Below are 57,542 nucleotides of genomic sequence, written 5' to 3'. Positions count from 1 at the left end.
CATCGGTGAGGCCATCTACCTGCGCAACCACGTCCTCGAACGGCTGGACGTGGCCGCCGCGACGACCGACCTCGCGGTGCGCCGCCGGGCGCTGACCTTCGTCTTCGTCGGGGGCGGGTACGCCGGCATCGAGGCGCTCGCCGAGATGGAGGACATGGCCCGGGACGCGCTGCGGTACTACCCGGAGCTGCGGACGTCGGACATGCGGTGGGTGCTCGTCGAGGCCACCCAACGGGTGCTGCCCGAGGTCGACCGGGACATGGGCGCCTACACGGTGCAGCAGTTGCTGAAGCGGGACATGGACATCCGGCTGGACACCCGCCTGGAGTCCTGCGTCGACGGGGTGGTCGAACTCTCCGACGGTGACAGCTTCAGCGCCGACACCATCGTCTGGACGGCGGGGGTGAAGCCGTCGCCGATGCTGGACGCGACCGATCTCCCCCGCGAGGAGCGCGGCCGGGTCACCTGCCGGCCGACGTTGCAGGTGGTCGACGGCGACCGCGTGGTCGAGGGCGCCTGGAGCGCGGGTGACTGCGCCGCCGTGCCGGATCTGACCAAGCCGCCGGGCAACTACTGCTCGCCGAGCGCGCAGCACGCGGTGCGCCAGGCGCAGCGGATGGCCGACAACATCGTGGCCGTGATCCGGGGCCGGGAGCCGGTCGCCTACAAGCACAAGCACGCCGGCAGCGTGGCCAGCCTCGGCCTCTACAAGGGCGTGGCGCAGGTCTACGGCATCAAGATGACCGGCTGGCCGGCATGGTTCATGCACCGGACGTACCACATGAGCCGGATCCCCTCCTTCAACCGCAAGGTCCGGGTGGTGGTCGACTGGACGCTGGCGTTCGTTCTCAAGCGTGAGGTGGTGGCGCTCGGCCAGCTGCACGACCCGCGCGAGGAGTTCGCCGAGGCGTCCCAGCCGCGGGCGAAGCCGTAGGGAACGGCCTCACACCCGCCAGAACCAGGCGTCGGCGATCCGGGTCGACGGCCCGTAGAGGTCCTCCAGCGTGAGACGCAGGCTGTCGGCGTGCGGGGTGGTGACCGCCAGCGCCACGCAGGAGGCGCCCCAGTGCCGGGCGTCGACCGCGGCCTGGTCGCGCCGCTCCGCACCGACGACCGGCCGTAGGCCGCTCGCGGCGACCTCGGCCAGCAGCGCGGAGGTGGGCCGCGGGGCGACGCCCATGGCGGCGGTGCCGTGCCGGCCGTGCGGGCCGATGAAGAAGCCCTCCGGCATGCCGAACCCGGCGTTCGCCGCCGTCGCCCAGCGCATCGGCCAGGGCTCCTTCGGCGTGGCCAGCGGCACCGGCACCAGCACGCCGCCCGGGTCGACGCAGGCCCGCCAGTGGCCGGCGGTGACGAACTCCGGCACCGGCGGGCGCTCGGCGGTGGGCAGCGGGGCCGGTACCACCGGCACCAGCGCCACGCCGACCGCCGCCAGCGCCAGGCGCCGGTGGCGTCCGCCGGCCCGCAGCGCCCGGTCGACCGCCAGCACCAGGATCGTCGCCGCCAACGGGGGTACGGCCAGGGCGAACCGCATCGGCAGCGCACCGTCGACCACCGGCAGCCCGGCCAGCAGGGCGTACGGCCCCGGCACGCCGGTGCCCTCCCGGCCGACGACGACCTCGGGGCCGAGCGAGAGCGCGCCCATCACCAGGATGCCGGCGGTGCAGGCCAGCACCAGCGGGCGGCGCCCCAGCCAGACGGCACATCCGGCGGTGACCACCAGCAGCGGCCAACCCAGGAAGGTGTTGTACTCCGCCGGGCCGGTGCTCAGCGCGGCCGAGCGCTCGTCCCCGGCGAGGGAGAGCGGTGAGATCGCCCACCAGCTGCGCAGGTCGGCGGAGAAGTAGTGCGGGCTGAACATGCCGTCGGCGACGCCGAGTGGCCCGGCAAACTGGAACCACAGCGGTCGGGCGAGCACCAGCAGAGCCAGCGCGGTGGCGAGCGCCATCCCGGCGGCGAAGGCGGGCAGCGCGCGACGGGCCAGCTCGCGTTCCACGGCGATCACCGTGACCGCCATCACGAGCAGGGTGAGCGCGCCGAGGAAGAGCACCTCCTCGCCAATGAACACCTGTGCCGAGACGGTGGCGGCGAGCCCTGCCGCCGAGGCGAGCAGCCGGCGCCGGTCCGGACCACCCGGCGGGTCGGCGGCGGCCCGCAGCAGGCACACGACCAGCCAGACGATGGCGGGTAGCAGCCACTGCGCGGTCATGTGCAGATGGCTGTTGCTCTGCGACACCATCCCGGGACCGAAGCCGCACAGCGCCCCGCCCAGCGTCGCGGCCGCCCGGTGGGCCCGCAGCGTTCGGCTGAAGAGGAGGTACCAGGCGGTCGCGGTGCCGGCGAGGTTGGCCGCCACGAGCAGGGCGAAGGTGACCGGAGCGCCGAACAGCAGGGTGACCGGGGCGAACAGCACACCGAGGGCGATGACCGAGGTGTTGGCCATCAGGTTCACCCCGTCGGGCGCGTTGAGCCGGTCGGTGAACAGGCCGACGTCGCCCAGCACCGCCCGTGCGTCGACCGCCAGGAACCACTCGTAGAGCACCTGGTCCTCGGGGTTGAGGGAGAGCGTGCGCCCGGTCGGATCGGGCCAGAGCCCGTGGGTGAGCACCCCGGCCAGCGCCGCGAAGATCAGCCCTACCAACAGGTCGGTCCGGTGCCGGGCGACGGCCCGGACCAGCCGGTCCAGCCGCCACCGGCGTACGCGTTCGCGGGTGCGGTCCGCCCGTCCGGCCACGTCGTCGGCGTAGGCGCGGGGTGCGGGGCGGCTCACGGCCTTGACCCTAGTGGCGGTGGCCGGTGGGGGACGCCGCAGCGGCCACGAACCCGCTACCGTGGCACTGCACCCTGCGTGCCGGCGCGTCGGTGTCACCCGCCCGGGTGGTGGAAAGGCAGACACGGCCGCCTTAAAAGCGGCTGCCGCAAGGCGTGCGGGTTCGACCCCCGCCCCGGGCACCCCGCACCTCCGCTCCGCCTCGGCAGCGGCCCATCCGCAGCGCGCCGCGGTCGTCGACATCATCCCGTGTCTCCGCACGGCACCGCTCTATCGCGATCAGTTGAAAATGAGTACCATTTCCAATCGTGGTCCACTGGGGATCACGGAACAGGAGTTCGTCTCATGCTGACCGCAACCCGCAGACGCGTCACGGGCGCGCTGGTGACCAGTGCCGCGATGATCGCGGCACTCGTCGGCTCGGTGGCACCGGCGCAGGCGCACGGCGTCACGCTGCCGGTCGTCCTCTCCGCCGGGCACGTCGACGTGATCGACGTGGAGTACGAGGACGGCGAACTGGAACTCGGCGTACACGACGACAGCGTCGAGCCCGCCGCGCACCGCGACCACTCCGACGTGGTCTTCGTGGTCAAGTCGCAGGCCAGGACCACCGTGCCCACCGACCCCGCGTTCGCCTTCCTCGGTGCCGCCGGCTCGCCGGTCTGGATCCTGCCCCAGGTCGAGAACGAGGACCTGCTCTTCGCCGGCATCGCCACCGAGGAACTGGAGGAGGGTGTCTTCGCCGGTGACTCGATCGACCTGACCGTGCAGCAGCTGGTCAGCGCCCCCAGCTCCGCGCACGTGGCGGTCTACACCGAGGACCTCTTCGGGCAGCCCAGCGTGCTGACGAACAGCCGCGACGGGCTGCCGGACGTCGTCGACCTGCCGGTCGGTGACCACCTGCACGCCAACTGGGCCTTCAGCAAGCCGGGTGTCTACCTGCTGAAGGCGAAGGCCAGCGCCACCCTGGCCGGCACCACGACCGTCGTCGAATCCGACTCGGTCCAGCTGCGATTCGTCGTGCTGCCCTGACGTGGGACTCATGACGGGAGGGGACAGTGTGATGAACCACCTCGCGGCTCGCCGCTGGCTGGCCGGTGCCGCCTCGACCATGCTGGCCGGGGTGCTGGCGCTCGCGGTGGCCACCCCGGCGCGGGCCTCCGTGATCGAGCTGACCAGCGGTCACGTCGACATCATCGACGTCAACCACGTCGCCGGTGGGCCGATCGTGGTCAGTGTCCACGACGACACCGGCTCGACCCCGATCGAGCGGGATCCGTCGACCGTGGTCTTCCGGGTGCCGCCCGCCGCGCGCCAGGCGGTGCCGTCGGGCTCGGCGTGGTCGTTCCTCGGCAGCGGTGGGTACGCGTACATCCTGCCGCAGACCAATACCGCCGGTCTGCTCTGGGCCGGTTGGAACACCACTGAGGTCGCCAGCGGCGCGTTGCAGCTCAACCGGGTGACGTTCGCGCTGACCGGGGTGCAGGGCCCGGGCGGCTTCAGCGTCTTCACGGCCTCGGGCGGCACCCCGACGGTGTTGTTCGACAGCGGTGACGGTCTGCCGGACAGCCTCACCGTCAACCGCAACACGCACGCCCACGTCAACTGGGGCTTCGACGTGGCCGGCACGTACGTGGCGACGTTCACGGTCAGCGGTGTGCGGGCGTCCAACGGCCAGACGGTGAGCACCACCAAGCAGTTCACCTTCGCGGTCGGCTGATCCCGGCGGGTGGCGGGTGGCGGGTGGGCAACCCACGCCGCCCGCCACCTATACGCATCCGATAACCATTCTCATTTACGTGGTACGGTCTGCCGGTCCCGAGGAGGTGGTGAGCGGTGCGTCGTGCGCTGCGGCTGGTGCTGCCGGCCCTGCTGGTTACCGGCCTGGCCGGCTGTGTCGACGGTGCGGTCCTGAGCGACCACGACGCGCGCCTCCAGGTCGTCACGACCACCGGGATCCTGCGTGACCTGGTGGGCAACGTCGGCGGCGAGCGGGTGGTGGTCAGCGCACTGGTGCCCGACGGCGCCGACCCGCACGCGTACGAGCCGTCGCTGCGCGATGTCCGCAACGTCGTCTACGCCGACGTCGCCTTCAGCAACTACCTGCTGCTGGAGGAGCAGGCCGTCATCAAGGCGCTCGACGCCAACCTGCGGGACGGTGTACCGAACATCTCGCTCGCCGAGGGCGCGGTCAAGTACGCCGCCGAGATCATCCCGCTGGTCGAGGACGTGGCCCTGGACACCATCTGGCTCGGCATGCGGGTCCGCGGCAGCGGGGCCGCCCACGGTGCCAACCGGGCCTCCGACGTCCTGCTGCACGCCACCGATGTCAGCGGACCGGGTGTGCTGGCCGCCTACCTCACCGAGTCGTTCGGCAACCCGGCGATCTACCTCAACTCGGCCGACGGCTTCGACGCGGCGACCGGCTACCGCGACGACACCGCCACCCTGCCGCCCGACGCGCACACCCACATGAGCTGGGCGTTCACCGAGCCCGGCAGCTATCGGCTGACCCTGTCGGCGCAGCTCGCGGTCACCCCCGAGGCTCGGCCCGTCCCGCTGGGCGGGCAGACCTTCACCTTCGCCGTCGGTGTCGATCCGCACAGCGTGCCGGGCATGGTCGGCGCCGACGTCCTGCACGGTGGGCACGCCGACATCACCGTCGACCTGGATGCCGCCGTACGCGGCGAGCCCGCCCTCTACCTGCTCGCCGACCCGCACGGCAGCGGCGACGCGCACCAGCGGATCCACGACCCGGCCCGCACGGTCATCGAGGTGCCGAACAAGGCGCTCGCCCAGGTGCCGGCCGACCGGGCGTTCCGGTTCCTCGGCCGTCCCGGCGCCCAGATCCATCAGCTGCCGCAGGCGGTGCTCGGCAAGCACGTGCACGGCGAGATCGACCCCCACCTGTGGCAGAACGTCCGCAACGCCATCTCCTACGTGGAGCTGATCCGGGACACCCTCACCGGCGTGGACCCGGCCGGGGCGGCGGAGTACCGGGACAACGCGACGGCCTACATCGCCGAGTTGGAGGCGCTCGATCGCCACGTGCGGGACACCATCGCCCAGATTCCACCCGGTCGCCGGCACCTGATCACCACCCACGACGCGTTCGGCTACCTCGGTGCGGCGTACGACGTGCAGATCTCGGGCTTCGTCACCCCGCACCCGGCCGCCGAGCCGAGCCTGGCCGACCGGCGCCGGCTGACCGAGACGATCCGCAACCTGCGGGTGCCGGCGGTGTTCCTGGAGCCCAACCTGCGGTCGCGGTCGTCGACCTTGACCGAGGTGGCCGAGTCGCTCGACGTGCGCGTCTGTGACATCTACGGCGATGCCTTCGACGACCGGGTCACCAGCTACGTCCAGATGATGCGGTTCAACGCCCAGTCGCTGCGGGACTGCCTGGCGAGATGAGGAGAAGAGCGTGAAGGTGACCCGCCTGACGGCGGTCGTCCGGGCCGTCGTACCGGTGGTCCTGTTGACGGTGTTGAGCCCACCCGGCCCGGCGCTCGCCGCCCCACCCGGCGTGGTGCTCGGCGGCCAGCCCGCGTCGCCCGACCCGGCGCTGGACCAGTCGATCGCCCCCGACCAGCCGGTCGCCGGGGAACCGGCCGTGCTGCGCGCCGGTCATGTCGACCTCGGGCCCCGGTACGTCGACGACGAGTGGACGCTGCTGATCCACGACGACGCGGCCGAGGCGGTGTGGCGCGATCCGGACCGGACCGTGCTGCACGTCACGGACGCGGCCGTGCAGACCGTCCCGGAGGACCCGGCGTACGGGTTCCTCGGCGTACCGGCCGGCTCGCCGGTGCACGTGGTGCCGCAGATCCAGCATCCGCAGGTGGTGTGGCTCGGCTGGAACACCCAGGACCCGCAGGTGATGCGGACGATCGATCGCGGCGTGACGCTGGAACTGGCGGGCGTCGACGGGCCGGGCGAGGTCGTCATGTACGTGCAGGCCGGCACGTTCAGCGAGCCGCAGGTGTTGTGGCGTTCGACCGAGCCGCCCGGGCAGCCGATGTGGGTCGAGGTCAACACGCACACCCACGCCAACTGGGTGTTCACCGCTCCCGGCGTCTACCTGCTCGCGGTGCGGGTGAGCGCCGACCTGATCAACGGAGAGCGGGCCTCCGTGACCCGGCACCTGCGGTTCGCCGTCGGCGACGCGACCAGCACCGACGAGGCCCTTGCCGCGCGGCCGGGCGCGGTCGTGGACCCGGAGCCGCCGGCCGCACCCGGTGAGGGGGCCGGCGAGGGCGACGGCGGCAGCGGGCCGTGGCTGGTCGCCGGCCTGGTCGTGGTGGCGGGCGGGCTGGCGGTGGCGCTGCTCGTCGTGGTGCTGCGGGGCCGTTCGGTACGCCGCCGCGCCGAGCGGGAGCGCGCGACGGGGTCCGCAGCGTGAGTGCGTCGGATCTCGCCCCGGCGGTGCCGAGGAACGACGCGGTCCCCGTCGGCGCCAGCGCCCTGATGGTGGAGGAGCTGGACGTCGACCTCGGCGGCCGGCCGGTGCTGCGGGGGGTGCGGCTGCGGGTCGATCCGGGCGAACTCGTCGGGCTGATCGGCCCGAACGGCGCCGGTAAGACCACCGCGCTGCGGTCGGTGCTCGGGCTGGTCCGGGCGCGGGGCGGGCGGGTGCTGGTGGCGGGTGCGCCGAGCCGGCCCGGTCGGTCGCTGATCGGCTACGTGCCGCAGCGGCACGAGTTCGCCTGGGAGTTCCCGATCTCCGTGGAGCAGGCGGTGCTCAGCGGTCGTACCCGCCGGATCGGGTTGCTGCGCCGTCCCGGGGTGGCGGACTGGCGGGCGGTGGCCGAGGCCATCGACCGGGTACGCCTGGGTGACCTGCGCCGCCGACCGGTCGGTGAGCTTTCCGGCGGGCAGCGGCAGCGGGTGCTGGTGGCCCGCGCGCTCGCGCTGGAGCCGGCGTTGCTGCTGCTGGACGAGCCGTTCACCGGGCTGGATCTGCCCACCCAGGAACTGCTCGGCGACCTGTTCACCGGGTTGGCGGGGGAGGGGAAGGCGTTGCTGATGACGACCCATGACCTGATCGGGGCGATGGAGTCCTGCTCGCGGCTGGTGCTGCTGAACCAGCGGGTGATCGCCGACGGCCGGCCGGAGGAGCTGTGCGATCCGCAACTGTGGATGCGTACGTTCGGGGTGAGTGACCGCTCGCCGTTGCTGCGGATCGTGCGGGCCGACTGATGTCGATCATCGACTTCCTCACCGACCTGACCAATCCGGACCTTGCCTTCCTGCCCAAGGCGCTGGCCATCGCGGTGATGTCCAGTGTGGTCTGCGGCGTGGTCGGCTGCTACGTGGTGCTGCGCGGGATGGCGTTCATCGGCGACGCGGTGGCGCACGCGGTCTTTCCGGGGCTGGCGATCGCCTTCGTGGTGCAGGGCAGCCTGGTGCTCGGTGGCGCGGTGGCCGGCATCGTGACCGCGTTGCTGATCGCGGTGTTCGCGCAGCACCGGCGGGTCCGGGAGGACTCGCTGATCGGGGTCTTCTTCGTGGCCGCGTTCGCCCTCGGCATCGTGATCATCTCGCGGGCGCCCGGGTACGCCGGATCGCTGCAGCAGTTCCTGTTCGGCTCGATCACCGGCATCCCCGACCGGGACCTCTACACCGTCGGCTTCACCGGGCTGGCCATCCTCACGGTGGTGTTCCTGCTGCACAAGGAGCTGGTCGCGGTCAGTCTGGACCGGGAGATGGCCCGCTCGGTGGGGCTGCCGGTGTTCTGGCTCGACATCGTGCTCTACGTCCTGGTCACCCTGGCCGTGGTGATCTCGCTACAGACGATCGGCAACATCCTCGTCCTCGCGCTGCTGATCACCCCACCGGCCGCCGCCCGCCTGCTCACCGACCGGCTGGCGGTGATGATGCTGCTCGCCCCGCTGATCGGCGGTGGGTCGGCGCTGGTCGGGCTGTACCTGTCGTGGAGCTACGACCTGCCGGTCGGGGGCACCGTCGTGCTGGTGGCGACCGCGGTGTTCCTGGCGGCGTGGTTGTTCGCCCCCCGGCACGGCCTGCTCGCCCGGCACTGGCGCGGGCTCCGGACCCGGTACGGCCGTCGACCGGCGGTCGGCACCGGGACGTCGTAGGTCTCCGGGCCCGGCCAGAGACGCCGGCCCGGCCAGAGATGCCCGAACGGGCGATGGGATAATGAAAATCATTTCCGATAAGTTGGTCGGGATCACGACCACGTCCCGCGCCGGCCGGTGCGGGCGAGGAGAGGAAAGACGATGAGAAGAACAGGTGCCCGCGGGCTCGCGGCCCTGATCGGCGGGGCGGTGATCGCCGCCGGGATCGCGCTCGCGCCGCCCGCGGCGAGCGCCGCGGAAAAGGTGGTGCTGTCCAAGGGGCACACCGACGCGGTGGACGTCCACTACGACGGCGGTGTCCTGTCGTTGAAGGTGCACGACGACACGGTCAGCCCGGCGGTGACCCGGGACCCGGCGGACGTCATCTTCCAGGTGCTGCCCGAGGCCGCCATGCCCATCCCGGACGACCCCCGGTTTGCCTTCCTCGGGCCGGCCGGATCCCAGATCTGGCTGCTCCCGCTGACCCAGAACCAGAACCTGCTCTGGCCCGGCTGGAACACCACCACCCTCGGCAGTGGCACCTTCGCGGGCGACAAGGTCCGGCTCAGCCTCGTCGACGTCGACGGGCCCGGCGCGGTCTCGGTGTTCACCCAGGACACCTTCGGCGGCCCGCTGGTCAAGTTCCGCAGCGACGACGGCCTGCCGGACGCCATCGACGTGCCGATCCGTACCCACGCCCACGCCAACTGGGCGTTCAACGCCGAGGGCGCCTACACCCTGACCTTCCAGGCGGACGCGACGCTGACCGACGGCACCGCGGTCAGCACCGGACCGGTCGACTACTCCTTCGTCGTCGGCGAACTCGACGGCACCGGCCCGGAGACCGTGCTCTCCATCAACGGCATGGCCGAGGAGTACCAGCCCGGCGACACCGTGACCCTGCGGGCGGTGCAGACTCCGCAGACCGAACTGGACCACTACCACTGGTTCAGCCGCTGCCCCGGCACCGACGCCTTTGCCGTCATCCCCGGCGAGGCCGGCCCGACCTACACCTTCACCGCCACCCGCGAACTCAACGCCTGCGAGTATCAGGTGAAGCTCTACGACGACAACCACACCGTCGTGGCCACCAGCGAAGAGGTGTGGCTCTGGGTGGCCTTCCCGCCGGCCGACCCGGGCACGTCGCAGACCATCACCGCCTCCATCGACCCGACGCAGGGCGCCCTGGTGATCAGCGTCGACCCGGACGACCGCAGCGTCGTCCTGCCGCCCGCGCAGCTGTCCAGCGCCGGTGACCGCTGGGAGAGCGACGGATCCCTGCGCCCGGTGACCGTCACCGACACCCGCACGGGTACTCCGGGCTGGAGCGCCTCCGGCCAGCTGCCGCAGGACTTTGCCAGCGCCGACGGCAGCACCTTCAGCGCCGGCCACCTCGGCTGGGCGCCGCAGGTCGTGAACCAGTCCGCCGGACAGGGCGTGGTCGCCGGGCCGGCCGTCGAGCCGTACCTCGGTGGCGGTCTCAGCAGCAGTGCGGTGCTCGGCTCGGCGCCCTCGGGTGCCGGCCGGGGGACCGCGACCCTCTCCGCCGGGCTACGGCTGCGGCTGCCGACGGAGACCGCGCCCGGCACCTACACCGCGACCCTCACCCTCACCGCGATCTGAGCGACCGCGCTGATGGCGGGCCGGGCGGCGGCACCGGAGACGACCGCCGCCGCCCGGCCCGTGCCACCCCGACCCGAACGGACCTCTTCGCCATGCGTACGCCCGCCGCCCTCGCCACCGGTGTGCTCCTCGCCGGCCTGACGCTCGCCGGTCCGGCACCGGCCCACCCGGCATCCATCCTGCCCGCGACCGGGAACGCCGCCGCGCAGTCGCTCACCTGGGGTGTGGCGCCGTCCAGCCCGGACGGTCCGAATGGCCGGTCGGCCTTCGAGTACAAGCTCGGCCCGGGGGCGACGCTCACCGACTACGTGGCCGTCACCAACCACTCCGACCAGCCGCTCACCCTCGACGTGTATGCCAGCGACGCGTACACCACGCAACAGGGCGGATTCGACCTGCTGGCCGCCAGCGAGAAGCCGGACGACGTCGGTGCCTGGGTCACGTTCAAGACCCGTACCCTCACCGTGCCGGCGACGTCGCGGCTGGACGTGCCGTTCACCCTCGCCGTGCCGGCCAACGCCACACCCGGTGATCACCCCGGGGGGATCGTCGCCTCTCTCGCCGCCGTCGACGCCGACGCGCAGGGCAACCAGGTCGCCGTCGACCACCGCGTCGGTGCCCGCATCTACCTGCGGGTCACCGGCGAACTGCAACCCGCCCTCGACATCGAGGACCTGACGGTGACCCACGACGGCAGCCTCAATCCGCTGCGGGGCGGCACCGTCACCGCCACCTTCACCGTCCGCAACAGCGGCAACGTACGACTCACCGGACGGCCGGAACTCGCCGCCGCCGGACCGTTCGGGCTCGCCCGGCGCGTCGCCGAGGGCGACCCGTTGCCGGAGATCCTGCCCGGCGACAGCTACCGGACCAGCCTGCGCCTCACCGGCGTACCGCCACTGGTCCGGCTCGGCGCCACGATCACCGTGGCACCGGCCGCCGTCACCGACGAGGTGCTCGACCCGGCACCGGCCACCGTCACCCGCGAGGTGGGCCTCTGGGCCGTGCCCTGGTCGCAGCTCGGGCTCCTGCTGCTCGCCGCGGCCGCCACCGTGCTGGCCGTCGTCCGGCGGCGGCGTCGGCGACGCCGGGCCGCGCAGGAACTGGATCGCGCCGTGGCCGCCGCGCGGGAACAGGGCCGCGCCGAGGCCGCCTCGGCCGGAAAGCCACCCGGGGTCGACCCGGACGCCCCCGCCACTTCCGCCATCCCGGCCACCCCCGCCGGCCCGGACGCCCTCGCCGACACCGACACCGACACCGACGCCGAGGCCGGGGCCTCGGCCGGAACCGGCCGGACCAACTCGTCCATCGACTGACACGGGAGGAACAGGACCACATGATTGCCGTACCCCGGGTAGCCGCCACCAGCGGCGCCACCGCCGGACGTCGGGTCGCCGCGTTCGCGGCAGTGCTGGCGCTGGCTGCCCTCACGGCGACACCGGCACCCGCCGTGGCCGCCGCACCACCGACGAAGCCGCCGGAGACCGGCGGCGCGACGCACCAGAGCGCGGCCGGCGCCGACCTGGTGTCGGTCACCCTCCGCGACCGGGTGCTCGGCCTGGAGGTCCGCGAGGCCGCCGCCGGGCGCCGGGCGGCACCCGCGCCGGCCGGCGTGGACCCGTCCACGGTCGTGTTCGGGCCGGCGAGCGGCACCGTGGTACGGGTGCCGGATCTCCCCGCGTTCCGCTTCCTCGGCACGCCGGGGCGCCCCGTGTGGGCACTCACCGCGGGCGACACGGAGTTCGCCTCGCTGGACACGACCAGGGTGAGCCGCGACGCCGTACGCGACGACGTGATCGAGTTGTCGCTCGGGCGGGTGGACGGGCCGGGACACTTCGCCGCGTACACCATCGGCGGGCTGGGGCAGCCGGCACCGCTCTTCGGCACCCTGGCCGGCATGCCGCGCGCCGGTGAACTGCCGGCCGGGGTCCGTACCGGCGGGCTGGTCTGGCTCTTCGACGCCGCGGGAGAGTACCGGCTGAGCCTGACCGCCTCGGCGACCCTCGCCAGCGGCGACCGGGTGAGCATCGACGCCACCTACCGGGTGGCGGTGCCGGAACTCGACACACCGGTGCAGGCCCCGTCACCCGCTCCGGCGCCACGGCCGGCATCGGAGACGACCGCCGGCCGCGCGGCTTCCAGCGCCGCCGCTCCGAATGCCGTCGCGGCGCCGGCCGGTGCGGGTGACCCCACCGGCGCGGACCGGTCCGGGGCGCAGCCGCTCGCCGCCGCGACGGAGCGGAACTCCGCGACCGGCTCCGGACGGGTGGTGATCGACGACGGCCACATCGACATGGGACCGCAGATCGACGGGTCCGACTGGACGATCCGGATCAAGGACGACACGGTGACCCCCGCCGTCTGGCGGAACCTCGCCGACGTGGTGCTGCACGCCAAGGACAACGCCAGGACCACCGTGCCCGAGGGAGCCGACTTCCTCGGCAAGCCCGGCGACCCGGTGTGGCTGCTGCCGCAGGCGCAACGATCCGGGATCGTCTGGCCCGGGTGGAACACCCAGCATCCCTCGGTCGTCGGCGGCACCCGTGGCCCGGTCACCTGGACGTTCAAGGGCGCCAGCGGGCCGGGCCGGTTCACCCTCTTCCTCACCGGATCCTTCGGCGCCGCCGAGGTGCTCTTCGACTCTTCCGCCGGCCTGCCGCAACGGCTCGACATCCCGGCCAACACCCACGCCCACGGCAACTGGGCGTTCAGCCAGCCGGGCATCTACCGGCTCGCGTTCGAGATGACCGGCACCACCACGGCGGGCGCCCGGGTGACGGACACGAAGACCCTGACCTTCGCGGTCGGCGACGCGACCGACCCGAACGCCGGCTTCGGTCCGGGAGGGGGTGGTGACGGGTCCGGCAACGGCGGAAACGGCAACGGCGGAAACGGCTCCGGTGGAAACGGCTCCGGCAGCGGAGGGAAGCTGCCGCGTACCGGAGGCTCCTGGCACCTACCGGCCGCCGGCCTGCTGCTGGTCGTCGCCGGAGCGTTCGTGCTGGTGTCGCTCCGGGGCCGCCGAACCTCCCACTGACCTGCGTCATCACCAATCGCGGCGCGCACCGGACCGACCGGTGCGCGCCGCGGCGTCGTCCCCGGCCATCGTGCCGGCTACGGACCGAGGTCGGCGAGCGGGAAGCAGCCGGTGAACGGGTCGTCGTAGCCGCGCCACGTCTGCTCGCCGTCGGCGAGTTCCGCGTCGGTGAGCAGGCAGCGGGCGAGGGTGCGGTGCAGGCCGGCGGGATCGAGATCCAGACCGATGAAGACGAGGTGCTGGTGGCGGTCGCCGTAGTAGGGGTCCCAGTCCAGAGCGGCAGCGAGCCGCCGGTGGTCGGAGACCTCGTCCCAGCGCGCGTCGGGGAGGAAGGCCAGCCAGCGGCCGAGGGAGCCGAGGCTGAGGCCGCCTCCGGCGAACTCCCAGGCGACGACCGTCTCGGGCTGGCTGGCCAGCCACAGGTGCCCGCGGGAGCGGATGACCTCGGCGTTGACCTCCTCCAGCACCGCGTGCAGACGTCCGGGGTGGAACGGACGGCGGGCGCGGAAGACCACCGACACCACGCCGCAGTCCGGGTGCGGTTCGTGCAGGCCGAGGGTGTGTCCCTCCAGGCCGCGTACCAGCACGCCGGGGGTTTCCGGGCGATGCCGGTCGGTGCCGCGTAGCTGGCGGGTCAGCGCCCGTGCGTCGACGACGTCGCCGTCAACGAGGACCTGCGTCGCCCACGGGGTCATCCGGCCCAGCAGCACCGCCAGGCGGCTGGTGTCGTAGCCGCCGTCGCGGGACTGTCCCCACAGGACGATGGTGTCGGCGTACTCGATCTGCCGGACGATGACGTCCGCGAGCGACCGGTCGTCGTCGGCGGCGGCGTGGATGCCCAGCGCCTTCAGGTCGTCGGTGCTGGCCAGCCCGTCGAGCAGGTGCTCGGCGTCGACCACGGTGACGTACGAGTCGACGTGCAGCAGGTCGCTGATCGGCGCGCCGTCGACCAGGCAGTGCGCGCAGGCGGCGGCGACCGCCTCAGGCTCGACCACCTCGGGGAGCATCAGCACGAGATCCCGGTCGGGGTGGTCGCGGGCCAGCCGGGCGAGGGTGGGCAGCACGTCCTCGCGGAGGGTGCAGGAGACGCAGCCGTGGGCCAGCGAGATCCGTTTGTCCTCCCGTACGCCCGATCGGTCGCGGACCACGCGGTGCACGGTGCCGGCGCGGACGTCGGCGAGGTCGTGCCGGACCAGCAGCAGCGCCGGGTCCGCGGCGAGCAGGGCGCGGGCGACGGCGTACGTCGCGGCGGGCCAGAAGCCACTGAGCACGGTCAACGACGGGCGGGCGCCGGAGGCCGTGGTGCCGGCGGTGGCCGGCGCGAGTGGTGACGTCGACATCGGGTAGCCTCTCGACAGTAGTTGAAAACGGTTGTCATTATAGGCAGGCCAATGTTGATCCTGAAGGAGCAGACCGTGTCCCGACGCTGTGACGTCACCGGCGCGATGCCGAGCTTCGGTAACGCCGTGTCCCACTCCCACCGGCGCACCCGCCGCCGGTGGAACCCGAACCTGCAGAACCACCGCTACTGGTTGCCCTCCGAGCGCCGGTGGGTCCGGCTGACCCTGACGGCCAAGGCGCTGAAGACGGTGGACCGTAAGGGCATCGAGAAGGTCGTCGCCGAGCTGCGGGCGCGGGGGGCGGCGCGCTGATGGCCCGGCAGACCGACCTCCGCCCGATCGTCCGGCTGCGCAGCACGGCCGGCACCGGCTACACGTACGTCACCCGCAAGAACCGCCGCAACGATCCGGATCGGCTGACGCTGCGCAAGTACGACCCGATCGTGCGCCGGCACGTCGAGTTCCGGGAGGCCCGCTGACATGGCACGCAAGAGCCTGAACAACCGGCAGGCCCGCCGGGCCGACCTCGTCGCCCGGCACGCCGAGCGCCGCGCCGAGCTGAAGCGGATCATCGCCCATCCGGGCACCGACCCCGCCGACCGGGACGATGCCGTACGCCGCCTCGCCCGACTGCCCCGCGACTCCAGCGCGGTACGACTGCGCAACCGCGACATGATCGACGGGCGGCCCCGTGGCGTGCTGTCCCGGTTCGGGCTCTCCCGGGTCCGCTTCCGGGCCATGGCGCTCCGCGGCGAGCTACCCGGCGTCCGCAAGGCCTCCTGGTGACCCCTTCCGGGCACTCTCAGCGTTCACTCAGCCTTCCGATCACCATCGGACTGGCGTGGACGTTTACTCTTGTAGCGCGCGTTGACGTGCCACGACCCCCTTAGGGAGGCCAAGACAGTGAAGACTTCGAACCCGGTGCTTGCCCGGCTCGGTCAGGCGGCCGAGCGGGAGCGCGCCGCCGGGTACGCCCCGACCGGGCCGTACGGACAGCCCGGCTATCCCCAGCAGTACCCGCCGCAGGCCGGCTACCCCGGTGCGCCGGGCCTCCCGTCCGCCCCGCCGGCGGTCACCCCCATGTCGATCGACGACGTGGTGGTCAAGACGGTCACGCTCCTGGCCATCCTCGGCGTCTCCGCCGCCGCGGCCTGGGCGCTGGTGCCCGACGCGCTGCTCGGTGTCGCCTGGATCGGCGCGGCGGTCGTCGGCCTGGTCATCGGCCTGATCATCTCCTTCTCCCGGATGGCGAACCCGGCGCTCGTCGTCGCGTACGCCGTCGTCGAGGGCGTTCTCGTCGGCGCGCTCAGCAAGTTCTTCGAGTCGCTGTACGACGGCATCGTGCTCCAGGCGGTGACCGCCACCTTCGGTGTCTTCTTCGTGATGGCCATGCTCTACCGGGCACGGGTCATCCGGGCGACGCCGAAGTTCGTCAAGGGCATGATCGCCGTGATGGCGGGCCTGTTCGCCGTCATGCTGATCAACCTGGTGCTGGCGCTCTTCGGCGTCAACACCGGCCTGCGCGACGGCAGCCCGTTGGCCATCGGCTTCAGCATCGTCTGCATCGTGGTCGCCTCGTTGAGCTTCGTGCTGAGCTTCAAGGAGGTCGAGGACGGCGTCCGGATGGGCCTGCCGCAGCGCTACTCCTGGGTGGCCGCCTTCGGCATCCTGGTCAGCCTGATCTGGCTCTACATCGAGATGCTGCGCCTCCTGAGCTACTTCCAAGGCGACGACTAACAGCCGCCGCCCCACCCACCTCCGCACCCCACCCGGCGCCCGCCCCACCCAGGGCGGGCGCCGCCGTTCCCACCCCCACACGCGGCCCCGGTCCCCCACCTCGGCGATCATGCAGTTATGGTCGTGTCATAAGGGGACAAAAGGTGCGTATGGGCGACCACAACTGCATGATCGACGGTGGCAGGGGGAGGGGGACTGCCGGGGGCGGGTGGGTAGGGTTTGAGGGGTGGGGGGCGTGGAGTTGGGGCGGGGGGTGGAGTTGCTGGTGCGGCAGGTGGGGCACTGGCAGCAGCCACGATGGTCGGCCGCCGCCTCGGGTGGCAACGTGTCCCGGGCTGATCTGGTGCATCGGCTGGTGCAGGAGATCGCCAACCTCGCCGCCGACGCGGAGGGGGAGCCACGGCGTACGGTGCCTCGGCTGGACAACAACCTCGCCCTGCCCGACCAGCTCCGGGTGGTCGCCGCCGACCTGATCGCCGCCGGCCCGGCCGACGAGGCCCTGGCCCGGGCCGCCACCGAGGTGACCGAGACCCGGGCCGCGCTCTAGCTTGATCTTCAACCCGTGGCCGCCGGTGGCGAGCCGGTCGTTACCGCGACATGCGGTAAGTCGGGCCTTCCCGCCGACGTGATGGCCCGAGTTGCCGCATGTCGCGGCCGACCCCCGACCTTCGACCCCCGGGCCCGGGCGTCGGGCGGCGGTCAGCTCAGGCGTTCGATGACCATCGCCATGCCCTGCCCGCCGCCGACGCACATGGTCTCCAGGCCGATGGTTTTGTCGTGCCACTGCAGGGCGTTGAGCAGTGTGCCGGTGATCCGGGCGCCGGTCATCCCGAAGGGGTGGCCGACGGCGATCGCGCCGCCCATCACGTTCAGCTTCTCCTCGGGGATGCCGAGCTGACGGTACGAGGGAATCACCTGGGCCGCGAACGCCTCGTTGATCTCGACCAGGTCGACGTCGTCGATGGTCATGCCGGCCCGATCGAGCGCCTGCCGGCTCGCCTCGACCGGGCCGAGACCCATGATCTCCGGCGACAGCGCGGTGACGCCGGTGGAGACGATCCGCGCCAGTGGGGTGACGCCCAGTTCCTCGGCACGCTGGGCGCTCATCACCACCACCGCGGCGGCGCCGTCATTGAGCGGGCAGCAGTTGCCGGCGGTGATCCGGCCGTCGGGGCGGAAGACCGGCTTGAGGGCGGAGACCGCCTCCAGGGTCACCCCGGCACGTGGGCCGTCGTCGGTGCTGACGACCGTGCCGTCGGGCGTGGTGACGGGGGTGATCTCACGGGCCCAGAAGCCGTCGACGATCGCCTTCTCGGCCAGGTTCTGGCTGCGTACGCCGAAGGCGTCCATGTCCGCACGGCTCACGTCGTACACCTGGGCGAGGTTCTCGGCGGTCTGCCCCATGGCCAGATAGATGTCCGGCAGCGCGTCCTGCTCGCGCGGATCGGTCCAGACCGGCGCGCCCGCCTCGGTGCGGGCCGTGGAGCGCTCGCGCGCCGGCGCGAAGCGGGGGTTCTCCCAGCCACCGACCAGGGCCTGCGCCTCCGGCGGCAGGCCGTCGGAGTTGCCGCGCGCGTAGCGGGAGACGGCCTCGACGCCGGCGGAGACGAAGACGTCGCCCTCGCCGGCCCGGATCGCGTGCATCGCCATCCGGGTGGTCTGCAGGGAGGAGGCGCAGTAACGGGTGAGCGTCGCACCGGGCAGGCCGTCGAGGCCCATCAGTACGGCGACCACGCGGGCCATGTTGAAGCCCTGCTCGCCGCCGGGCAGGCCGCATCCGAGGTAGAGATCGTCGATCTGGCGCGGATCGAGCTGGGGGACCTTGTCCAGGGCGGCCCGCACGATGGTGGCGGCGAGGTCGTCCGGGCGGAGGTCGCGCAGTGACCCCTTGTGGGCCCGGCCGATGGGGGAGCGGGCGGTGGCGACGATGACGGCGTCGCGGGACGACTCAATCGGCATGTGCCCACGTTAACTCGCCGGTAACTTGCGGCGGAAGTTTCCGGGCGCGGGGAAATCTCACCCGTCGCGCGTCGGCCGACCGGGAAAGGGCCGGTCAGCGGCGGGGGGTGACGGCCGCGGCGGCGGCCACCGCGGGCAGCAGGGCGTGGGCCCAGACCCGGTAACCGTCGGCGGAGGGGTGGTAGCCGTCGTGACAGAAGGTGCCGGCGTCGGCCCGGAACACCGGGCCCGTCTCGGTGGCCAGGTCGACCACCGTCCCGCCGGCGTCGAGCACGGCGCCGGTCTGTGCCCGGGCGACGCGGCGCCCCGCCCAGCCGACGACCTGCCGCAGCGGCGGCGCGATCGCGCGTACGGCGCCGAGATCCGGGCAGGTGCCGACCACGACCTCGACACCGGCCTGGCGCAGCCGGTGCACGGCCGCACCGAGGTAGGCGGCGGCCTCGGTCGGGCGTCGCATGTCGGTGACGTCGTTGGCGCCGACCAGGATGACCGCCACGTCCGGCCGCTCGCCGAGCAGGGCCCGGGCCACCTGGGTGGCCAGGTCGGTGGAGCGCGAACCGGAGACGCCGACGCTGGACAGGTGCACCCGGCGCCCGGCCGACCCCTCGGCGAGCAACTCGGCCAGCTGCCCGCCGATGGTGTCGCCGAGGCGGTCCACCCCGACACCGAGGGCGGAGGAGTCGCCGAGCAGCACCAGCCGCAGCGGCGGGGCGCCGGCCCGGCCGACGGTGGCCCGCAGCGCCAGCCCCAGCTCCGGCTGGGCGTATCGGCGGTTGCGCGCCACGACGGCCTGGCCGACGAGCACCGCCGCGCCGCCGATCGTGCCGGCGAGCAGGGAGAAGGCGGCGGTGCGGGCCGCCCGTGCGCGGGGAGGCAGGCCGGTCATGTCGCCACCGTCGCGGGGATGCCGGCCGGTGACTCGTACGGGTGCCTGATCCGCTCGGTCATGAGAGTCCTTCCACTGCGGGTGAGTCGGCGGTGGGAGCTGACTGCGGCGCCGTGCCGACGCCGAAGAACCCCCGCCGGCGCAGTTGCGCCCAGCGACCGGCCGGGCCGTTCTCGCTGCCCCGGACCTCCGTGCCACTGACCTCCGTCCCCGGGTGCCGCGCCGCCTCGTGAGCAGCCTTCGGCAACGACCGTACGCCTTCGAGCCGGGTTGGCGAAGGCCGGCGTTCGGCGCCGTGGCCCAACGCGGAGAGCACCGTCGGCAACAGCGCGGCGGCGGCCACCGCGTAACCGTCGGCCGAGGGGTGGAACCGGTCCCAGGCGAACATCCGCCCCGGCTCGGCGGTGAACCGGGGACCGAGCAGGTCACCCAGGGAGACCGTCCAACCGCCGGCGGACACGACGGCGACCGTCTGCGCGGCGGCGAGCTGTCGGCTCCACCGGCGGGCCAGCCACCGCAGCGGGGGCTGGATGGGGCGGATCGCGCCCAGGTCGGGGCAGGTGCCGACGACCACCTCGGCGCCGGACGCGCGTAGCGTGCGGACCCCCTCGACGAGGTAGCGCACGGCCAGGGCGGGCGGCGTACGGTTGGTCACGTCGTTGCCGCCGATCAGGATGACCGCGACATCGGGGTCGCACTCCAGGGCCGCCTCGACCTGGAAGCGGAGACCGGCCGAGATGGCGCCCACCACGGCGAAGCGGTGCAGCCGGACGGGCCGTTGGAGGCGTCGGGACAGGCCGGTGGCCAACAGCGCCCCCGGCGTCTCCCGGCGGCGGTGCACGCCGTACCCGGCGGCCGAGGAGTCCCCGAGGACGACCATGGTGATCGCGGGGCCGGGGAACTTCGCGCCGTAGACGCCGTCGCAGCGTGGCGGGGGCGCCTCGGCCATGGGAATGGTGCGGCGGGCCTGCCGGGCCTGACCGAGGAGCACGCCGGTGGTTGCCGCCGCGGCCGCCACGGTGGCGCCCGTGCCGATGGCCGCCAGGCGGGCCACCCGCAGGGCGCGCCGCCAGCGCGGACGATCCGGTAGGACGGAACCAGCGACCCCCATACCGTGACACTAGCGCGCCCCTCCGACGGCCCGCTGTCGTCGTCACGGCGCTCCGGTGCCTGGAAAACGACCGTTCTGGGTACTTGGATGGATGGTGTTGCGGCGGGGCGTCACGCTGCACGTGGAGAGGAGCACGACGATGGCTAAGACGTTGAGACGGGGTGCCGCGTTCGTGGCCCTGGCGCGGGCACTGACGGCCGGCGCCCGGGGCGGACCGTCGCTCGGCGCGCGGATCGGGGCGCTGCCCAGGATGATCGCGGCCACCGCCCGTGGCCAGTACGACGGCGGCCTCCGGCTGGCCATGATGACGGCGGCCACGGCGTACATCGTCTCCCCGATCGACGTGGTCCCGGAGATGTTCCTCGCCGTGTTCGGGTTGATCGACGACGCGGTGATGGTCACCTGGCTGGCCGGTGCGGTGCTCGCCGAGACCGAGCGGTTCCTGGAGTGGGAGGCGCGTCGCAGCTCCGTGGTCCCCGGCCAGGTGGTGCCCTGACCGACGTACCCTGGGCGCGGGAATTCACCTGAGTCACCCGCCCGGCCTGGCGCGCCGGCGCCGAAGCAGAAGGGCACTACTGAGGTGCAGTACTACGACAACGTCGTCGAGATGATCGGCAACACCCCACTGGTACGGCTGCGTAACGTCGCCGACGGCATCCAGGCGACCGTGCTGGCGAAGGTGGAGTACCTCAACCCCGGCGGGTCGGTGAAGGACCGGATCGCGCTGCGCATGGTGGAGGACGCCGAGGCGGCCGGCATCCTCCGGCCGGGTGGCACCATCGTCGAGCCGACCAGCGGCAACACCGGCGTCGGGCTGGCTCTGGTGGCGCAGCTGAAGGGCTACCGCTGCGTCTTCGTCTGCCCGGACAAGGTCAGCCAGGACAAGCAGGACGTGCTCCGGGCGTACGGCGCGGAGGTGGTGGTCTGCCCGACCGCCGTGGCACCGGAGGATCCCCGCTCCTACTACAACGTCTCCGACCGGCTGGCCCGGGAGATCCCCGGCGCGTGGAAGCCCAACCAGTACGCCAACCCGGCGAACCCGCGCTCGCACTACGAGACGACCGGCCCGGAGCTGTGGAAGCAGACCGAGGGTCGGATCACCCACTTCGTCGCCGGCGTCGGCACCGGCGGCACGATCTCCGGCATCGGGCGTTACCTGAAGGAGGCGTCCGACGGGAAGGTCAAGGTCATCGGCGCCGACCCGGAGGGCTCGGTCTACTCCGGCGGCACCGGCCGGCCGTACCTGGTCGAGGGGGTCGGCGAGGACTTCTGGCCGGAGACGTACGACCGTGGCGTCGCCGACCAGATCATCGAGGTGTCGGACAAGCAGTCCTTCGAGATGACCCGACGGTTGGCCCGCGAGGAGGGGCTGCTGGTCGGCGGCTCCTGCGGGATGGCGGCCGTGGCGGCGCTGGAGGTGGCCCGTGCCGCCGGCCCGGACGACGTGATCGTGGTGCTGCTGCCGGACGGCGGCCGGGGCTACCTTTCCAAGATCTTCAACGATGCCTGGATGGCCCGCTACGGGTTCCTCGACAACTCCGGTTCCGAGCCGACCGTGGCGGAGGCGCTCGCCAGCAAGCCGGGCGGGCTGCCCGAGCTGGTGCACGTGCACCCGACCGAGACGGTCCGCGACGCGATCGACTACATGCGCGAGTACGGCGTCTCGCAGCTGCCGGTGCTCAAGGCCGAACCGCCGGTCGTCACCGGCGAGGTGGCCGGCTCGATCGCCGAGAAGGACCTGCTGGACGCGCTCTTCACCGGTCAGGCGCAGCTGCACGACACGATCGAGCGGCACATGGCGCCACCGCTGCCGATGATCGGCGGCGGCCAGCCGGTCAGCGAGGCGGTGAACCTGCTGGAGAAGTCCGACGCCTCGCTGGTGCTGATCGACGGCAAGCCCAAGGGCGTGCTGACCCGCCAGGACCTGTTGGCCCACCTCGGCGCCCGCTGACCCCGGAACCCCCGCGAGGGCTCCTTCCCGGTGCCGGGAAGGAGCCCTCGAACGCACAGCGGGCACACAAGCGCGGCAAAGTGTCCGCCCATTCGCCGTTCCTATCGTTGCTGCCAGGCACGACGACGGGAGACAACCATGGGGTACGACCACCATGAGGGGCAGCGGGTCAGCCGGCGGCGGGTGATCGCCGGGATCGGCTCGGTGGGGCTGGCCGGGCTGCTGGCCGCCTGCGGCCGGGACGGCGGCACCGTCACCACCTCGACCGGCGAGACCGTCGCGCCGCAGGCGACCACTGCCAACGATCTGACCTCGCTCTTCGACGGGGCAAACACCTGCACCCTGACGGCGAGCACCACCCAGGGCCCGTACTACTTCGACGCCGACAAGATCCGCAGCGACATCCGGGAGGACCGCGAGGGCGTACGGCTCCGGTTGGCCATCCGGGTCCAGGACAGCGAGCGGTGCGGGCCGCTGCCGAACGCGGTGGTGGAGATCTGGCACTGCGACGCGGCCGGGCTCTACTCGGGCGCCGAGGCGCAGTCGTCGGGCGCGAACGGCGCCTCCGGCGGCGGCACCCCAGCGGGCGGTACGCCGGAGGGCGGCACCCCACCGAGCGGCGGCCCGGGCGCGGGCGGTCCCGGTGGCACTCCGCCCAGCGGTGGCCCCGGCGGTGGTGGCGCCCCGCCCGGGGGTGATTCCGGTGGCGGCGACATGGCCGACCTGACCCCGACCGACGACCAGCGCTACCTGCGCGGCGCGCAGGTCACCAACGCCGACGGCATCGTCGAGTTCACCACCGTCTGGCCCGGCTGGTACCGGGGCCGGACCGTGCACATCCACGCGATGGTGCACGTCGACAACGCCCGGGTGCTGACCACGCAGGTGATGTTCGACGAGGCGCTGAACACGAAGGTCTTCGCCACCCCGCCGTACGCGGCGCACACCGGGCGGGACACCGTCAACGACAACGACTCGATCTACGCCGACAGCATGCTGCTGACGGTGACCGAAGACGGCGACGGCTACCTCGGCGTGATCAACTTCGCCGTCGACTCCGACCGGGACGGGACATGAGATGGGGCTCCCTCACCCTCCGGTGTGCCTGACCCAGCCGATGAATCGGCTGTGCAGCGCCCCAGCTGGAGTCCAGGGCATGTCCTCGGCGGCTTTTACCAGGTACGCGCCGAGGTAGATAGCCAGCGATACCGGAGCGTCGGCATACTCGGCGCGTAGTTGGTGTCTTCGGGTGGGGCAGGGCCAGGGTCGGTCGCAGTCGCCACAGGTCCAGATGGGCAGGATTGGTCCGTGGGTGCTCAGTGTGCACCGCCCAGTACCCGACATGTTCGGAAGCGCACTCGCATCACGACCTCCAGCCTCGGCGAAAGTGCCGGCGGTGGAGGCCATCGCGTTCGGGTCGGGATGGCCTCCACTGCCTGACCAACAGCGTCATGAGTAGGAGTCGGGCGGGGCCAGAGCGTGACCGTCCGCCGGTCGTCCACTCCTGTCCGCGGACGTCAGCACCAGTGGCTGCCCGTGGCAGCGCAATAGGGTGTGCCAGGTGAGCGACTATGTGCAGGTATCAACCGCCACCGATTCGCGGGAGGCCGGGATCCGACTCGCGCAGAGCGCCGTCGCCGGCCGGCTCGCCGCTAGCGCCCAGGTGGTAGGCCCTGTGGCATCGGTGTTCTGGCATCTCGACCAACAGGGCAACGGTGAGGAGTGGCAGGTGCTGCTGATCACTACCGCCAGCCGGTACGCCGAGCTGGAGCAACACCTCATCGCCGAACACACGTGGACCAATCCGCAGGTGACCGCCACGGCGATAGTGGACGGATCTAACGACTATCTGGCGTGGCTCCGCCGGACAGTCGAGGTCGAGTAGCACCGTCGGCGACCTGCGTCCGCAGCTGCGCTACGCAGGCCAGGCCGGAGTGCTGCTCCAACCTTCGAAACAGAGCACCAATGCGCGCGGCCGGTCGACTGGACCCGACCCCGGCGCTGAGCCGTACCGCATCCGCCGCGATGCTGCACGCCTGCTCGATCTCGTTCGCGTCGACATATGCGTCGGCCAACCACGACAGGTACAGGGCCTTGTCGCGGGCATGGGTGTCATCGAAACCGGCGAGCGCCCGGGTGAGGACGGGGATGGCGCGCACCGGTCGGTGAAGCACCGTCCAGCAGCGGCCGGTCATGATCTCGCCTTCGGTCTGGTCGACCCAGTAGACCCAGTCCGGCTCGGGCCGGTCGTCGTGCTCGGCGAGACAGGCGGTGCCGATCCCGAGATGCCGCGAGGTCGCGGCGGCATTTCCGGCGACCGCGTGCGCCCACGCGGTCCGCAGATGCAGCAGTGCCCGTACACCGGGCGTGACGTCATGACCGGCCGTCTCGTACGACGCCGAAGCGGTGCTGGCACCATCGCCGCCTAAGGTGAGCTGCTGGTAGGCGAGGAACGCCAATGCGTTGCCGGACAGCGCCCGATCCTGGGCATCATCGGCTGCGTCGAGACTGGTCCGCCACAGTTGGCGAGCCTCTGCGTGTTGCCCGGCATCGAACGCTGACCATCCGGCAAGTTGCGTTTGCTCGGCGAGCACTGCGAGCAGCCCGCCAAGACTGCCAGCCCGACGCGAGAACGCACCACCGCGCCGAAGCCGACGCCGAAAAGACCACCGCGAGCGTGCAGCAGGGCGTACACCCGGGCGCTTTCTGCTCCACGCAGGGAGCAACGGTGACAAAAGGTCCCGGTCCGGGTTCATGATCCGCGCAACTTCCCTGATACTGCTGCCTCGGCCGGAGTTGAGGCAGCAGTATCCCTGAAACTGTGCAGATCTTGGGAGCGTGATCCGACGGGGCCTTGCCCTTGCGGGCTTCGTGGTCCACGCGGGCCGAGCCGACCGCGCGGCAGACCGCATGCCCTCTTTGCGCCTGCGCGGCGTCCCGAAGAGACCGGCTGACTTGGACAGTTTCCGTTCTGCGCTAACGGAAAATGTCCGAGATCTTGGCGCATTCCCGCCGTGGCCCGGGTGGGCTGTCAGAGGGGGCGGGTGTAGCGGAGTTGGGGGGCGTACGCGGTGCCGATCATCTCGGTGTGTTCCGCCCCGGTGGGCTGCCAGCCGCCGCGTTCGTAGAAGCGGCGGGCGGGGGTGTTGTCGCGCAGCACCCAGAGCACGGCGCGACGCCAGCCCCGCGCCCGCATGCCGGCCAGCGCGTCGATCATCAACTGCCGGCCGACGCCCCGGCCCCGCTCGGCCGGGTCGAGGTGGATGGCGCAGAGCAGCCCGGTGCCGGGGTCACCCTCGTCGTCCGGGCCCAGATAGCTGAAGCCGGCCAGCGCGCCGTCCCGCTCGGCCACCGTCATCCGGTGATCATCCCGCTCCCAGACCCATCGCTCGGCCCAGTATCGACCCATCGCCTCCGGGGTCGGGTCGGCCAGCGCCTCCGCGGGCAGGAAGGAGGAGTACGCGGCGACCCGGGAGCGTTGGTGCAGGGCACCCACCGCCATCAGGTCGTCCGGTGTCGCGGGACGCAGCGTGACGGTCACCTGCCCGACGGTACCCGTCGGGGCGGCACCTGAACCGTGGTGAGATCCTCGGCGATCACCAGGTCGCCGTCGAAGTGCCGGCGGGCCTCCTCGGCGAAGCGGGCCGGGTCGGCGTACCGCTGGGAGAAGTGGGTGAGCACGAGCCGGCGTACCCCCGATTCGGTGGCCACCCGCGCGGCCTGGCCGGCGGTGAGGTGCCCGACCTCGGCGGCGAGCGCCGCCTCCGATTCCAGGAACGTCGACTCGATCACCAGCAGGTCGGCGTGCTCGGCCAGCGCGTACACCCCGTCGCAGAGGCCGGTGTCCATCACGAAGGCGAACCGCTGCCCCGGCCGGGGCACGCTCACCTCCGCCAGGGTGACGCGGCGCCCGTCGAGGTCGAGGTGGCCGGCGCGGTGCAGCTCGCCGACGGCCGGCCCACCGATGCCGTACGCGGCTAGCCGCTCCGGCAACATCCGGCACCCGTCCGGCTCCACCAGCCGGTAGCCGTACGTGTCGATGGGGTGCCGCAGCCGGCGGGCCTCCAGCGTGCCGCAGCGCAGCGCGATCCGCTGCCCGTCCGCCTCGATCGGCTCCACGACCAGCTCGGCGGTCTCGTGGAAGGAGCTGGCATGCCGCAGCCGGGCGAAGTAGTCGATCCCCTCGGCCGGGAAGTGCACCGCCACCGGGTGTGGTACCCGGTCCAGGGAAAGGCGCTGGATGGTGCCGGGCAGGCCGAGGCAGTGGTCGCCGTGGAAGTGGGTGACGCATATCCGGGTCAGGTCGGTGGCGGTGACGCCGGTGTGCAGCAGTTGCCGCTGGCTGCCCTCGCCCGGATCGAAGAGGATCACCTCGTCGTCCCAGCGCAGCACGTAGCCGTTGTGGTTGCGGGCTCGGGTGGGGGCCTGGCTGGCCGTACCGAGCACCACCAGCTCGCGCATGGACACGGTTCTCCCCCGGAGATGAAGCGACCCCCGGGGCTTCCGCGCTGACGCGGGCCGACTGGACTGGGTCGGCACCCCGGGGGTCGGGTGGCTGTCGTGGTTTCGCCGCACCGCTGCCACACGGTCTCGACGACTCTTACCGCGCCCACCCCGAGGGGTGGGCGATCACTGTCGAGGACAGCGGCTAGCGGACAGCCACCTCACGAGTCCGATTGCTATACAAGTCTGGACCACCTCCTTTCCCGTGTACCGCCACGCTATCCAGCGCCGGGACCACCGGCAACGGATTTCGATCACATTCGCGCCGGACCAGCCGGGCCAGTGGCGTGCGCCGGAGCAGCCGGGTGCGCCGGACCAGCCGGCGCCGGCCGGGGCCGGCGGTTCGTCAGGCCTGGCCGATGCCGATCGGGCCCTCGCGGGGGCCGTCGGCGCTGGCCGGCTGCACCGCCAGCGACGGGAAGTCGGCCAGGTCACCCTCCGGCTCGGCGTCCCACTCGGGGAAGACCAGGTCGCTCTGGAGGTAGAGGCAGAGCAGCTGGGTCAGCTGGCGCAGCCCGTCGAGGTGGGTGCGCTCGTGGCCGTGGGTGGCGTCGACGCCGAAGCCGAGCAGCGCCACCCGGGCGTGCGCGCCCGCCTCCACCGCCGCCGCCACGTCCGAGCGGTAGTAGTCGAAGACGTCCCTGACCAGGTCCACGTCGTGCTCGCGGGCGATCGCCGCCAGGTTCCGGGTCAGGTGGTAGTCGAACGGCCCCACCCCGTCGCCCATGGCCAGGGTGGCGGCGTTCTCCCGGGACTGCTGGCCCGGCGCGACGACCGCGGCGTCCACCGAGACGATCTCGGCGACGTCCGGGTCCAGGCCGTGCGACGCGCCGTGGCCGATCTCCTCGGTCACGGTGATCAACAGGTGTGCGGTGACCGCCGGCTTCAGGCCCGCGTCGACCATCGCCTTCATGGCGGTGAGCACGGCGGCCACCCCGGCCTTGTCGTCCAGGTGCCGGGACTTGACGTACCCGCTGGGGGTGACCGTCGGGTTGGGCAGGAAGGCGACGAAGTCGCCCGCGTCGATGCCGAGCGCCCGCAGCCCGGCGATGTCCTCGACCGGCTCGTCGACGCGTACCTCCACCTGCTCCCAGCCGATGCCCTGCAGGTCGACCGCCTCGTTGTAGCGGTGACCGCTGGCCTTGAGCGGCAGCACCTGACCGGTGACCACGCGCTCCAGGTCGTCGGTGAAGATCCGTACGTGGGCGCCCTCGGCGAACCGGGCACTGTGCGTGCCGATCGGCTTCAGCTCCAGCCGGCCGTTCTCCTTCAGCCGCTTGACCATCCCGCCGATGGTGTCGGTGTGCACCACGATGGCCCGGTCCGCGCCGGTCTCGCGGGGGCCGGGCAGGCAGGCGCTGAGGGCACCGCGCCGGGTCAGCGTCGACGGGATGCCGAGCGCCGAGAGCCGCTCGCCCACGTACTGCTGCACATGGTCGGTGCGCCCCGACGGGCTCGGGATGTCGAGCAGCTCGACCAGCACCTCGCGCAGATAGTCCAGGTCGATGGGGAGCGGAGTGGTCTTGCGTACGGTCATGTCCCAGATGGTGCCGCACCCGCCGGGGTCCAGAGCCGTTGCGGTGCCCGAGTCCCGGGGAAGAGGAGGTCCACGAAGCGCTCGGCGGTGGGTTGCGGCTCGTGATTGGCCAGCCCGGGCCGCTCGTTGGCCTCGATGAAGACGTGCTCGGGCCGCTCCGGCGCCGGAACCAGCAGGTCGAGCCCGGTGACCGGGATGTCGATCGCGCGGCTGGCGGCCACGCACGCCTCGGCGATCACCGGATGCAGCTCGCCGGTGACGTCGTGGATGGTGCCACCGGTGTGCAGGTTGGCGGTCCGCCGCACGGCGAGCACCTGCCCCTCGGGCAGTACGTCGGTCAGCTCGTAGCCGGCCTCGGCGACCACGTCCCGGGTCATGTCGTCCAGCGGGATGCGGGATTCTCCGCCGGTGGCGGCGGCCCGGCGCCGGCTCTGCCGCTCGATCAGCTCGGCGATGTCGTGCACGCCGTCGCCGGTGATCGAGGCGGGCCGGCGCACGGCGGCGGCCACCACCTCGTGGTCGATCATGACGACCCGCAGGTCCTCACCGGTGCACAGCTCCTCCAGCAGCACGTCGGGGCAGAACCGCGCGGCCAGCTCGACGGCGGCGGCCAGCGCCTGCGGCGTGCGTACGCCGACGGTGATGCCGTTGCCCTGTTCGCCCCGGGCCGGCTTGACCACCAGCTGACCCACCTCGGCCAGGAACTCCGCGTCGGCGGCGTCGCCGGTGGCGGTGCGCCCGCGCGGTACCGACAGGCCCGCCTCGGTCAGGATCCGGCGGGTGACCCGCTTGTCGTCGCAGCGGCTCATCGCCACCGCCGAGGTCAGCTCGGAGAGCGACTCCCGGGTGAGGATCGTCCGGCCGCCGCTGGTCAGCCGCAGCTCACCCCACTCCGGGTCGGTCACCTCCACCCGGATGCCCCGCCGCATCGCCTCGTCGGCGACGATCTTCGCGTACGGGTTGAGCCGGTCGTAACCGGCCGGCATGGCCGGCAGGAACAGCCGTTCGTTGATCGGGTTCTTCCGCTTCACGCAGAGCGTCGCGGTGCGGTAGAAGCCGAGCCGTTCGTAGAGCCGGATCGCCCCGTTGTTCTCGGCGAGCACGGACAGGTCGACGTACGCCCGGCCCCGGGCCACCAGCCGGGCGGCCAGCTCGGTGATCAGCGCCTGGCCGGTGCCCGGCGGTGCCTGGTTGAAGTCGACGGTCAGGCACCAGAGGCTGGCGCCCTGCTCGGGGTCGTCGAAGACCGCCACGTGGTCGATGCCGGTGATCGTGCCGACGATCTCGCCGGTGGTCGCCTCCGCCACCAGGTGCAGGAAGCGGTCGGTGGCGGCGTTGTCGACCAGCACGTCGACCGGGGCGGTGACCATGCCGTTGGCCGCGTAGATCCGGTTGACCGCGTCCGCGTCGGCGGCGTCGCGCAGCCGGCGGATGCGTACCCCGGGCAGCTCGTTGCGGCCGTCGAGCGGCGCCGGCGTCTCGGCGGTGCCGGCCTCCTCGGTGGTGCCGGAGCCGGGACGGGGCCCGCGACGGTCCCCACCGAGCGGCAGCCGGTAGGTCAGCGACGGGTCGATGAACAGCTCGTCGGGGAGCCGGGAGACCAGCACGTGCGGGTCGCGTAGGTAGATGCAGATGTCCCGGGCGCCGGCCGCCTCGGAGCGCAGCACGTCGGCGACCGCGGACTGGTCGGCGAACGTCTGGCCGAAGACCAGCCGCCCCCAGCCGCAGTCGAGAACGACACCCGCGCCGGCACCGGGGCGTTCGTCCTCCCCGGGTGGGTCGGCGCTGCCGCCCGTGGCGACCGGATCACCTCCCGGCCCGACCCGCTCGTACCGTCGTCCCGCGCCCCGGCCCCGGTCGGTCCGGGCGACCCCGGTGGCCAGGCTGTCGGTCACGGTCAGTCGATTCCGTGGCTCTGGAGCCACATTTCCAGGAGTCCGAGTTGCCACAGCTTGTTTCCGTTCAACGGGGTCAGTTCGGCGTTGGGGGCGTCGAGCAGGGCGTTGACGTAATCGGTGCGGAACAGGTCGCGGCGGCGGGCCTCGGGCGCGGACAGCGCGTCGCGTACCCGGTCGAGGAGCTTGCCCTCCAGGTGGGTGAGGCCCGGCACCGGGAAGTAGCCCTTCGGTCGGTCGATGACCTCGTGCGGCAGTACCCGGCGGCCGATCTCCTTGAGCACACCCTTGCCGCCCTGCGCCAGCTTCAGCTCCGGCGGGCACGCGGCGGCCAGCTCCACGAACTCGTGATCCAGGAACGGCACCCGGGCCTCCAGCCCGTGCGCCATGGTCATGTTGTCGACCCGCTTGACCGGGTCGTCGGTCAGCATGATCTGCGTGTCGATGCGCAGGCCGGCGTCGACCGCGGTCTGCGCGCCGGGCCGCGCCAGGTGCGCGGCGACGAACTCCCGCGCCGGGTCGCCGGCGGTGAGCCAGTCGGGGTTGAGCACCCGGGCCAGGCCCGCGCCGTCGCGGTCGAAGAACGCCTGAGCGTACGTGTCGAGTGCCTGCTCCCGGCCGACCTGCGCCAGCGGCGGGTACCAGTGGTAGCCGCCCAGGATCTCGTCGGCGCCCTGGCCGGACTGGACCACCTTGACGTGTCGCGAGACCTCCTGGCTGAGCAGGTAGAACGCGACGCAGTCGTGGCTGACCATGGGCTCGCTCATCGCCGCGACGGCGGCCTCCAGCGGCGGCACCAGATCCTGCGCGGCGACGCGGATCTGGTGATGGTCGGTGTCGAAGGTCTTGGCGACCAGGTCGGAGTAGCGGAACTCGTCGCCCTCGCGGCCACCGACGGCGTCGAAGCCGATGGAGAAGGTGGAGAGCCCGCGCTGCCCCTCCCCGGCCAGCAGGGCGACCACCAGGCTGGAGTCCAGGCCGCCGGAGAGCAGTACGCCGACCGGCACGTCGGCGACCATCCGCCGTCGTACGGCGGTGGTCAGCGACTCCAGCAGGGCGTCCTGCCAGTCCTTCTCGGACCATCCGCCGTGCTCGGCGCGGCGGAGGAACGGTGGATCCCAGTAGACCCGCTCGTGGCTGCGGCCGTCGGCCTCGTAGACGCGGATGGTGGCCGGCGGCAGCTTGCTGACCCCGCGCAGGATGGTGCGCGGTGGCGGCACGATGCTGTGGAAGCTGAGGTAGTGGGCCAGCGCGACCGGGTCGATCGTGGTGTCCACGCCGCCGCCGGCCACCAGCGCCGGCAGGGTGCTGGCGAAGCGCACCACGCCGGGGGACTCGGCGAGGTAGAGCGGCTTGATGCCGAGCCGGTCCCGGGCCAGCACCAGGCGACCGGTGTCCCGCTCGCTGATCGCCACCGCGAACATGCCGACCAGGTGGTCGACGAAGTCGAGCCCCCACTCGGCGTACGCCTTGACGACGACCTCGCTGTCGCCGCTGGAGAAGAAGTGGTGGCCCCTGGCGGCGAGCTCGGCGCGCAGTTCCCGGTAGTTGTAGATGCAGCCGTTGAAGACGCCGGTCAGGCCGGCGGCGGAGTCGACGATCGGTTGGCCGCTGGCGGCCGACAGGTCGATGATCTTCAGGCGCCGGTGGCCGAGGGCGACGGGCCCCTGGGACCACACCCCGCTGCCGTCCGGCCCGCGGTCGCACATCGTCGCGGACATCCGTTCCACCGCGGCGACATCGGCACGCGTCGCGTCCCGTCGGAACTCTCCAGCCAGTCCGCACATGTGAGCCCATGCTGCCAGAGGATGTTGCGATTGGCCTGTTGAGACCATGACGGTCGTGTAACAGCCTTGCTAGAATCCGCGCCCTCGCGATCAAGTAGCCGACACGATGCCGGCTCCGGTGGTCGTTTCGTGCCGTCCTGCCGGCCGGTGGGTCAATTGTGCGGGGTCACCGAGTGTGACGAATGCCGCAATCCGCATTCGGGCGGAGCCGGTTGCCGGTCGGTAGCTGCGGGATCGGATGTCCGGTCTCGCGCTGCATGACAATGGCCGAACGGGCCATCTTCGGTGATCGATATAGGGATGCGTCGCAGTCTCCCTGCTCGTACGTTCTGCTCACACGCTGTCATCACGGGGGAGGAGCAGTAGCCGTTGGGGTTCTTCGACCCTGGCGAACCGTGACGTACTGATTCGCGCCGCGAATCAACGCGACCGGTAGGCGTCGGCGCGGTGTTCGATTGCCGTCACGGTCACGACGCGGTCGTCTTCGTCGATCTCATAGAGGACGCGATACGTGCCCCGTCTGGCCGACCAGGTCCCCTCGAACGGCGGCAGAAGCAGTCGTTTGCCGACGCGATGCGGGTTGTCGAGGAGAGCGGTGGTGACGAACTCGTAGACGGCTGCGGCGATCTTTTCTGGCAGCCGTCCGGCCAAGGCGCGTGCGGCGGGGCCGGCGACCTGAAGTCGGTAGCGGTCGAGGGCTGGGCCAGTCACCGTGCCTGCTTCGACCGCTTCGCCATCAACGCCGCGAGTTCGTCGGCGTCGAGGATGTCGCCAGCCTCAATGGCTGCCTTGGACTCGGCAAGTTGCCGCATGGCCTCGGCGCTGGACAGAACCTCTAGCGTCTCTTCCAACGCCGCGAGATCGTCGGCGGAGATGAGCACCGCGGCGGCGTGACCATGTCTGGTGATCTCTATCCGTTCATGTGTCGAGGCCACCACATCGATGAGTTCCGAAAGACGGTTGCGGGCGTCAGTGAACGGCACGGTAGTCATGCCTCAAGTATAGGCAGTTACTGGCGCGAAGTCTGTACAGACTTTCGGAGTCCGGCGGCATGGATCACCGGGCCGACAAGCTCGGTGATCTGTAGCGTCAACGGACAGCTGTGCTGGCTCCTCATGAAGCGTGTCCAGCCACAACAGCCGGGCCAACTCTGCGACGTCGTCCGCACTCGCCCGACTGATCCTCACGAGGTGAGTTTGCCACGGTCGTGGAGTGCGCCGGTCACGCCAAGTCAGCGCTGACGCGGAGCCGCGGACCCGCGCCAGCGCTATGCCCGGGTCAGGTCGTCTTGGCCACGCCCACCGGGCAGCTCAGCCCGTTCGGGCCGTGGTTGCAGTAGCCGTTGGGGTTCTTCGTCGGGGCAAGGTACTGCTGGTGGTAGTCCTCGGCCAGGTAGTAGTCACCGAGCCGGTCGATCTCCGTGGTGATCTCGCCCTTGCCGGCGCGGGCCACGATCGGCGCGAACGCGTCGCGGGACGCCTCGGCGATGGCGAGCTGCTCGTCGGTCGTGGCGTAGATGGTGGAGCGGTACTGGGTGCCCACGTCGTTGCCCTGGCGCATGCCCTGGGTCGGGTCGTGGTTCTCCCAGAAGACCTTCAACAGGTCCTCGTAGCTGATCTTCGTGGGGTCGTACACCACCTCGACCACCTCGGCGTGCCCGGTCATCCCCGAGCAGACCTCCTCGTAGGTCGGGTTCGGGGTGTAACCACCCGCGTAGCCGGCGGAGGTGGTGACAACTCCCGGCAGCGTCCAGAACAGTCGCTCGGCGCCCCAGAAACACCCCATACCGAACACGGCGACCTGCGACCCCTCGGGGAACGGGCCCTTCAGCGGGTTGCCGAGCACCTCGTGCCGGTCGGCCACCGGCATCGCGATGGGGCGGCCGGGCAGGGCCCGGTCAGGGGAGATCATCTCGGCCTTCATGCGGCGGAGGAACACGGTGGGACTCCTTTCGTACCCTTCACCGCCTCCAACACCGGCGGACCCCACTTCCTTACCCGCCCCGTCCCCACTCAGACCGGTCCCGCCGCCAGCGCGGCGCGGACGCGCTCGGCGTACGCGGTGGCCTCGGCGTCGTCGGCGTAGCGGGTACGCGGCCAGAAGAAGCCGCGCAGGCCATCACCCTTCGTCCTGGGCACCACGTGGGTGTGCAGGTGCGGCACCGACTGGGACACCCTGTTGTTCATCGCCACGAACGTGCCGCCCGCGCCGAGACCGGTCTCGACCGCGACGGCGAGCCGCCGGACCAGCCCGAAGTAACCGGGCAGCGACTCCGGCGGCAGATCGGCGAGGGTGACCAGGTGCGGGTGGGGCACCACCAGCACGTGCCCCTTGAAGACCGGCCGGGTGTCCAGGAACGCCATCCCGTCCGGCTCGTCGACCACCCGGAACGCCGGCACCTCGCCCGCCACGATCCCGCAGAACACGCAACCCGCCACCGGCCCAGGCTATGTCCGGTCGCGAGACCTCGCTCACCGGGTCGCCCTGGCATCAGGCGGATCAAGGTAGGCGTCCCATTCGTCCTCTACCAGGCCGATCGGGCCGGCCTCCCCGCTTGCCAGCCGAGACCGGATGTCCGCCGCCCAGGCAAACGCCCACCTGCACAAGGCCTCGACATCGCTTTCGCTGAGCCGGTAGGACATGAACGTCTCATGGTCAAGTTCACGAATCCCGCCAAGCCGATCGGCCAATTCTTCCAAGGAGAAGCCGTTGGTGTGCTGAGCACCCAGAGACTCCAGCTCGTGCCAGCTCAGTCGACTGTTGGCGGCGCAGATGTCGATGTAGTCCCGGTGGGCTGCGCGTTCGTGCAGGGCACGCACCTTCAGCCCGACGGCGTCCCCGAATGCGAGGACGGGACCGATGCTGAGTTGCGCAGGGGGACCGATTGCCTCCTTCAGGAGATCGACCTCACACTCTGTTGCCTCTGTGTACACCACGAGTCGTGCCATTCGCGGGGTGGTCTCGATGATGCGAACGGCAAGGCCGGCAGCGACGTAGGCCTGGGCGAGTCGCTCGGCCACCGCCGGCAGCGGCATTGCGGTGGCCGTTGCGAAGTCGATATCTCGAGAGGGTCTTGTGGTCAGCTCGTGCGCCGACAGCGCATAGCCACCCGCGAGAACCAGGCCGAGATCGCTACCAGCATTGAACCCGATGCGTAGCAACCGTAGATGCAACTCGTCCACAGTCAGACGGCCAACTCCGGGAGCTGTCGCTCCCAGAGGGCAACCAGGCGCCGGGAAGTCAGCCGCCGGATCCGGGGCCAGTCGGCCCGCAGCAGAGTGGCGTTGACATAACGGATTATGTCCTCACGCTGCCCGCAATCCAGAAGCGTGCGGTAGAGCGTCAAACGCTGGCGGGCGTCGCCGACGTTGAACTCGGTCAGGCCGGACCAGGCCAGTCGCACCGGTAGGGCGAGGCGACCATGATCGGGGCCGGTCAGCAGGTCGAGCGAGGCCGGAATGCGGTCGGCTGCACCGATCAGGCGGGACGGCAGCGTCTCGGTCGGGGTCACCGAGCCAGTATCGCCCAACGGTCCGACAGAGCGGCGGAGGCGAACCGGGCCGGGTTCCACCCGCTGGGACGGGAAGGTAGGACTAACGTCTGCGTAATGAACCACGGCTTCGACACGCTCGCCATTCACGCCGGCCAGGCCCCCGAGGCCCGCACCGGCGCGGTGATCCCCCCGATCTACCAGACCAGCACGTACGCCCAGGACGCCGTCGGCGCGCCCCGGCTCGGCTACGAGTACAGCCGCTCCGGCAACCCGACCCGCGACTCGCTCCAGGAGTGCCTGGCCGCGCTGGAGGGTGGGCCGGTCGGCCTCGCCTTCGCCAGCGGCCTTGCCGCCGAGGACGCCCTGCTGCGTACCGTCTGCGGTCCGGGTGATCACGTGGTCATCCCCGACGACGCGTACGGCGGCACGTACCGGCTCTTCGCCAAGGTCGCCGAGCGGTGGGGGCTGGCGTACACCCCGGCGAAGGTCTCCGACCCGGACGCCGTGCGGGCCGCGATCCGCCCCGGCGCCACCAAGGTGGTGTGGGTGGAGACGCCGACCAATCCGCTGCTCGGCATCGCCGACATCGCCACCCTGGCCGCCGTCGCGCACGACGCCGGGGCGCTGCTGGTGGTCGACAACACGTTCGCCTCGCCGTACCTGCAACAGCCGATCGCGCTCGGCGCGGACGTGGTGGTCCACTCGACCACCAAGTACATCGGCGGGCACTCCGACGTGATCGGCGGCGCGCTGGTGGCGGCCGACGGCGCCCTCGGCGAGCAGCTGCGCTACCACCAGAACGCGATGGGCGCGGTCAACGGCCCGTTCGACGCCTGGCTCACCCTGCGCGGCATCAAGACCCTCGGCGTACGCATGGACCGGCACTGCGACAACGCCGAGCGGATCGCCGCCTACCTGGACGGGCACGCCAAGGTGCGCCAGGTGCTCTACCCGGGGCTGCCCACCCACCCCGGTCACGAGGTGGCGGCGAAGCAGATGCGGCGCTTCGGCGGAATGATCTCGTTCCGGGCGGCCGGCGGCGAGGACCACGCCGTCGAGATCTGCAACCGGGCCAAGCTCTTCGTGCTCGCCGAGTCGCTCGGCGGGGTGGAATCCCTGATCGAACACCCGGGCCGGATGACACACGCGAGCGCCGCCGGCTCGCCGCTTGAAGTTCCCGGCGATCTCGTGCGACTGTCTGTCGGCATCGAGACGGTCGAAGACCTGCTCGCCGATCTGGAGCAGGCGCTGGGCTGACCGCTGGCTGGGGAGGGTGGCCGTGCAGGACATCATGCCGACCTGGGTCGGGGCGACCGCCAAACAGATCGCCCGGGGAGTACGCCGGGGCGACGTCTCCGCCACCCAGGTGCTGGCCGACCACCTCGACCACGTCGCCAAGGCCGACGCCGACCTCGCCGCGTTCCGCACGGTACGCGGCGGGGTGGCGGTCACCGAGGCGGAGAAGGTCGACGAGCAGGAGGACCTGGCCAACCTGCCCCTGGCCGGGGTGCCGATCGCGGTCAAGGAGAACACTCCGGTGGCCGGCATGCCCACCTGGAACGGTTCCGCCGCGGTGCGTACCGCGGTGGCGGAGGCCGACCACGAGGTGGTCCGGCGGCTGCGCGGCGCCGGTGCCGTGATCCTCGGCGTCACCCGGATGCCCGAGCTCGGCCTCTGGGGCATCACCGACGACGAGACGGCCGTCACCCGCAACCCGTGGGACCTGTCCCGCACCCCCGGTGGCTCCTCCGGGGGTGCCGCCGCGGCGGTGGCCGCCGGTCTGGTGCCGATCGCGCACGGCAACGACGGCCTGGGCTCGATCCGCATCCCGGCGGCCTGCTGCGGCCTGGTCGGCCTGAAGCCCGGTCGCGGCGTGGTGCCCTGCCAGCTCGGCGCCGAGGACTGGTTCGGCCTGACCGAGCACGGCATGCTCACCACCACGGTCGCGGACGCGGCGGTCGGTTTCCAGGTGCTCGCCGGCCGTGCCCAGGGCAAGCTCGTTCCGCCGCAGCGGCTGCGGGTCGGCGTCTCGCTGCGTTCGCCCGTACGCGGTGTCTCGCCCGACGCGCCGAACCGGGACGCGGTCGCCGCCGCCGGCCGGCTGCTCGCCGCCGCCGGGCACGACACCGTCCCGGCCGATCCGGTCTATCCGACCGTGCTGGGGTTGCAGGGCATCGCCACCTGGTTCGCCGCCGCCGCGGCGGACGTGCGGGCCGCCGGGGTCGACCGGCGTGCCCTACAGCGCCGCAGCCGCCGGCACGTGGCCCTCGGCGAGTGGGCGTGGCGGCGCGGGTACGTCCGCGAGGCCGACCGGCTCGCCTGGCGCGAGCGCTCGATCGGGTTCTTCGCCGACCACTCGGTGGACCTGCTGCTCACCCCGGCGCTGGCGAGCGCACCGCCGCCGGCCACCAACTGGTCGACCCGCTCCTGGCAGGCCAACATGCTCACCAACATCCGGTACGCGCCGTACGCGGCGCCGTGGAACATCGCCGGCCTGCCCGCCCTGGTGGTGCCGGTGGGCCGTCGCCCGGACGGGCTGCCGCTGGCCGTGCAACTGGTCGGCCCGCCCGGTTCGGAGCTGCTGCTGCTCGGCGTCGCGGGCCAGTTCGAGATGGCGGCCCCGTGGCCCCGGCACGCCCCGGGATACCCGCGCGTCGGCACGGGGTCGCCCGCCAGCGCGTGATCATCTAGGCTCCCGGTGCCGCCCGGGAGGATCTTCGACATGCGCTGCCACACCTGTGACACCGACACCGACGTACGCACCAGGGAGTGCCCCACCTGCCGTACGCCGGTGGGTTCGCCCGTCCTGCACCCGGGCGCCCGGGTCCGTCCGGTCCGGAGCGTCGGCCGTGCCGCCTCGGTCGCGGTGGCCGCGACCACCGTGTTCCTGCTGTTCACGGTGGCGGTCCAGCCGGTCAACGCGCTGCTCGCCGGGCGGGCGGCCGACGCCGCGGACGGCGAGGCCTTCCTGCTGAGCGCGGGGCTGCTGGAGTTGGGGGTGGCGCTGCTGTACCAGGTGGCGTTGCTGGTCGCCGTCGTGCTCGTCATCGTGTGGACCTGGCGGGCCCGGAAGAACCTGGACGCCTTTCCGGGCGCCGGGCCGACCCACTCCGCCGGTTGGGCGATCGCCGGATGGCTGGTGCCGTTCGTCAACCTCGTGCTGCCCCACCGGGTGATGGCCAACATCGCCCGGGAGAGCCTCTGGCGGCTGAGCACCCCGACGCTGGTCCACCTGTGGTGGGGCTCCTGGCTGTTGTTCCTCTTCGCGGAGCGGTTCATCGCGCGTTCCACCACCGCCGAGTTCGACGCGCTCCCGTACCCGCAGACCGCGGCCGACTTCCAGGCGTACGCCGACCACTACGCCTCGAACACCGGGGCGTACCTCGTGCCCGCGCTGTTCTGCGTGGCGGCCGCGGCGTCGCTGATCGTGCTGATCCACCGCATCTCCGCCGCGCAGACCGCCCGGATCGTGCGGGCCATGCCCACCGGTCCGATCCTGCCCGGGATGACCGTGGCCGCGCCGGCCGCGCCGCCCGCTCAGGTCCAGGCGTCGCCCGCGTCGCCCGCTCCGGCCGCGTCGCCCGCGTCGCCCGCTCCGGCCGCGTCGCCCGCGCCGGCGGCTCCGGTCCAGGCGCCGCCGGAGCCGGGTGGGGCGGGTGGCACGATCGGAGCATGACGGAACTGGTCAGCCTGGACGACGTGCGAGCGGCGCGGAAGCTGCTCGCCGGGGTCATCCGCACCACCCCGCTGGAGCCCTCCCGCCCGCTCAGCGCCACCCTCGGCGGGCCGGTCTGGCTCAAGTGCGAGAACCTTCAGCGGGCGGGGTCGTACAAGGTGCGCGGCGCGTACGTGCGGATCTCCCGGCTGTCGGCGGAGGAACGTGCCCGGGGGGTGGTCGCGGCCAGCGCCGGCAACCACGCGCAGGGCGTGGCGCTCGCCGCGGGGTTGGTCGGTACCCACGCCACCGTCTTCATGCCGGTGAACGCGCCGCTGCCCAAGGTCGCGGCCACCAAAGGGTACGGCGCGCAGGTCGAGCTGATCGGCGCCACGGTGGACGAGTCGCTGGTCGCGGCGCAGACGTTCGCCGAGCGGACCGGTGCGGTGCTGATCCACCCCTTCGACCACCGGGACGTGATCGCCGGGCAGGGCACGGTGGCGCTGGAGATCCTGGAGCAGTGCCCCGAGGTCACCACGATCGTCACCGGGGTCGGTGGGGGAGGACTGATCTCCGGGCTGGCGGTGGCCGCCAAGGCGCTCCGGCCGGACGTGCGGGTGATCGGGGTGCAGGCGGCCGGCGCGGCGGCCTTCCCGCCGTCGCTGGTCGCGGGCGAGCCGGTCCGGCTGCCCGCCTTCGCCACCATCGCGGACGGCATCGCGGTCGGTCGGCCGGGCGATGTCACCTTCACCCATGTCCGCAAGCTCGTCGACGAGGTCGTCACCGTCTCCGAGGAGGACATCTCCCGGGCGCTGCTCATGCTGCTGGAACGTGGCAAGCAGGTGGTGGAGCCGGCCGGCGCGGTCGGGGTGGCGGCGCTGCTGGCCGGCACCGTCCAGGTGAAGGCGCCGGTGGTGGCCGTGCTCTCCGGCGGCAACATCGACCCGCTGCTGATGCTGCGGGTGATCGAGCACGGCCTGGCGGCGGCCGGGCGCTACCTGCGGGTGACGGTGCGCTGCTCGGACCGCCCGGGGCAGTTGGCCTCGCTGCTGAGTGAGATCGCCGAGCATCGGGCGAACGTGGTCGACGTGGTGCACCAGCGGGCCAACCCGCACCTGCGCCTCGGCGAGGTCGAGGTGGCGCTGTCGGTGGAGACCCGGGGTGTCGAGCACTCCGACACGCTCATCAGTGCCCTGCGGGCCAGTGGTTATCAGGTGACGATCGCGCCGGAGGCATGACACCGTACGGCGTCACGCCTCCGGCGCGAGGTGCACTCAGCCGGAGAACGGCTCGAAGCTGACCACCGTCACCTTGATGTCCGCGCCGCTGGGCGCGGTGTAGGTGCAGGCCTGGCCGGCCTTGCCGCCCAGGATCGCCTGGCCGAGGGCCGACTCGGGGCTGTAGACCGTCAGGTCCGTGGTGGAGGCGATCTCGCGCGAGCCGAGCAGGAAGGTCTCTGTGTCGTCGGCGTCGTCGTCGAAGTAGATCGTCACGACCATCCCGGGTGCCACGGCGTCGACGGTCGGCGCCTCGCCGACCTGGGCCGTGCGGAGCAGCTCCTTCAGATAGAGGATGCGCCCCTCGGCCTTGCCCTGCTCCTCGCGGGCGGCATGGTAGCCGCCGTTCTCGCGCAGGTCGCCTTCCTCGCGCCGCGCGTTGATCTCGGCGGCGATGACCGGCCGGTTGGCGATCAACTCATCGAGCTCGCCCTTCAGACGGTCGTACGCGTCCTGGGACAGCCAGGTGGCGGGCGCCTCGTTGCCATTGGACACAGGCGGTCCTCCTCGGTGTGCGTGCTGGCTGACAGGTGAACCTCCAAGTTACCAGTGCCCTACGACAAGCAGTGTCGGCGATCACGTCGGGTGCATCGATGGGCACGGTCGCAGCGGTCGACCCTCGGGCGGCCAGCCCTGCGTCAGAGGGCGCTCAGGTGGCCGGCCGGCAGCGGACGACCTCACCGATGAAGGGTCGCGCGCTGGTGACGAGGCGGTGCCGGACGGTGACGTGCCGCTGCCCCTCGACGGCGCTCACCGGCACCTCCTCGCGGGCCACCTCGGCACCGGCGTGGTCCCGGGCACGCAGCACGCACACCGCCGCACCGCCGTCGGGCAGGTTCACCCGGAAGTCGATCACCACCTCACTGTCCGTGATGTCCCCGTAGCTGATGACCTGGGCGTCGTACGCCGGATCGCCGTACTGCCGGTAGAGCCGGACCGAGACGACGGTGAGGGTCGCGACCACGGCGACCACCAGCAGCGCGGCCAACACCGGGCGGCGGCGTCGCGGTGCCCGGCGGCGGCCGTACCGGCCGGGCGGGAAGACCGGCGCGTGCGGTCCAAGTGTGGCGTGCGTCTCGGTCACCGGCGGGTATCTCCCTGGCGTTGTTGTCAGCGGCATCGGCAAGAATGGCAGAGGTCCGCCATTCCTGTCCGACTCGGTGGCACGTCTGGCCCAGCGGCGACATGCGGCTGGTGTCAAATATGACAGGCCGGCGCGGTCTGGCACCGCAACGGGGAGGATTCCGGCAGGTCGACGGTGGGCCCGGGGTGGGCTCACCGGTGGGCAGAGACGAGGAGCGCCGACCTTTGGCAGAGCAACTTCGACTCATGGCCGTGCACGCGCACCCCGACGACGAGTCGAGCAAGGGCGCCGCGACGACGGCGAAGTACGTCGCCGAGGGGGTGGACGTGCTGGTCGTGACCTGTACGGGCGGCGAGCGTGGCAGCGTGCTCAACCCCAAGCTCGACCGACCCGACGTGTGGGCGAACATCGCCGAGATCCGTCGGGCCGAGATGGACGCCGCGCGGGCCATCCTCGGCATCGAGCAGGCGTGGCTGGGCTTCGTCGACTCCGGCCTGCCCGAGGGTGATCCGCTGCCGCCGCTACCCGAGGGCTGTTTCGCCCTGCAGGACGTCGCGGTGGCCGCCGGCCCGCTGGTGCGGCTGATGCGCGAGTTCCGCCCGCACGTGGTCACCACGTACGACGAGGAGGGCGGCTACCCGCACCCCGATCACATCATGTGCCACAAGGTCAGCGTGGCGGCCTTCGACGCGGCCGGCGACGCCGGGCAGTACCCGGAGCTGGGGGAGCCCTGGCAACCGCTGAAGCTCTACTACGATGTCGGCTTCTCCAAGGGCAAGGTCCTGGCGCTGCACGAGGCCATCCTCGCCACCGGCGTCGAGTCGCCGTACGGAGAGTGGCTGGAACGCTGGGAGGATCGGCCGGACAAGGGCCCGCGGATCACCACCCGGGTCGAGTGCGCGGAATACTTCCCCGTCCGGGACGACGCGCTGCGGGCGCACGCCACCCAGGTGGACCCGGACGGCTTCTGGTTCCAGGTGCCGATGGAGCTGCAGCAGCGCGCCTGGCCGACGGAGGATTACCAGCTGGTCCGGTCGATGGTCGACAGTCCGCTGCCCGAGTCCGACCTGTTCGCCGGCGTACGGGAGACGGCCCATGCCCGCTGAGTTGGTGGCGGGCTACCCTGGTCGCACACCGCGACCCGGAGGAAACCCATGCTGACCGCTGTCCAGGTGCTCGCCCAGAACAACTTCGGGGACACCCGCACGGGTGGCCTGGCCGGGCCCACGGGCCTGTTCCTCATCCTGGTCCTCGGCACGGCGACCGTGCTGCTGATCCGCAACATGAACGCCCGACTGCGCCGGCTGCCCGACCGTTTCCCCGGTCAGGAGCCCGCCGCGGCAGATCCGGATCCGGTGCATCAGTCGGTCAGTGATCCGACAGATGGGACCGTGAGAGCTGATTCATCCGAGGACCTGCCCAACCAGCGTCAGCAGCGCCGCGAGGGCTGATCGGGGCATGATTCACGTCGAACCGGATGGTCGACCCCTGTTGCGACCATCGGGATTGGCTTAGCCTTCCGCCGGAGGACCAGAAGTCCTCAAGCTGTGCGCGGGAGGGGGCGCCGATGACCACCGCAGTCGTGTCCGCCCTCCGCGTGGCCTGCCCCCGGTCGGCGGGAGGGGGTCGGTGACCTCCGGCAGGGCCGGTCATCCGCTCGACCGGTCCGCGGGCCGTGGGACACCGCTCGGGCTGCACCTGCTCACCGCCGCCGTCGTGGCCACCGCATTGGTCGCCGCGGTGGTGGGGCTGAGCCTGCCCGTCAGGCTGCCCGCCGACGATCCCCTCGGCCCGGCCGGCGGGCTGGCCCGGTTCGGCATCGCGGTTGCCCTGTTCGCCGTGGCGCAGCTCGCCCGGCTGCGGTTCCGCGCCGCCGCCGGCGTGGTCAGTGTGACCTGGGGTGAGGCGGCGCTGATCGTCTGCCTCTACCTGGCACCACCCGGTTGGCTGCCCGCCGCCGCGCTGATCGGCGTGACGCTCGCCTGGACGGCGCTCTCGGTGGTGGACGACGGCCGATCGACGTGGGACGTGGTCCGCATCGCCGGGACACAGACCGCCGCCACCGCGCTCGCGGTGGCGGTCACCACCGCCCTGGGCCAGCCGATGCTGGCCAGCCCGACCCCGTCGCTCGCGCTCGCGGCGGTCGCCGGTGCGGTCGCCTACCTGCTGGCGAGTGCCTGGCTGGGCGGGATGATGCTGGCGCTGCGGCACGGGATGCCGATCGGGCGCCCGCTGCTCGCCGCGCTGCGCGGCAAGCTGCTGATGTTCGTCGGCAACGTGGTGGTCGGCCTGCTGGTGGTGGCGCTGGTCGAGATCGACCCGCGCTGGCTCCTGCTGCTGCCCGCCCCGCTGTGGCTGTTCCAGCAGACCTATCGGCAGCGGCTGCGCGAGGACCGGGAGCGGCGGACCTGGCGGTCCTTCGCCGAGGCGACGGCCGCACTGAACCAACTCGACGAGCGCGGCGTGGCCACCGCGGGTGTCACCGGCGCCCTCTCGCTCTTCGAGGCGGAGATGGTCGACGTGGAGGTGGCCCGGGGCGACGGACGGTGGCGCCGCTACCGGGGTGACCCCGGCGGTCAGGTGGTCGACCGGGAGATCGCGCCTCCGGGCGACCACGAGCCCGAACCGGGGGAACTGGTCCGCGACCTGTCGGTGGGCGAGACGCGGGTCGGCCGGCTACGGGTGCGGTTCCCCCGCACGGCCGGGCCCATCGGCCGGGAGCGCGACGCCCACGCCGCGTTCGCCGACGCCCTGGCCGCCGCCCTGCACGATGCGGCCACCCACCGGGAGCTACGACTGGTCAACGCCCGCTCGTCGTACGAGGCGGTGCACGACCCGCTGACCGGCCTGGCCAACCGGGCGGCCATGCTCGGCAGGGGCGATCAGGCGCTGCGGCAGCTGGCCCACGACCACCCCGTTGCCCTGCTGCTGCTCGACATCGACCAGTTCAAGGACGTCAACGACACGCTCGGGCACGCCGCCGGCGACCAGCTGCTGCGGTTGACCGCGAATCGGCTGGGCACCCTGGCGCGCTCCGGTGACCTGCTGGCCCGGCTCGGCGGCGACGAGTTCGCGCTGCTGCTGACGTCGGTCCCGGTGGTCGGCGATCGCGCCGCCCCGATGGCGTACGCGCTGCGCCAGGCCCGGGACATCGCCGAGCGGCTGGCCGCGCCGACGGAGGTGGCCGGGGTGCGGATGTCCGTCGAGGTCTCCGTCGGGGTGGTGGTGGCCCCGGCCGGTACCGCCGACCTGACCGAGCTGCTGCGCCGCGCCGACATCGCGATGTACCAGGCGAAGTCCGGTGGCGGCAGCGTGGCGTCGTACGACAGTTCGCGGGACGCGGCCAGCACCGACCAGCTGGCCCTGCTCGCGGAGCTGCGCGAGGCGTTGCAGGCCGATGACCAACTGGTGCTGGTGTTGCAGCCGGCCGTGGACCTGGCCACCGGGGCGCCGACCGGCGTGGAGGCGTTGATCCGCTGGCGGCACCCGCGTCGGGGCTGGCTCGGGCCGGCCGACTTCATCCGGCCGGTGGAGAACAGCGACCAGCTCGGCACCTTTACCCGGTACGTGCTGGACAAGGCGCTCTCGGTCGCCGCCGGCTGGGCCCGGGAGGGTCTGGACATCCCCATCTCGGTGAACCTCTCCGCCCGCAGCCTGCTGGATCCGCGGCTGCCGGCGGAGATCGCCGAGGCGCTGCGCCGGCACCAGGTGCCGGCGGACCGGCTGGTCCTGGAGATCACCGAGACGGTGGTGATGAGCGAGCTCGAAGTCATCGACCAGGTGCTCACCACGCTGCGGTCGATGGGCGTGCAGCTGGCGGTGGACGACTTCGGCACCGGCTTCTCGTCGCTGACGTTCCTCACCCGGATCGCGGTGGACGAGTTGAAGGTGGACCGGTCCTTCGTGCTCCGGATGGCGGATTCACCCGAGGCGGCGGCCATCGTGCGTACCACCGTGGGGTTGGCCCACGAGCTGGGCCTGCGGGTGGTGGCCGAGGGGGTGGAGACGGCCGCGCAGCGTTCCGCGCTGGCCGAGCTGGGCTGCAACGCCGCCCAGGGCTACCACTTCTTCAAGCCGATGCCCGCCGACAAGATCGCCGCCGTCCTCAACTCCCTGGCCCGCCAGGTCCCCACCAACGTCCTCCCCCTCCGCGCCGACGGCGCCTCCTAACCCCACCCTCCCGCGTCCCCCACCTCACCCTCACCCCAGCCCGGGTTGATCATGAAGTTGTTGTCACCCCGACCGGCGTGTCGTGGTAACAACTTCATGATCACCGGGGCGATCGGGTGGGGTGAGGGGTGAGGGGTGGGGAGGGGGTGGGGGTGGGTGGGGGTTAGGCGCGGGGGAGGGTTTGGGGGATTACCTGGGGGAGGGGGGCCCAGTCGGCGGAGGCGATGGTGGCGTGGCGGGCGGCCAGCTCGGTGAGGCGGGCGAGGGCGGCGTCCGGGTCGGTGTTGCCGATGGCGGGCGGGACCTTGTGCGCGTCGGTCATCACCAGCAGGTAGTGGTTGGTCGAGTACCAGGCGGTGTCGATGCCGCCGGTGACGTACGCGGTGGCGTCGCCGTCGAAGATGACGAACCAGGGGCGCAGGTTGGTCTCGGCGTACTGGGTGCGCGGGTCGCCGGTTCGTGCCCGGTGTACGGCCGGGAACGCCTTCGCGGTATCGAGGGTGCCGGCCGAGTCCAGTGCGACCAGGTGTCGGGCGTACTCCACGTCGGTCCGGAGCGTGTCGGTCGGGTTGCCGTGCTCCACGGTGCCCGGGATGAGGTAGACGATCACCTTCCCGGCGAGCTGTCGGCGGGTCGGCCAGGCGTTCGCGCGAGCGGCGGCGTCCAGGCTGGCGTGCCCGCCACGCAGCTGCGCCGGGGTGAAGAGACGGTCGCCGAGTCGGGCGGCGAGGACCGCGTCGAGCTGCGTCGGGCCCTGGCCGGTGCGGGCGCTGAACCCCGTCTTCAGCTCGATCTTGAGCAGTAGCGGCCCGGCGTCCGGGTGCGCGGTCAGCCAGAGCCGGATGTTGTCCAGGCAGTGCTCCAGGTTCCGGTTCCGGGTGCCGGTGTAGAGCTGGGCGGCGCTGGTGGCGGCCACGCAGTTGTTGTCGTTGCCGAGCGGGTTGGAGTGGCTGACCCGCCACTGCCGGGTGAGGATGTCCGGCCAGACGTCCAGCTCGATCAGGCCGGGCCGGGCGTCGAGCGACTGCGCGAGGTAGGTGTAGGTGGCCCGCTCGTACGCGTTGTGGGTGCCGACGCCGGTGGTGGCCGAGATCCGGGCGTCCGGGTCAACCGCCATGGCGGGAGAGCCGGTGGCGAGCAGGGTCGTGGTCAGTGTGACCGCCGCGAGCACCGACCAGGTACGGGATCCGCGCATGCATGCCTCCTGAGGGGACGGCCGGGCGCTGGTTCGCCCGGGCATGCACAGATGAAAGTCGATCGACGTGAACGGGGGGAGGCGTCCGGTGGGCGCCGTGGTGTGATGCCGTGGTGCGATGCCGAGCGGGCTGTCTACTGCCGACCGTTGTCCGGCCGCAGCATCGCCGGGTGCAGCAGGGTCGCGTTTCCGCGCCGGTACAACGCGGCCGGGCGGCCGGTGGGCGGATTGCGCTGCGCCCCGGTGGGCACCACGAAGCCACTCACGCCGGTGACCTTGCGGTGGAAGTTGCGCGGGTCGAGGCGTACCTGCCAGACGGCCTCGTAGACGGCGCGTAGCTCGCCGATGGTGAAGGTCTCTGCGCAGAAGGCGGTGGCCAGTGGCGAGTACTCGAGCTTGGCCCGGGCGCGTTCGAGCGCGTCCCGCAGGATGATGTCGTGGTCGAAGGCGAGCCAGCCGTGGCTCAGCCGATCGTGGTCGACCGGCTCCCACCGGGCGCGCGCCGCGTCGGTGCCCGCCATCGGCATCGGCAGATCCGGAGCGATGGCCAGGTACGCGACGGAGGCGACCGCGCCACGCGGATCCCGCCCCGGCGTGGCGTACGTCCGGACCTGTTCCAGGTGGAGGGTGCGGCCGTCCAGCCCGGTCTCCTCGGAGAGTTCGCGTACCGCGGTGTCGTCCAGGTCTTCGCCCGCCCGGACGAACCCACCGGGCAGCGCGACCCTGCCCTCGAACGGTGGCTGTCCTCGTTCGATCAGCAAGACCGCAAGGTGCCCGTCACGGATCGTGAGGACCGCCAGGTCGATGGCGATCCGGAAGGCGGTCGGCTGGTGCGGCACATCCGGAAGGGTAGCCGCATCCCCCATGGCCCGCTCAGGCATCCCGATCAGGTGAGAGTCGGCTCGTTCCGGACCGTGCCGCTGGCCCAGACGCGCTCGAACTCCTGGGCGAAGTGCCGATACCAGGTCGGATCCCGTTCCGCACGCAGCGTGATGGTCGCCTCGCGTCCGTCCGGCCGGTGCGAGTAGATGTCGACGGATATCTGCCCGCTCGGCTCCTCGGGATCGATCAGCAGCATGCCGAATGCCGGCACGAAGCGGAGCAGCCGGACCTCCAGCCGCCCGGTGCCGGCGGTCTCGGCGGAGAGGTAGTCCAGCAGGTCGATGGTGGGCTGGACCCGATGCGCGAACACGTTGCCCCCGCCCACCGCGTCGAGCCCGTTGCGGCGGGCCGCCTCCTGCGGCGCGGCACTGGTCGGGTCGATGAGCGCCACCCGGACGGTCGCCCCTGCGGCCAGCTGTTTCCGCAGCTCGTCCAGGTGGTTGCGGATCGTCCGGTTCAGGCTCACCCCGAGCAGCCGGATGTCCCGCGCGCCGGCCATCGCCGCCGCCCCGCCGGGGACGGCGGCGGTGAGCAGCCGGTCCACCGAGCTGACCTCGTCCGCACGGAGGCTGCCGGCCACCGCCCGCAGCGCGGACTCGATCCGCCGCAACCGTCGGCGGCCGGTCAGCAGCTCGAAGGTGATGACACCGAGGACGGCGAGGGTCACTGCGGCCACCACGTCGGATCCGGTCACGTCGAGCAGGCCGAGCAGGCCGACGGCCAACGCCGTCCCGGAGACGAGGTACGCCTCCAACTCCCCGGCGGTCAGCCGGCGGAGCAGCGCCGCCGGCCGGAGCCGGCCGCACGTCGGGCGTCGGGCGTCGGCGTGGCTCACGGCTCGTCCACGACCAGCCGTAGGTAGGGCAGGAGCCGCTCCAGGACCAGCGCGGCGTGCCGGGCCGCCAGCTCATGGTCGCGGTGTCCCTTGTGCCGGTCCGCGCGGTCCGAAATGCCCCGGATGGTCATCCAGCCCCGCGCGGGCTGCGCCCCGGCGATCTCCTCGTAGAACCCCTGGGCGAGTCCGCCGGCCTCGGTCTCCACCGCGAGCACCTTCTCATGTACCCCGACCAGCCAGGACCGGATGTCCGAGCCGGCATCGGTCACCACGGCGTTGCCCGAGCCGATCGGACCACGGTGGATCAGGAAACCCCGCCCGGGCTCGGGGCGGACGACCGTGCCGTGCCGGACCAGGAAGTCGTTGACCCGGCGCCGGAGCACGGGCGCCGTCGCCTGGATCCGGCCGCGGCGCTGGGGGCCGTTCTCGGTCTCCCGGCGACTGTCGTACCAGATCACCTCGTCGGCGAGGACCACGTCGCCGATCTCCAGGTCGGCTCGTACCGCGCCGGCGATGCCCACCAGCAGGACGAGCGGCGGGGCGAAGCGTTGGCGCAGGTCCCGATAGGCGAGCAGGGCGGAGTGCGTACCCGGTTCGAGGGTCTGGGCGGCGACCACCCGCAGTGGTCCACCCTCGGCGGCGATGGTGGCCCAGTGCACCGCCGCGCCCCCGTACGCCTGCTCCACTCGGTGCCCCGATGCCCGGCTGAGCACCTCGACCACCGCGGCCATCTCCTCCCGGAGGACGGTGAGGACGGCTACGTCGGCCCGCCGGCCGGCGGCCCGGTCGGCGTCGGGCGCGGCCGGGGCGGTGCGGGGATGGATGTGCTGCTCGGCATTGACGCTCCCGCCGACCGAGACGGTGCCCCCGCTGACCACCATGCCGGTGTTCGTGGCCGGATGGCTGTTCATCGGTCTCCTCCGGGATTGACGGCAGCGCTGAGGGTCTGGGTGGCGTTCACGTCACCGTGCACCGTCAGCGAGCCGTTGGTGACCACCGCGCCCGCGTTGAGGACGGTCAGCGCCCGTTGGCGGTACTCGGTGGTGTCCACGCCTCGGCCGTCGAGGAAGTCGAGCACGGCGGCGAGCAATCGTCGCTCGATGATCCGCTGGTACTTGTCGATCTCCTGGGTCTGGATGTGGTTGCGGGTGTCCGGGGCCGTGCCGAGTTCCCGGACGCTCACCGTCGCCCCGTAGTCGTAGCCGGCACGCACCTGCCGGTCGGCCTTTGTCCAGTTGGAGTTCAACACCGCGTTCACGCCGGCCCGGATCAGGTTGATCGGGGCCTGGCCGATGGTGGTCGGAGCGTCGAGCAGGCCGCGTACGGTGGCCCGCAGGTATGCCTCCCGACCCGTGCCGCCGACCTGGTCGACCACCCGGTAGCGGTCGTCGCAGGGCGGCAGCGCCGTCGAGGTGAACTCGATGTAGAGCGACTTGCCCTGCACCGCGACGTGCACGTGGACGGTGGTGACCAACTCACCCCGCCAGGAGACGACCTGGCAGACCAGGTAGTGCCGGGCGGGCGCGGTGGGGTTACGGAGGATCTCCGCCACGTGCTCGGGCGGGGTGTACGGGATGAGCTGGGCGGTCTTGGTGCCGGCGAGGAAGACCCGGTCGTCGACGGTGAGGCCGGGCAGTCGGCGCTCCGGAGCCTGCTCCGTGGTCAAGGTGGTCAGTTCGTCGCGTAGGTGGCCGACCAACTCGGCGGCGGTGAACGGCGCACTGGCGAACTCCCGCTCGCCCTCCGGGGCCAGGCCCTTCAGCGGGCTGCCGGCGCGGACCAGCCGCTGCGCGAGCCCCCAGCTCTTCCAGAGGTAGCCGGCGCCGACGAAGGGCCGGTATCCGGAGTAGACGATGGTGTTGCCGGTCTCCTGCCGCCGGATGTCGTCGAAGCGGTGCGACCGGGCCGGTGGGGTGGGCATCCGGCCGGGAGCGAACGTGTCCAGCCGGCTCTGCCGGACCAGGTTCGCCACCACCGGCGGGGCGAGCACCAGCAGGAGGACCATCAGCATCACGCTCGGGTGCAGGCTGAACGCGGCCAGGCTGGGGTCGCGGCCGCCGGACTGCATGGCGGCCACCGTGCCGAGAGAGGCGGCGAACACGATCGGCCCGAGCAACAGGAGCAGGACCCCGGCGATCAGGAAGCGGAGTAGGACGAGCGCGGTGCGCCCGACGATGAGGCCCGCGCTGGCGCGGCTTCCCTGGCGCAGTTCTCGCACGGTGTCCTGGATGAGCCGCACGGTCGAGGTGATCAGGTAGAGCGTCACCAGCGCGGTGAGGGCGAAGCCGAACGCGAGCGGCGCCGCGCAGGCGCTGACGACGAGGACGCCGAGAATCACCGCGTCCCTGATGGTGACGAGGCGGCGGGCCTGCAGGCAGTGCCCGAGCACGGCGACCAGGTCGAAGCCGTACGACGGGGCAACCAGGCGGCCCTCCTGGTGGTAGACCTCGTTCAGGCTGGTGCGCTGGAACTGCTCGTCGAGGTATGCCCCGGCGCACAGGTGCCGGGTGGCGTTGGAGGCGGCGGGCGGCAGTGAGGCGGGCGGCGATGCCGGGCGCACGCTGGTGTTGGCGTTGGTCATGGCGTTCCGTCCAGGCGGTCGTGAGCCGGAGGGGCCCGTGGGGGTGATCTGGGGGAGGGGCGGGCCGCCCCGTGGTCGTCGTCGACCGCGTGGCGACACTCTTTGTGTTAGTTAGACGATAAGTGACGGTACGGCGTCCGCACACTTCATGTCAATGGGACGATTAGTTGGCCCCGGCGCTCTCTCGAAGGAGGACATGCCGCCGCGCGGGGTGCTGGATATGGTCGTCGGGTGAACCGACTCGCGGACGCCACCAGCCCGTACCTCCTCCAGCACGCCGACAACCCGGTGGACTGGTGGCCCTGGTGCGACGAGGCGTTCGCCGAGGCGAAACGGCGGGACGTCCCGGTGCTCATCTCGGTCGGCTACGCGGCCTGCCACTGGTGCCACGTGATGGCGCACGAGTCGTTCGAGGACGAGACGGTCGGCGAGCTGCTGAACGACGGCTTCGTCTCGATCAAGGTGGACCGCGAGGAACGCCCCGACGTCGACGCCGTCTACATGACCGCCACCCAGGCGATGACCGGCCAGGGCGGCTGGCCGATGACCGTCTTCGCCACGCCGGAGGGCACCCCCTTCTTCTGCGGGACGTACTTCCCCCGCCAGAACTTCGTCCGGCTGCTCCAGTCGGTCGGCACCGCGTGGCGGGACCAGCGTGACGCCGTGCTGCGCCAGGGCGCCGCGGTGGTGGAGGCGATCGGTGGCGCCCAGGCCGTCGGCGGCCCGACCGCCCCGCTCACCGCCGAGCTGCTCGACGCCGCCGCCGACCAGCTGGCCGGTGAGTACGACGAGACCAACGGCGGGTTCGGCGGCGCGCCGAAGTTCCCGCCGCACATGAACCTGCTCTTCCTGCTGCGGCACCACCAGCGCACCGGCTCGGCCCGGAGCCTGGAGATCGTCCGGCACACCTGCGAGGCGATGGCCCGGGGCGGCATCCACGACCAGCTCGCCGGGGGCTTCGCCCGGTACTCCGTGGACGCGCACTGGACCGTGCCGCACTTCGAGAAGATGCTCTACGACAACGCCCTGCTGCTGCGGGTCTACACCCAGCTGTGGCGCCTCACCGGCGACGCGCTGGCGCTGCGGGTGGCCCGGGACATCGCCCGGTTCCTCGCCGACGAGCTGCACCGCCCCGGCCAGGGATTCGCCTCCGCGCTGGACGCGGACACCGAGGGCGTCGAGGGGCTCACCTACGCCTGGACCCCGGCCCAGCTGGTCGAGGTGCTGGGCGAGGAGGACGGCCGCTGGGCCGCCGACCTGTTCGCCGTCACCGAATCCGGCACCTTTGAACGGGGCACGAGCGTGTTGCGGCTGGCCCGGGACGTGGACGACGCCGACCCGGCCGTGCGGGGGCGCTGGCAGGACGTCGTCAGCCGGCTGCTCGCCGCCCGGGACACCCGGCCCCAGCCGGCGCGCGACGACAAGGTGGTGGCCGCCTGGAACGGGCTCGCGATCACCGCCATCGCCGAGTTCGTCCGGCTCGTCGAGACCACCGGCCGGATCGGCACCGAGGGGGAGGCGAATCTGCTGGAGGGGGTGACCATCGTCGCCGACGGGGCGATGCGGGACACCGCCGAGTACCTCGCCCGGGTGCACGTGGTGGACGGGCGGCTGCGTCGCGCGTCCCGGGACGGCCGGGTCGGCGAGCCGGCCGGCGTGCTCGAAGACTACGGCTGCGTGGCCGAGGCGTTCTGCGCCATGCACCAGGTCACCGGCGAGGGCCGGTGGCTGGAGCTGGCCGGCCGGCTGCTCGACGCCGCCCTGGTGCACTTCGCCGCGCCCGGCGGCGCGTTCTACGACACCGCCGACGACGCGGAGCAGTTGGTGGCCCGGCCGGCCGATCCGACGGACAACGCCACTCCCTCGGGCCGGTCCGCGATCGCCGCCGCCCTGGTCGCGTACGCGGCGCTGACCGGCGAGAACCGTTACCGGGAGGCCGCCGAGGCAGCCCTGTCGACCGTCGCGCCGATCGTCGGCCGGCACGCCCGGTTCACCGGGTACGCGGCGACCGTGGGCGAGGCGCTGCTCTCCGGGCCGTACGAGATCGCGGTGGCCACCGGTGACCCGGCCGGTGACCCGCTGGTCGCGGCGGCGCACCGGCACGCCCCGCCCGGGGCGGTGATCGTGGCGGGCCGCCCGGACCAGCCGGGGGTGCCGCTGCTGGCCGGCCGGCCGCTGCTCGGCGAGCGGGCCGCCGCGTACGTCTGCCGGGGTTTCGTCTGTCAGCGGCCGGTCACCGGCGTCGAGGAGCTGGTGGCGCAGCTGAGCTGAGCCGGATCCGCCGGTGGACGCCGTGACCGGCCCGGATAGGCTGGCGCCGCTATGGACTCCCGTATCGGTCTGCCTGTTGTCGGCATGGTGGGCGGCGGCCAACTGGCCCGGATGACCCACCAGGCCGCCATCTCCCTCGGCCAGTCGCTGCGTGTGCTCGCGCTCACGCCGGACGACGGCGCGGCCCTGGTCGCCGCCGACGTCCAGTACGGCGACCACACCGACCTCGCCGCGCTGCGCACCTTCGCCAAGGGCTGCGACGTGGTCACCTTCGACCACGAGCACGTCCCGACCGAGCACATCCGCGCGCTGACCGACGAGGGGGTGAAGCTGTTCCCGCCCGCCGATGCCCTGGTGCACGCGCAGGACAAGCAGGTGATGCGGGAGCGGCTCGGTGCGCTGGGCGCGCCGAACCCGAGGTGGCGGCCCGTGGCGGTCCCCGCCGACCTGGTCGGCTTCGGTGACGAGGTGGGCTGGCCGGTCGTGCTCAAGGCGGCCCGTGGCGGGTACGACGGGCGGGGGGTCTGGCCGGTCACCGACGCCGCACACGCCGACGACCTGGTCCGGACGCTGCTCGCCGGCGGTACGACGCTCATCGTCGAGGAGCGGGTGGCGCTGCGCCGGGAACTGGCCGTGCAGGTGGCGCGCTCGCCGTTCGGCCAGGTCGCGGTCTACCCGGTGGTGGAGACGGTGCAGCGGGACGGGATCTGTGTCGAGGTGCTGGCACCCGCGCCCGGCCTGCCGGAGGAGTTGGCGGTCTCCGCGCAGCAGCTCGCCATCGACCTGGCCACCGCGCTCGGTGTGGTGGGCCTGCTGGCGGTGGAGCTGTTCGAGGTGGCCGACCCGACGGCGCCGGGCGGCAGCCGGGTCGTGGTCAACGAGCTGGCGATGCGCCCGCACAACTCCGGGCACTGGACCATCGAGGGCGCCCGGACGTCGCAGTTCGAGCAGCACCTGCGGGCGGTGCTGGACTACCCGATGGGCGACACCTCGCTGACCGCGCCGGTGGTGGTGATGGCCAACGTGCTCGGTGGCGAGCCGGGCGGCATGCCGCTCGACGAACGGCTGCACCACCTCTTCGCCGCCGAGCCCACCGCCCGGGTGCACCTGTACGGCAAGCAGCTGCGCTCCGGTCGCAAGATCGGCCACGTCACGGTGCTCGGCGACGAGCTGGACGAGGTACGCGCCCGCGCCGCCCGGGCGGTCCGCTGGCTGCGCCACGGCGAATGAGGGCGAGCGAGCCGGTGCGAGCCGCAGTGGCGAACGAAGGAGGAGACCGGGTGAGCACCGTTGGTGTGATCATGGGCAGCGACTCGGACTGGCCGACCATGAAGGCCGCCGCTGAGGTGCTCGCCGAGTTCGAGGTGCCGTACGACGTGGAGGTGGTCTCCGCGCACCGTACGCCGGTGAAGATGATCGACTACGGCCGGGCCGCCGCCGACCGTGGCCTCAAGGTGATCATCGCCGGGGCCGGTGGGGCGGCGGCGCTGCCCGGCATGGTCGCCTCGGTGACGCCGCTGCCGGTGATCGGCGTGCCGGTGCCGTTGACGCACCTTGACGGCATGGACTCGCTGCTGTCCATCGTGCAGATGCCGGCCGGCGTGCCGGTGGCCACCGTGTCGATCGGCAACGCCCGCAACGCCGGGCTGCTCGCCGTCCGTATCCTGGCCGCCGCCGACCGCACCCTGCTCGACCGGATGTCGGCGTACCAGGCGGACCTGGAGCAACTGGTCGCGGAGAAGGACGCGGCGCTGCGCGCCTCCCTGGCCTGAGCCGGGCGCTGGCGGCCACCCCTGCGCCTCAGCGCATGCCGCGCAGGGCGGTCTGGAGGCGTTCCTGGGCGCGGCGGCGGCGCTCGTTGCTGGCGCCGAGGATTAGCAGCAGGAAGCCGACCGGGATCAGCGCCAGCCACGGTCCGAGGCTGAACAGCGCGTGCACCGCCGCGATGGCGGTGACCACCGCGCCGACGATGACCGGGGCCTGCTGCTGGCTCATCGAACCGAAGACCAGCACGGCGACCGCGCCGAGCAGCAGGAGCACCTGACGAAGGGTGCTCGAATCGGTGGCCAGCACGATCGCCAGGGTCGGCACGAAGGCGGCGATCAGCGCCGGCCCGTACGCCACCCAGCTGCTCAGGTCGGGCCGCTGGCGCAGCTCCAGCACGCCGACCAGCAACGCCAGCGCGGCGAACGGCAGCGTGTACGCCTCGGGCAGTGCCACGTCGGCGACCCACATCAGGATCCACCAGGCGGTGATCTCGCAGATCACCACCGCCCAGAACAGGATGCGTCGCTCCACCGGCCGGCGACCGGGTCGGGTCGCCGCGAGACCCAGGACCGCGCCCCAGGCGGCGAGCAGCGCGGCGATGTGCCGGGGCGAGTCGAAGGCCAGCGCCAGGGCGATCAGCGCGGCGGCGTGTCCGCTCCATTCCACGGTCGCCGCCTCGCGTTGTGCCTCCGGGCGGCGTAGCCGGGGCAGGGTGGCGGCGAAGACCTGCAACGCCGCGCCGACCGCCAGCACCCCGAACGCCGACGAGACCGCGGCGAGCCCGGCGACCAGGCCGGCGGTGAGCACGAACAGCTGCGCCATCAGCGAGGCGAACAGCCAGCCGAGGAGGCGGGCCCGGGAGGTGATGCCGTGCAGCGCCGCCGCCAGGCCGACCCCGACCGCACCGCCGAGGGTGAACAGGGTCAGCTCCCGGGTGGCGAGGCTGCCGGCGAGGCCCGCGCCGCCGGCCGCCAGCCCGATCACGAAGACGAGTACGCGGGCCAGCCGCAGGGAGCGGGCCGGCTCCACCAGGGGCGGGGGTGGCGTCAGCGCCAGCCCCAACATCGAGATGGTGAACACGGCCAGCGCGGAGAGGGTGCTCGCCGGCCAGCCGCCGCCCAGCGCGATCGGGGCGATTAGCAGGGTCACGGCGGCGCCGGGCAGGACCACCGGCACGGCCCGGGACCGGCGACCGGCGCTGAACCCGATGGCCGCCAGGGCCGCCGTCGCGGTGAGCAGCAGCGCGGTGAGCACGTGGGTCGGGTTGGCCGCGGCCGGTGGCGGGGTGAGCAGCTCCGGTGGTGGCCCCTGCCAGACGCTGGCGAGCGTGCGGTGCGGATGGATCAGCGCCGCCACCAGTGCCGGGGTGATGGAGACCAGCGCCAGAATGGTCGGCAGGGCGGCGGCGGCCAGCGTCCCGGCGGCCGGGCTCACCCGCCACCGGCGGCGCCCGGCATCGTCCGGCAGCCGGCGCAGCGCCCCGTCCAGCAGCACCGACCACCGGCGGACCGGCTGGGCCGCGCCGGCTGGCGGCTCGGTGGCCGCCCGGACCAGTTCGGCGAGCACACCGAGTAGGGCCGCCGCCGCGGCGTAGACGCCGACCGGCAGGTGGACGAGTAGGGCGGCGAGCGCGGTCACGGTCGCGCCGCCGACCACCCCGGCACTGGCCCAGGGCAGGTACTGCGGCACCTGCCGGCGGGCCGTCGCCACCGCGGCCAGGCCGAGGCTGGACGCGGCCAGGCCGGCGGTCAGCACCACCTGGGGCGAGTGGCCGAACTCGGCGGCGAGGGCGGCCGTGGCACCCGGCAGCGCCAGCAACGCCGCACCGACCGCCGCACCGCCGATCTGCGCCAGGTGCGGTGGCATCCCGTCCGCGTCGATGTCCTCGACGAGCGGTACGGCCATGTTCCGGGCCAGCGCCGCGACCACCGCACCGATCAACACGATGCTGCCCAGGGCCAGCGCGGTGGTCCACGGCCGCACCAGGCCGGCGCCGGCCGCGTGCAGCGCGACCACCCCGGCCACCGTGATCCGGGACAGCGCCGCCCGGGGGTCGAACGAGGCGACCGCGGCCATCCCGAAGATCGTGGCGACCATGCCACCGATCAGGACCGGCGAC

53 protein-coding genes, 1 tRNA gene and 1 pseudogene (2 of these 55 only partly in view) are annotated in these 57,542 nt (G+C 72.3%); 30 read left to right on the top strand and 25 right to left on the bottom strand.

Annotated elements, in window-relative coordinates; genetic code table 11:
- Positions 1–934: the 3' portion of an NAD(P)/FAD-dependent oxidoreductase gene (locus O7615_RS05195; RefSeq protein ID WP_278176135.1), read on the top strand. 392 nt of this gene lie to the left of the window's left edge; 934 of the gene's 1,326 nt are visible here — the last part of the coding sequence; its start codon lies off the left edge, out of view; its stop codon occupies positions 932–934.
- Positions 935–943: 9 nt separating this feature from the next.
- Here O7615_RS05195 and O7615_RS05190 read toward each other — a convergent pair whose 3' ends face one another.
- A complete protein-coding gene (locus O7615_RS05190; RefSeq protein WP_278176134.1) occupies positions 944–2,770 on the bottom strand; it encodes a hypothetical protein in 1,827 nt (608 codons plus the stop codon).
- 101 nt (positions 2,771–2,871) lie between these two features.
- Between O7615_RS05190 and O7615_RS05185 the strand changes: the two genes are divergently transcribed.
- The 10 genes from O7615_RS05185 to O7615_RS05140 all read left to right on the top strand — a co-directional run bounded on the left by O7615_RS05185 (position 2,872) and on the right by O7615_RS05140 (position 13,507).
- A tRNA-Leu gene (locus O7615_RS05185) sits at positions 2,872–2,952 on the top strand.
- 163 nt (positions 2,953–3,115) lie between these two features.
- A complete protein-coding gene (locus O7615_RS05180) occupies positions 3,116–3,802 on the top strand; it encodes a choice-of-anchor M domain-containing protein (protein WP_278176133.1) in 687 nt (228 codons plus the stop codon).
- A gap of 31 nt (positions 3,803–3,833) precedes the next feature.
- A complete protein-coding gene (locus O7615_RS05175; RefSeq protein WP_278176132.1) occupies positions 3,834–4,490 on the top strand; it encodes a choice-of-anchor M domain-containing protein in 657 nt (218 codons plus the stop codon).
- 116 nt (positions 4,491–4,606) lie between these two features.
- Positions 4,607–6,184: an anchored repeat ABC transporter, substrate-binding protein gene (locus tag O7615_RS05170; protein ID WP_278176131.1), complete on the top strand. Its 1,578-nt coding sequence runs from the start codon at positions 4,607–4,609 to the stop codon at positions 6,182–6,184.
- Between the two features lie 112 nt (positions 6,185–6,296).
- On the top strand, positions 6,297–7,172 hold the full coding sequence (locus O7615_RS05165) for a choice-of-anchor M domain-containing protein (RefSeq protein ID WP_278181974.1): 876 nt from the start codon (positions 6,297–6,299) through the stop codon (positions 7,170–7,172).
- Positions 7,173–7,237: 65 nt separating this feature from the next.
- A complete protein-coding gene (locus O7615_RS05160) occupies positions 7,238–7,969 on the top strand; it encodes an anchored repeat-type ABC transporter ATP-binding subunit (protein ID WP_278181973.1) in 732 nt (243 codons plus the stop codon).
- On the top strand, positions 7,969–8,868 hold the full coding sequence (locus tag O7615_RS05155) for an anchored repeat-type ABC transporter permease subunit (protein ID WP_278176129.1): 900 nt from the start codon (positions 7,969–7,971) through the stop codon (positions 8,866–8,868). Before O7615_RS05160 ends, O7615_RS05155 begins: the two co-directional genes overlap by 1 nt.
- Positions 8,869–9,009: 141 nt before the next feature.
- Positions 9,010–10,470, top strand: a complete 1,461-nt coding sequence (locus O7615_RS05150) for a choice-of-anchor M domain-containing protein (RefSeq protein WP_278176128.1) — start codon at positions 9,010–9,012, stop codon at positions 10,468–10,470.
- A 92-nt stretch (positions 10,471–10,562) separates the two neighbouring features.
- Positions 10,563–11,786 carry a DUF916 domain-containing protein gene (locus tag O7615_RS05145; RefSeq protein WP_278176127.1) on the top strand — a complete coding sequence of 408 codons (1,224 nt, stop codon included), beginning with the start codon at positions 10,563–10,565 and terminating at the stop codon, positions 11,784–11,786.
- 20 nt (positions 11,787–11,806) lie between these two features.
- On the top strand, positions 11,807–13,507 hold the full coding sequence (locus tag O7615_RS05140) for a TIGR03773 family transporter-associated surface protein (RefSeq protein WP_278176126.1): 1,701 nt from the start codon (positions 11,807–11,809) through the stop codon (positions 13,505–13,507).
- A gap of 77 nt (positions 13,508–13,584) precedes the next feature.
- Here the strand turns inward: O7615_RS05140 and O7615_RS05135 are convergent, their stop codons facing one another.
- Positions 13,585–14,847 carry a GTP-binding protein gene (locus O7615_RS05135; RefSeq protein WP_278176125.1) on the bottom strand — a complete coding sequence of 421 codons (1,263 nt, stop codon included), beginning with the start codon at positions 14,845–14,847 and terminating at the stop codon, positions 13,585–13,587.
- Between the two features lie 75 nt (positions 14,848–14,922).
- Here O7615_RS05135 and rpmB point away from each other — a divergent pair, with 75 nt between their 5' ends.
- From rpmB to O7615_RS05110, 5 genes are all read left to right on the top strand, one after another.
- Complete coding sequence (gene rpmB, locus O7615_RS05130; protein WP_278176124.1) at positions 14,923–15,159, top strand: 50S ribosomal protein L28; 237 nt, start codon at positions 14,923–14,925, stop codon at positions 15,157–15,159.
- Positions 15,159–15,326, top strand: a complete 168-nt coding sequence (gene rpmG / locus O7615_RS05125) for a 50S ribosomal protein L33 (RefSeq protein ID WP_278176123.1) — start codon at positions 15,159–15,161, stop codon at positions 15,324–15,326. The genes rpmB and rpmG overlap by 1 nt, the downstream gene beginning before the upstream one ends.
- A gap of 1 nt (position 15,327) precedes the next feature.
- Positions 15,328–15,633: a 30S ribosomal protein S14 gene (rpsN, locus tag O7615_RS05120; protein WP_278176122.1), complete on the top strand. Its 306-nt coding sequence runs from the start codon at positions 15,328–15,330 to the stop codon at positions 15,631–15,633.
- A 117-nt stretch (positions 15,634–15,750) separates the two neighbouring features.
- Positions 15,751–16,584 carry a Bax inhibitor-1/YccA family protein gene (locus tag O7615_RS05115; RefSeq protein WP_278176121.1) on the top strand — a complete coding sequence of 278 codons (834 nt, stop codon included), beginning with the start codon at positions 15,751–15,753 and terminating at the stop codon, positions 16,582–16,584.
- A 226-nt stretch (positions 16,585–16,810) separates the two neighbouring features.
- Positions 16,811–17,131, top strand: a complete 321-nt coding sequence (locus O7615_RS05110) for a hypothetical protein (RefSeq protein WP_278176120.1) — start codon at positions 16,811–16,813, stop codon at positions 17,129–17,131.
- A gap of 152 nt (positions 17,132–17,283) precedes the next feature.
- Here the strand turns inward: O7615_RS05110 and O7615_RS05105 are convergent, their stop codons facing one another.
- The 3 genes from O7615_RS05105 to O7615_RS05095 form a co-directional block, all read right to left on the bottom strand.
- Positions 17,284–18,543 (bottom strand): acetyl-CoA C-acetyltransferase, encoded by a 1,260-nt coding sequence (locus O7615_RS05105; RefSeq protein ID WP_278176118.1) that lies wholly within the window; start codon positions 18,541–18,543, stop codon positions 17,284–17,286.
- A gap of 94 nt (positions 18,544–18,637) precedes the next feature.
- Positions 18,638–19,429: an SGNH/GDSL hydrolase family protein gene (locus O7615_RS05100; protein ID WP_278176117.1), complete on the bottom strand. Its 792-nt coding sequence runs from the start codon at positions 19,427–19,429 to the stop codon at positions 18,638–18,640.
- A gap of 58 nt (positions 19,430–19,487) precedes the next feature.
- A complete protein-coding gene (locus O7615_RS05095) occupies positions 19,488–20,540 on the bottom strand; it encodes an SGNH/GDSL hydrolase family protein (RefSeq protein ID WP_278176115.1) in 1,053 nt (350 codons plus the stop codon).
- Between the two features lie 139 nt (positions 20,541–20,679).
- Between O7615_RS05095 and O7615_RS05090 the strand changes: the two genes are divergently transcribed.
- From O7615_RS05090 to cutA, 4 genes are all read left to right on the top strand, one after another.
- On the top strand, positions 20,680–21,036 hold the full coding sequence (locus tag O7615_RS05090) for a YkvA family protein (protein WP_278176114.1): 357 nt from the start codon (positions 20,680–20,682) through the stop codon (positions 21,034–21,036).
- Positions 21,037–21,120: 84 nt separating this feature from the next.
- On the top strand, positions 21,121–22,491 hold the full coding sequence (locus O7615_RS05085) for a cystathionine beta-synthase (protein ID WP_278176112.1): 1,371 nt from the start codon (positions 21,121–21,123) through the stop codon (positions 22,489–22,491).
- Between the two features lie 138 nt (positions 22,492–22,629).
- Entirely contained in the window at positions 22,630–23,568 is a 939-nt protein-coding gene (locus O7615_RS05080) for a hypothetical protein (protein WP_278176111.1), read from the top strand.
- A 475-nt stretch (positions 23,569–24,043) separates the two neighbouring features.
- Positions 24,044–24,376 (top strand): divalent cation tolerance protein CutA, encoded by a 333-nt coding sequence (gene cutA / locus O7615_RS05075; RefSeq protein ID WP_347405068.1) that lies wholly within the window; start codon positions 24,044–24,046, stop codon positions 24,374–24,376.
- On the opposite strand, the pseudogene O7615_RS05070 reads toward cutA, so the two are convergent.
- From O7615_RS05070 to O7615_RS05015, 12 genes and pseudogenes are all read right to left on the bottom strand, one after another.
- A pseudogene (locus O7615_RS05070) lies at positions 24,330–25,213 on the bottom strand (XRE family transcriptional regulator); the annotation flags it as partial. The gene cutA and the pseudogene O7615_RS05070 sit on opposite strands and share 47 nt — an antisense overlap.
- A 309-nt stretch (positions 25,214–25,522) precedes the next feature.
- Positions 25,523–26,032, bottom strand: coding sequence for a GNAT family N-acetyltransferase (locus O7615_RS05065; RefSeq protein WP_278176109.1), 510 nt, complete (start codon positions 26,030–26,032; stop codon positions 25,523–25,525).
- Positions 26,029–26,958: a ribonuclease Z gene (locus O7615_RS05060; RefSeq protein ID WP_278176108.1), complete on the bottom strand. Its 930-nt coding sequence runs from the start codon at positions 26,956–26,958 to the stop codon at positions 26,029–26,031. The genes O7615_RS05065 and O7615_RS05060 overlap by 4 nt, the downstream gene beginning before the upstream one ends.
- A 382-nt stretch (positions 26,959–27,340) precedes the next feature.
- Positions 27,341–28,531 carry an osmoprotectant NAGGN system M42 family peptidase gene (locus tag O7615_RS05055; protein ID WP_278176107.1) on the bottom strand — a complete coding sequence of 397 codons (1,191 nt, stop codon included), beginning with the start codon at positions 28,529–28,531 and terminating at the stop codon, positions 27,341–27,343.
- Positions 28,528–30,426, bottom strand: a complete 1,899-nt coding sequence (gene ngg, locus O7615_RS05050; RefSeq protein WP_278176106.1) for an N-acetylglutaminylglutamine synthetase — start codon at positions 30,424–30,426, stop codon at positions 28,528–28,530. The genes O7615_RS05055 and ngg overlap by 4 nt, the downstream gene beginning before the upstream one ends.
- A gap of 2 nt (positions 30,427–30,428) precedes the next feature.
- Complete coding sequence (locus O7615_RS05045) at positions 30,429–32,213, bottom strand: N-acetylglutaminylglutamine amidotransferase (protein WP_278176105.1); 1,785 nt, start codon at positions 32,211–32,213, stop codon at positions 30,429–30,431.
- A 420-nt stretch (positions 32,214–32,633) separates the two neighbouring features.
- Entirely contained in the window at positions 32,634–32,924 is a 291-nt protein-coding gene (locus O7615_RS05040; RefSeq protein ID WP_278176104.1) for a type II toxin-antitoxin system RelE/ParE family toxin, read from the bottom strand.
- Positions 32,921–33,205, bottom strand: a complete 285-nt coding sequence (locus tag O7615_RS05035; RefSeq protein ID WP_278176103.1) for a type II toxin-antitoxin system Phd/YefM family antitoxin — start codon at positions 33,203–33,205, stop codon at positions 32,921–32,923. Before O7615_RS05035 ends, O7615_RS05040 begins: the two co-directional genes overlap by 4 nt.
- 286 nt (positions 33,206–33,491) lie before the next feature.
- On the bottom strand, positions 33,492–34,151 hold the full coding sequence (msrA, locus tag O7615_RS05030) for a peptide-methionine (S)-S-oxide reductase MsrA (RefSeq protein ID WP_278176102.1): 660 nt from the start codon (positions 34,149–34,151) through the stop codon (positions 33,492–33,494).
- 74 nt (positions 34,152–34,225) lie between these two features.
- Entirely contained in the window at positions 34,226–34,651 is a 426-nt protein-coding gene (locus O7615_RS05025) for an HIT family protein (protein WP_278176101.1), read from the bottom strand.
- Between the two features lie 33 nt (positions 34,652–34,684).
- Positions 34,685–35,395: a nucleotidyl transferase AbiEii/AbiGii toxin family protein gene (locus O7615_RS05020; RefSeq protein ID WP_278176100.1), complete on the bottom strand. Its 711-nt coding sequence runs from the start codon at positions 35,393–35,395 to the stop codon at positions 34,685–34,687.
- Positions 35,396–35,397: 2 nt separating this feature from the next.
- Positions 35,398–35,724, bottom strand: coding sequence for a hypothetical protein (locus O7615_RS05015; RefSeq protein ID WP_278176099.1), 327 nt, complete (start codon positions 35,722–35,724; stop codon positions 35,398–35,400).
- Positions 35,725–35,820: 96 nt separating this feature from the next.
- Between O7615_RS05015 and O7615_RS05010 the strand changes: the two genes are divergently transcribed.
- The 4 genes from O7615_RS05010 to ilvA are packed head-to-tail and all read left to right on the top strand — an operon-like array spanning position 35,821 to position 40,599.
- Entirely contained in the window at positions 35,821–36,963 is a 1,143-nt protein-coding gene (locus tag O7615_RS05010) for a cystathionine gamma-synthase (protein WP_278176098.1), read from the top strand.
- A gap of 16 nt (positions 36,964–36,979) precedes the next feature.
- Positions 36,980–38,389 (top strand): amidase family protein, encoded by a 1,410-nt coding sequence (locus tag O7615_RS05005; RefSeq protein WP_278176097.1) that lies wholly within the window; start codon positions 36,980–36,982, stop codon positions 38,387–38,389.
- Positions 38,390–38,428: 39 nt separating this feature from the next.
- A complete protein-coding gene (locus tag O7615_RS05000; RefSeq protein WP_278176096.1) occupies positions 38,429–39,382 on the top strand; it encodes a DUF4328 domain-containing protein in 954 nt (317 codons plus the stop codon).
- Positions 39,379–40,599, top strand: a complete 1,221-nt coding sequence (gene ilvA, locus O7615_RS04995; protein ID WP_278176095.1) for a threonine ammonia-lyase — start codon at positions 39,379–39,381, stop codon at positions 40,597–40,599. Before O7615_RS05000 ends, ilvA begins: the two co-directional genes overlap by 4 nt.
- Before the next feature lie 36 nt (positions 40,600–40,635).
- Here ilvA and greA read toward each other — a convergent pair whose 3' ends face one another.
- Positions 40,636–41,133, bottom strand: a complete 498-nt coding sequence (greA, locus tag O7615_RS04990; RefSeq protein ID WP_164446063.1) for a transcription elongation factor GreA — start codon at positions 41,131–41,133, stop codon at positions 40,636–40,638.
- A gap of 154 nt (positions 41,134–41,287) precedes the next feature.
- Positions 41,288–41,722 (bottom strand): DUF4307 domain-containing protein, encoded by a 435-nt coding sequence (locus O7615_RS04985; RefSeq protein WP_278176094.1) that lies wholly within the window; start codon positions 41,720–41,722, stop codon positions 41,288–41,290.
- A 224-nt stretch (positions 41,723–41,946) separates the two neighbouring features.
- On the opposite strand from O7615_RS04985, the gene mca reads away from it, so the two are divergent.
- From mca to O7615_RS04970, 3 genes are all read left to right on the top strand, one after another.
- Positions 41,947–42,828: a mycothiol conjugate amidase Mca gene (gene mca, locus O7615_RS04980; RefSeq protein ID WP_278176093.1), complete on the top strand. Its 882-nt coding sequence runs from the start codon at positions 41,947–41,949 to the stop codon at positions 42,826–42,828.
- A 48-nt stretch (positions 42,829–42,876) separates the two neighbouring features.
- Positions 42,877–43,173 carry a hypothetical protein gene (locus tag O7615_RS04975; protein ID WP_278176092.1) on the top strand — a complete coding sequence of 99 codons (297 nt, stop codon included), beginning with the start codon at positions 42,877–42,879 and terminating at the stop codon, positions 43,171–43,173.
- Between the two features lie 241 nt (positions 43,174–43,414).
- Positions 43,415–45,892, top strand: a complete 2,478-nt coding sequence (locus tag O7615_RS04970) for a bifunctional diguanylate cyclase/phosphodiesterase (protein WP_278181972.1) — start codon at positions 43,415–43,417, stop codon at positions 45,890–45,892.
- A gap of 163 nt (positions 45,893–46,055) precedes the next feature.
- Here O7615_RS04970 and O7615_RS04965 read toward each other — a convergent pair whose 3' ends face one another.
- The 5 genes from O7615_RS04965 to O7615_RS04945 form a co-directional block, all read right to left on the bottom strand.
- The gene (locus tag O7615_RS04965; RefSeq protein WP_278176090.1) at positions 46,056–47,087 is read right to left on the bottom strand and encodes a phosphatidylinositol-specific phospholipase C domain-containing protein; all 1,032 of its coding nucleotides are present in this window, start codon (positions 47,085–47,087) and stop codon (positions 46,056–46,058) included.
- 134 nt (positions 47,088–47,221) lie between these two features.
- Positions 47,222–47,926, bottom strand: a complete 705-nt coding sequence (locus O7615_RS04960; protein ID WP_278176089.1) for an NUDIX domain-containing protein — start codon at positions 47,924–47,926, stop codon at positions 47,222–47,224.
- Positions 47,927–47,973: 47 nt separating this feature from the next.
- Positions 47,974–48,804 (bottom strand): DUF5919 domain-containing protein, encoded by an 831-nt coding sequence (locus O7615_RS04955; protein ID WP_278176088.1) that lies wholly within the window; start codon positions 48,802–48,804, stop codon positions 47,974–47,976.
- Positions 48,801–49,715: a hypothetical protein gene (locus O7615_RS04950; RefSeq protein ID WP_278176087.1), complete on the bottom strand. Its 915-nt coding sequence runs from the start codon at positions 49,713–49,715 to the stop codon at positions 48,801–48,803. The genes O7615_RS04955 and O7615_RS04950 overlap by 4 nt, the downstream gene beginning before the upstream one ends.
- Positions 49,712–51,385 carry a hypothetical protein gene (locus tag O7615_RS04945; protein WP_278176085.1) on the bottom strand — a complete coding sequence of 558 codons (1,674 nt, stop codon included), beginning with the start codon at positions 51,383–51,385 and terminating at the stop codon, positions 49,712–49,714. Before O7615_RS04945 ends, O7615_RS04950 begins: the two co-directional genes overlap by 4 nt.
- A gap of 231 nt (positions 51,386–51,616) precedes the next feature.
- On the opposite strand from O7615_RS04945, the gene O7615_RS04940 reads away from it, so the two are divergent.
- The 3 genes from O7615_RS04940 to purE are packed head-to-tail and all read left to right on the top strand — an operon-like array spanning position 51,617 to position 55,428.
- Positions 51,617–53,656, top strand: a complete 2,040-nt coding sequence (locus tag O7615_RS04940) for a thioredoxin domain-containing protein (protein WP_278176084.1) — start codon at positions 51,617–51,619, stop codon at positions 53,654–53,656.
- A 51-nt stretch (positions 53,657–53,707) separates the two neighbouring features.
- Positions 53,708–54,886 (top strand): 5-(carboxyamino)imidazole ribonucleotide synthase, encoded by a 1,179-nt coding sequence (locus tag O7615_RS04935; RefSeq protein ID WP_278176083.1) that lies wholly within the window; start codon positions 53,708–53,710, stop codon positions 54,884–54,886.
- 50 nt (positions 54,887–54,936) lie between these two features.
- Positions 54,937–55,428 (top strand): 5-(carboxyamino)imidazole ribonucleotide mutase, encoded by a 492-nt coding sequence (purE, locus tag O7615_RS04930; RefSeq protein ID WP_278176082.1) that lies wholly within the window; start codon positions 54,937–54,939, stop codon positions 55,426–55,428.
- 28 nt (positions 55,429–55,456) lie between these two features.
- Here purE and O7615_RS04925 read toward each other — a convergent pair whose 3' ends face one another.
- Positions 55,457–57,542, bottom strand: partial view of a permease gene (locus tag O7615_RS04925; RefSeq protein ID WP_278176081.1) — the final stretch only. 2,849 nt of this gene lie beyond the right edge of the window; the window shows 2,086 of its 4,935 coding nt (coding positions 2,850–4,935); the start codon falls outside the window, past its right edge; the stop codon is at positions 55,457–55,459.

The sequence above is a fragment of the Micromonospora sp. WMMD1082 genome (genome assembly GCF_029626175.1).
Lineage (GTDB): Bacteria > Actinomycetota > Actinomycetes > Mycobacteriales > Micromonosporaceae > Micromonospora.
This window is presented reverse-complemented; position numbering and strand designations above follow the sequence as displayed.

Excerpts from the sequence above, each read along its gene's own strand:
- O7615_RS05180 (WP_278176133.1), top strand. The coding sequence starts at position 3,116 with ATGCTGACCGCAACCCGCAGACGCGTCACGGGCGCGCTGGTGACCAGT.
- O7615_RS05175 (WP_278176132.1), top strand. The coding sequence starts at position 3,834 with ATGAACCACCTCGCGGCTCGCCGCTGGCTGGCCGGTGCCGCCTCGACC.
- O7615_RS05160 (WP_278181973.1), top strand. The coding sequence starts at position 7,238 with ATGGTGGAGGAGCTGGACGTCGACCTCGGCGGCCGGCCGGTGCTGCGG.
- O7615_RS05155 (WP_278176129.1), top strand. The coding sequence starts at position 7,969 with ATGTCGATCATCGACTTCCTCACCGACCTGACCAATCCGGACCTTGCC.
- O7615_RS05150 (WP_278176128.1), top strand. The coding sequence starts at position 9,010 with ATGAGAAGAACAGGTGCCCGCGGGCTCGCGGCCCTGATCGGCGGGGCG.
- O7615_RS05145 (WP_278176127.1), top strand. The coding sequence starts at position 10,563 with ATGCGTACGCCCGCCGCCCTCGCCACCGGTGTGCTCCTCGCCGGCCTG.
- O7615_RS05140 (WP_278176126.1), top strand. The coding sequence starts at position 11,807 with ATGATTGCCGTACCCCGGGTAGCCGCCACCAGCGGCGCCACCGCCGGA.
- O7615_RS05135 (WP_278176125.1), bottom strand. The coding sequence starts at position 14,847 with ATGTCGACGTCACCACTCGCGCCGGCCACCGCCGGCACCACGGCCTCC.
- rpmG (WP_278176123.1), top strand. The coding sequence starts at position 15,159 with ATGGCCCGGCAGACCGACCTCCGCCCGATCGTCCGGCTGCGCAGCACG.
- rpsN (WP_278176122.1), top strand. The coding sequence starts at position 15,328 with ATGGCACGCAAGAGCCTGAACAACCGGCAGGCCCGCCGGGCCGACCTC.
- O7615_RS05105 (WP_278176118.1), bottom strand. The coding sequence starts at position 18,543 with ATGCCGATTGAGTCGTCCCGCGACGCCGTCATCGTCGCCACCGCCCGC.
- O7615_RS05100 (WP_278176117.1), bottom strand. The coding sequence starts at position 19,429 with ATGACCGGCCTGCCTCCCCGCGCACGGGCGGCCCGCACCGCCGCCTTC.
- O7615_RS05095 (WP_278176115.1), bottom strand. The coding sequence starts at position 20,540 with ATGGGGGTCGCTGGTTCCGTCCTACCGGATCGTCCGCGCTGGCGGCGC.
- O7615_RS05090 (WP_278176114.1), top strand. The coding sequence starts at position 20,680 with ATGGCTAAGACGTTGAGACGGGGTGCCGCGTTCGTGGCCCTGGCGCGG.
- O7615_RS05080 (WP_278176111.1), top strand. The coding sequence starts at position 22,630 with ATGGGGTACGACCACCATGAGGGGCAGCGGGTCAGCCGGCGGCGGGTG.
- O7615_RS05055 (WP_278176107.1), bottom strand. The coding sequence starts at position 28,531 with ATGACCGTACGCAAGACCACTCCGCTCCCCATCGACCTGGACTATCTG.
- O7615_RS05045 (WP_278176105.1), bottom strand. The coding sequence starts at position 32,213 with ATGTGCGGACTGGCTGGAGAGTTCCGACGGGACGCGACGCGTGCCGAT.
- O7615_RS05035 (WP_278176103.1), bottom strand. The coding sequence starts at position 33,205 with ATGACTACCGTGCCGTTCACTGACGCCCGCAACCGTCTTTCGGAACTC.
- O7615_RS05010 (WP_278176098.1), top strand. The coding sequence starts at position 35,821 with ATGAACCACGGCTTCGACACGCTCGCCATTCACGCCGGCCAGGCCCCC.
- O7615_RS05000 (WP_278176096.1), top strand. The coding sequence starts at position 38,429 with ATGCGCTGCCACACCTGTGACACCGACACCGACGTACGCACCAGGGAG.
- ilvA (WP_278176095.1), top strand. The coding sequence starts at position 39,379 with ATGACGGAACTGGTCAGCCTGGACGACGTGCGAGCGGCGCGGAAGCTG.
- O7615_RS04975 (WP_278176092.1), top strand. The coding sequence starts at position 42,877 with ATGCTGACCGCTGTCCAGGTGCTCGCCCAGAACAACTTCGGGGACACC.
- O7615_RS04965 (WP_278176090.1), bottom strand. The coding sequence starts at position 47,087 with ATGCGCGGATCCCGTACCTGGTCGGTGCTCGCGGCGGTCACACTGACC.
- O7615_RS04950 (WP_278176087.1), bottom strand. The coding sequence starts at position 49,715 with ATGAACAGCCATCCGGCCACGAACACCGGCATGGTGGTCAGCGGGGGC.
- O7615_RS04945 (WP_278176085.1), bottom strand. The coding sequence starts at position 51,385 with ATGACCAACGCCAACACCAGCGTGCGCCCGGCATCGCCGCCCGCCTCA.
- O7615_RS04935 (WP_278176083.1), top strand. The coding sequence starts at position 53,708 with ATGGACTCCCGTATCGGTCTGCCTGTTGTCGGCATGGTGGGCGGCGGC.